51 protein-coding genes are annotated in these 55,679 nt (G+C 71.1%); 26 read left to right on the forward strand and 25 right to left on the reverse strand.

Annotated elements, in window-relative coordinates:
• Nucleotides 1-30: 30 nt before the first annotated feature.
• Entirely contained in the window at nucleotides 31-570 is a 540-nt protein-coding gene (locus AC5P1B_RS32795; protein ID WP_493891652.1) for a DinB family protein, read from the reverse strand.
• A gap of 437 nt (nucleotides 571-1,007) precedes the next feature.
• Between AC5P1B_RS32795 and AC5P1B_RS32800 the strand changes: the two genes are divergently transcribed.
• Nucleotides 1,008-2,201, forward strand: coding sequence for a methyltransferase domain-containing protein (locus AC5P1B_RS32800; protein ID WP_493891653.1), 1,194 nt, complete (start codon nucleotides 1,008-1,010; stop codon nucleotides 2,199-2,201).
• Here AC5P1B_RS32800 and AC5P1B_RS32805 read toward each other — a convergent pair.
• On the reverse strand, nucleotides 2,190-2,474 hold the full coding sequence (locus AC5P1B_RS32805) for a DUF397 domain-containing protein (protein ID WP_493891654.1): 285 nt from the start codon (nucleotides 2,472-2,474) through the stop codon (nucleotides 2,190-2,192). The two genes, AC5P1B_RS32800 and AC5P1B_RS32805, sit on opposite strands and share 12 nt — an antisense overlap.
• A gap of 12 nt (nucleotides 2,475-2,486) precedes the next feature.
• Complete coding sequence (locus tag AC5P1B_RS32810) at nucleotides 2,487-3,341, reverse strand: helix-turn-helix domain-containing protein (protein WP_493891655.1); 855 nt, start codon at nucleotides 3,339-3,341, stop codon at nucleotides 2,487-2,489.
• A gap of 263 nt (nucleotides 3,342-3,604) precedes the next feature.
• On the opposite strand from AC5P1B_RS32810, the gene AC5P1B_RS32815 reads away from it, so the two are divergent.
• Complete coding sequence (locus tag AC5P1B_RS32815) at nucleotides 3,605-4,045, forward strand: ATP-binding protein (protein ID WP_493891656.1); 441 nt, start codon at nucleotides 3,605-3,607, stop codon at nucleotides 4,043-4,045.
• A gap of 23 nt (nucleotides 4,046-4,068) precedes the next feature.
• Here AC5P1B_RS32815 and AC5P1B_RS32820 read toward each other — a convergent pair whose 3' ends face one another.
• The gene (locus AC5P1B_RS32820; protein ID WP_493891657.1) at nucleotides 4,069-4,221 is read right to left on the reverse strand and encodes an SCO1431 family membrane protein; all 153 of its coding nucleotides are present in this window, start codon (nucleotides 4,219-4,221) and stop codon (nucleotides 4,069-4,071) included.
• Between the two features lie 141 nt (nucleotides 4,222-4,362).
• Here AC5P1B_RS32820 and AC5P1B_RS32825 point away from each other — a divergent pair, with 141 nt between their 5' ends.
• Nucleotides 4,363-5,871: an amidase gene (locus AC5P1B_RS32825; protein ID WP_493891658.1), complete on the forward strand. Its 1,509-nt coding sequence runs from the start codon at nucleotides 4,363-4,365 to the stop codon at nucleotides 5,869-5,871.
• A 268-nt stretch (nucleotides 5,872-6,139) separates the two neighbouring features.
• Here the strand turns inward: AC5P1B_RS32825 and AC5P1B_RS32830 are convergent, their stop codons facing one another.
• On the reverse strand, nucleotides 6,140-6,841 hold the full coding sequence (locus AC5P1B_RS32830; RefSeq protein ID WP_493891659.1) for a FadR/GntR family transcriptional regulator: 702 nt from the start codon (nucleotides 6,839-6,841) through the stop codon (nucleotides 6,140-6,142).
• A gap of 130 nt (nucleotides 6,842-6,971) precedes the next feature.
• Here AC5P1B_RS32830 and AC5P1B_RS32835 point away from each other — a divergent pair, with 130 nt between their 5' ends.
• The 4 genes from AC5P1B_RS32835 to AC5P1B_RS32850 all read left to right on the forward strand — a co-directional run bounded on the left by AC5P1B_RS32835 (nucleotide 6,972) and on the right by AC5P1B_RS32850 (nucleotide 11,874).
• Nucleotides 6,972-7,556 carry a gluconokinase gene (locus AC5P1B_RS32835; protein WP_493891698.1) on the forward strand — a complete coding sequence of 195 codons (585 nt, stop codon included), beginning with the start codon at nucleotides 6,972-6,974 and terminating at the stop codon, nucleotides 7,554-7,556.
• A 599-nt stretch (nucleotides 7,557-8,155) separates the two neighbouring features.
• Nucleotides 8,156-9,553 (forward strand): GntP family permease, encoded by a 1,398-nt coding sequence (locus tag AC5P1B_RS32840; protein WP_493891660.1) that lies wholly within the window; start codon nucleotides 8,156-8,158, stop codon nucleotides 9,551-9,553.
• 480 nt (nucleotides 9,554-10,033) lie between these two features.
• Nucleotides 10,034-10,897, forward strand: a complete 864-nt coding sequence (locus AC5P1B_RS32845; protein WP_493891661.1) for a class I SAM-dependent methyltransferase — start codon at nucleotides 10,034-10,036, stop codon at nucleotides 10,895-10,897.
• The gene (locus tag AC5P1B_RS32850; protein ID WP_493891662.1) at nucleotides 10,894-11,874 is read left to right on the forward strand and encodes a GNAT family N-acetyltransferase; all 981 of its coding nucleotides are present in this window, start codon (nucleotides 10,894-10,896) and stop codon (nucleotides 11,872-11,874) included. The genes AC5P1B_RS32845 and AC5P1B_RS32850 overlap by 4 nt, the downstream gene beginning before the upstream one ends.
• A gap of 268 nt (nucleotides 11,875-12,142) precedes the next feature.
• Here the strand turns inward: AC5P1B_RS32850 and AC5P1B_RS32855 are convergent, their stop codons facing one another.
• From AC5P1B_RS32855 to AC5P1B_RS32865, 3 genes are read right to left on the reverse strand one after another with little or no spacing between them, the layout of a single operon-like run.
• Entirely contained in the window at nucleotides 12,143-13,312 is a 1,170-nt protein-coding gene (locus AC5P1B_RS32855) for an acyltransferase family protein (protein WP_493891663.1), read from the reverse strand.
• Nucleotides 13,309-14,697, reverse strand: a complete 1,389-nt coding sequence (locus AC5P1B_RS32860; protein WP_493891664.1) for a polysialyltransferase family glycosyltransferase — start codon at nucleotides 14,695-14,697, stop codon at nucleotides 13,309-13,311. The genes AC5P1B_RS32855 and AC5P1B_RS32860 overlap by 4 nt, the downstream gene beginning before the upstream one ends.
• Nucleotides 14,697-15,674, reverse strand: coding sequence for a glycosyltransferase family 2 protein (locus AC5P1B_RS32865; RefSeq protein WP_493891665.1), 978 nt, complete (start codon nucleotides 15,672-15,674; stop codon nucleotides 14,697-14,699). Before AC5P1B_RS32865 ends, AC5P1B_RS32860 begins: the two co-directional genes overlap by 1 nt.
• Before the next feature lie 187 nt (nucleotides 15,675-15,861).
• Here AC5P1B_RS32865 and AC5P1B_RS32870 point away from each other — a divergent pair, with 187 nt between their 5' ends.
• From AC5P1B_RS32870 to AC5P1B_RS32925, 12 genes are all read left to right on the forward strand, one after another.
• The gene (locus AC5P1B_RS32870) at nucleotides 15,862-17,199 is read left to right on the forward strand and encodes a DUF6716 putative glycosyltransferase (RefSeq protein WP_493891666.1); all 1,338 of its coding nucleotides are present in this window, start codon (nucleotides 15,862-15,864) and stop codon (nucleotides 17,197-17,199) included.
• The gene (locus AC5P1B_RS32875; protein WP_493891667.1) at nucleotides 17,196-18,662 is read left to right on the forward strand and encodes a cytidylyltransferase domain-containing protein; all 1,467 of its coding nucleotides are present in this window, start codon (nucleotides 17,196-17,198) and stop codon (nucleotides 18,660-18,662) included. Before AC5P1B_RS32870 ends, AC5P1B_RS32875 begins: the two co-directional genes overlap by 4 nt.
• Nucleotides 18,659-19,582 (forward strand): N-acetylneuraminate synthase family protein, encoded by a 924-nt coding sequence (locus AC5P1B_RS32880; RefSeq protein ID WP_493891668.1) that lies wholly within the window; start codon nucleotides 18,659-18,661, stop codon nucleotides 19,580-19,582. The genes AC5P1B_RS32875 and AC5P1B_RS32880 overlap by 4 nt, the downstream gene beginning before the upstream one ends.
• Nucleotides 19,583-19,768: 186 nt before the next feature.
• Complete coding sequence (locus AC5P1B_RS32885) at nucleotides 19,769-21,022, forward strand: hypothetical protein (protein WP_493891699.1); 1,254 nt, start codon at nucleotides 19,769-19,771, stop codon at nucleotides 21,020-21,022.
• Nucleotides 21,023-21,208: 186 nt separating this feature from the next.
• Entirely contained in the window at nucleotides 21,209-22,495 is a 1,287-nt protein-coding gene (locus AC5P1B_RS32890; protein WP_493891669.1) for an amidohydrolase, read from the forward strand.
• Between the two features lie 129 nt (nucleotides 22,496-22,624).
• A complete protein-coding gene (locus AC5P1B_RS32895; RefSeq protein WP_493891670.1) occupies nucleotides 22,625-23,659 on the forward strand; it encodes a BMP family lipoprotein in 1,035 nt (344 codons plus the stop codon).
• Nucleotides 23,660-23,808: 149 nt separating this feature from the next.
• Nucleotides 23,809-25,500 carry an ABC transporter ATP-binding protein gene (locus AC5P1B_RS32900; RefSeq protein WP_493891700.1) on the forward strand — a complete coding sequence of 564 codons (1,692 nt, stop codon included), beginning with the start codon at nucleotides 23,809-23,811 and terminating at the stop codon, nucleotides 25,498-25,500.
• Nucleotides 25,497-26,615: an ABC transporter permease gene (locus AC5P1B_RS32905; protein ID WP_493891671.1), complete on the forward strand. Its 1,119-nt coding sequence runs from the start codon at nucleotides 25,497-25,499 to the stop codon at nucleotides 26,613-26,615. Before AC5P1B_RS32900 ends, AC5P1B_RS32905 begins: the two co-directional genes overlap by 4 nt.
• Nucleotides 26,612-27,922, forward strand: coding sequence for an ABC transporter permease (locus AC5P1B_RS32910; RefSeq protein WP_493891672.1), 1,311 nt, complete (start codon nucleotides 26,612-26,614; stop codon nucleotides 27,920-27,922). Before AC5P1B_RS32905 ends, AC5P1B_RS32910 begins: the two co-directional genes overlap by 4 nt.
• The gene (locus AC5P1B_RS32915) at nucleotides 27,919-28,341 is read left to right on the forward strand and encodes a cytidine deaminase (protein WP_493891673.1); all 423 of its coding nucleotides are present in this window, start codon (nucleotides 27,919-27,921) and stop codon (nucleotides 28,339-28,341) included. Before AC5P1B_RS32910 ends, AC5P1B_RS32915 begins: the two co-directional genes overlap by 4 nt.
• Before the next feature lie 124 nt (nucleotides 28,342-28,465).
• Nucleotides 28,466-29,743 (forward strand): thymidine phosphorylase, encoded by a 1,278-nt coding sequence (locus tag AC5P1B_RS32920; RefSeq protein WP_493891674.1) that lies wholly within the window; start codon nucleotides 28,466-28,468, stop codon nucleotides 29,741-29,743.
• Between the two features lie 108 nt (nucleotides 29,744-29,851).
• Entirely contained in the window at nucleotides 29,852-30,445 is a 594-nt protein-coding gene (locus tag AC5P1B_RS32925) for a Uma2 family endonuclease (RefSeq protein WP_493891675.1), read from the forward strand.
• A gap of 112 nt (nucleotides 30,446-30,557) precedes the next feature.
• Here the strand turns inward: AC5P1B_RS32925 and AC5P1B_RS32930 are convergent, their stop codons facing one another.
• Nucleotides 30,558-31,928 carry an MFS transporter gene (locus tag AC5P1B_RS32930; protein WP_493891676.1) on the reverse strand — a complete coding sequence of 457 codons (1,371 nt, stop codon included), beginning with the start codon at nucleotides 31,926-31,928 and terminating at the stop codon, nucleotides 30,558-30,560.
• 261 nt (nucleotides 31,929-32,189) lie between these two features.
• Between AC5P1B_RS32930 and AC5P1B_RS32935 the strand changes: the two genes are divergently transcribed.
• Nucleotides 32,190-33,125 carry a LysR family transcriptional regulator gene (locus tag AC5P1B_RS32935; RefSeq protein ID WP_493891677.1) on the forward strand — a complete coding sequence of 312 codons (936 nt, stop codon included), beginning with the start codon at nucleotides 32,190-32,192 and terminating at the stop codon, nucleotides 33,123-33,125.
• A gap of 121 nt (nucleotides 33,126-33,246) precedes the next feature.
• Here the strand turns inward: AC5P1B_RS32935 and AC5P1B_RS32940 are convergent, their stop codons facing one another.
• Together AC5P1B_RS32940 and AC5P1B_RS32945 are read right to left on the reverse strand one after the other, a co-directional pair.
• Nucleotides 33,247-33,873 (reverse strand): TlpA family protein disulfide reductase, encoded by a 627-nt coding sequence (locus AC5P1B_RS32940; RefSeq protein ID WP_493891678.1) that lies wholly within the window; start codon nucleotides 33,871-33,873, stop codon nucleotides 33,247-33,249.
• 156 nt (nucleotides 33,874-34,029) lie between these two features.
• A complete protein-coding gene (locus AC5P1B_RS32945; RefSeq protein ID WP_493891679.1) occupies nucleotides 34,030-34,803 on the reverse strand; it encodes an alpha/beta fold hydrolase in 774 nt (257 codons plus the stop codon).
• A 115-nt stretch (nucleotides 34,804-34,918) separates the two neighbouring features.
• Here AC5P1B_RS32945 and AC5P1B_RS32950 point away from each other — a divergent pair, with 115 nt between their 5' ends.
• Both AC5P1B_RS32950 and AC5P1B_RS32955 read left to right on the forward strand, forming a co-directional pair.
• Nucleotides 34,919-36,085 (forward strand): adenosine deaminase, encoded by a 1,167-nt coding sequence (locus tag AC5P1B_RS32950; protein ID WP_493891680.1) that lies wholly within the window; start codon nucleotides 34,919-34,921, stop codon nucleotides 36,083-36,085.
• A 138-nt stretch (nucleotides 36,086-36,223) separates the two neighbouring features.
• Nucleotides 36,224-36,526: an ATP-binding protein gene (locus AC5P1B_RS32955; protein ID WP_493891681.1), complete on the forward strand. Its 303-nt coding sequence runs from the start codon at nucleotides 36,224-36,226 to the stop codon at nucleotides 36,524-36,526.
• 146 nt (nucleotides 36,527-36,672) lie between these two features.
• Here AC5P1B_RS32955 and AC5P1B_RS32960 read toward each other — a convergent pair whose 3' ends face one another.
• The 5 genes from AC5P1B_RS32960 to afsQ1 form a co-directional block, all read right to left on the reverse strand.
• Nucleotides 36,673-36,879, reverse strand: a complete 207-nt coding sequence (locus tag AC5P1B_RS32960) for a PspC domain-containing protein (protein WP_493891682.1) — start codon at nucleotides 36,877-36,879, stop codon at nucleotides 36,673-36,675.
• 89 nt (nucleotides 36,880-36,968) lie between these two features.
• Nucleotides 36,969-37,526, reverse strand: a complete 558-nt coding sequence (locus AC5P1B_RS32965; protein ID WP_493891683.1) for a VanZ family protein — start codon at nucleotides 37,524-37,526, stop codon at nucleotides 36,969-36,971.
• 212 nt (nucleotides 37,527-37,738) lie between these two features.
• Entirely contained in the window at nucleotides 37,739-38,458 is a 720-nt protein-coding gene (locus tag AC5P1B_RS32970) for a hypothetical protein (protein ID WP_493891684.1), read from the reverse strand.
• A complete protein-coding gene (locus tag AC5P1B_RS32975) occupies nucleotides 38,455-40,023 on the reverse strand; it encodes an ATP-binding protein (protein ID WP_493891685.1) in 1,569 nt (522 codons plus the stop codon). The genes AC5P1B_RS32970 and AC5P1B_RS32975 overlap by 4 nt, the downstream gene beginning before the upstream one ends.
• 50 nt (nucleotides 40,024-40,073) lie before the next feature.
• A complete protein-coding gene (gene afsQ1 / locus AC5P1B_RS32980; RefSeq protein ID WP_176166125.1) occupies nucleotides 40,074-40,751 on the reverse strand; it encodes a two-component system response regulator AfsQ1 in 678 nt (225 codons plus the stop codon).
• Between the two features lie 239 nt (nucleotides 40,752-40,990).
• Here afsQ1 and AC5P1B_RS32985 point away from each other — a divergent pair, with 239 nt between their 5' ends.
• Nucleotides 40,991-41,758, forward strand: coding sequence for a SigE family RNA polymerase sigma factor (locus AC5P1B_RS32985; RefSeq protein WP_493891686.1), 768 nt, complete (start codon nucleotides 40,991-40,993; stop codon nucleotides 41,756-41,758).
• A gap of 275 nt (nucleotides 41,759-42,033) precedes the next feature.
• On the opposite strand, the gene AC5P1B_RS32990 is transcribed toward AC5P1B_RS32985, so the two are convergent.
• From AC5P1B_RS32990 to deoC, 4 genes are all read right to left on the reverse strand, one after another.
• Nucleotides 42,034-42,660, reverse strand: coding sequence for a uridine kinase family protein (locus AC5P1B_RS32990; protein ID WP_493891687.1), 627 nt, complete (start codon nucleotides 42,658-42,660; stop codon nucleotides 42,034-42,036).
• A 302-nt stretch (nucleotides 42,661-42,962) separates the two neighbouring features.
• Nucleotides 42,963-43,883: an aldehyde dehydrogenase family protein gene (locus AC5P1B_RS32995; protein ID WP_493891688.1), complete on the reverse strand. Its 921-nt coding sequence runs from the start codon at nucleotides 43,881-43,883 to the stop codon at nucleotides 42,963-42,965.
• Nucleotides 43,880-45,361: an aldehyde dehydrogenase family protein gene (locus AC5P1B_RS33000; RefSeq protein ID WP_493891689.1), complete on the reverse strand. Its 1,482-nt coding sequence runs from the start codon at nucleotides 45,359-45,361 to the stop codon at nucleotides 43,880-43,882. Before AC5P1B_RS33000 ends, AC5P1B_RS32995 begins: the two co-directional genes overlap by 4 nt.
• 7 nt (nucleotides 45,362-45,368) lie before the next feature.
• Entirely contained in the window at nucleotides 45,369-46,364 is a 996-nt protein-coding gene (gene deoC, locus AC5P1B_RS33005; protein ID WP_493891701.1) for a deoxyribose-phosphate aldolase, read from the reverse strand.
• 117 nt (nucleotides 46,365-46,481) lie between these two features.
• Here deoC and AC5P1B_RS33010 point away from each other — a divergent pair, with 117 nt between their 5' ends.
• Entirely contained in the window at nucleotides 46,482-47,252 is a 771-nt protein-coding gene (locus AC5P1B_RS33010; protein WP_493891690.1) for a PH domain-containing protein, read from the forward strand.
• A 152-nt stretch (nucleotides 47,253-47,404) separates the two neighbouring features.
• Here AC5P1B_RS33010 and AC5P1B_RS33015 read toward each other — a convergent pair whose 3' ends face one another.
• The 3 genes from AC5P1B_RS33015 to AC5P1B_RS33025 all read right to left on the reverse strand — a co-directional run bounded on the left by AC5P1B_RS33015 (nucleotide 47,405) and on the right by AC5P1B_RS33025 (nucleotide 51,443).
• Nucleotides 47,405-49,123 carry a phospho-sugar mutase gene (locus AC5P1B_RS33015; RefSeq protein WP_493891691.1) on the reverse strand — a complete coding sequence of 573 codons (1,719 nt, stop codon included), beginning with the start codon at nucleotides 49,121-49,123 and terminating at the stop codon, nucleotides 47,405-47,407.
• A gap of 429 nt (nucleotides 49,124-49,552) precedes the next feature.
• Nucleotides 49,553-50,401 (reverse strand): purine-nucleoside phosphorylase, encoded by an 849-nt coding sequence (locus tag AC5P1B_RS33020; protein WP_493891692.1) that lies wholly within the window; start codon nucleotides 50,399-50,401, stop codon nucleotides 49,553-49,555.
• A 604-nt stretch (nucleotides 50,402-51,005) separates the two neighbouring features.
• Nucleotides 51,006-51,443 carry a gamma-glutamylcyclotransferase family protein gene (locus AC5P1B_RS33025; RefSeq protein WP_493891693.1) on the reverse strand — a complete coding sequence of 146 codons (438 nt, stop codon included), beginning with the start codon at nucleotides 51,441-51,443 and terminating at the stop codon, nucleotides 51,006-51,008.
• Nucleotides 51,444-51,666: 223 nt separating this feature from the next.
• Here AC5P1B_RS33025 and AC5P1B_RS33030 point away from each other — a divergent pair, with 223 nt between their 5' ends.
• Both AC5P1B_RS33030 and AC5P1B_RS33035 read left to right on the forward strand, forming a co-directional pair.
• Nucleotides 51,667-53,106 (forward strand): NAD(P)H-quinone dehydrogenase, encoded by a 1,440-nt coding sequence (locus tag AC5P1B_RS33030; protein WP_493891694.1) that lies wholly within the window; start codon nucleotides 51,667-51,669, stop codon nucleotides 53,104-53,106.
• A gap of 98 nt (nucleotides 53,107-53,204) precedes the next feature.
• Nucleotides 53,205-54,200, forward strand: coding sequence for a DeoR/GlpR family DNA-binding transcription regulator (locus AC5P1B_RS33035; protein WP_493891695.1), 996 nt, complete (start codon nucleotides 53,205-53,207; stop codon nucleotides 54,198-54,200).
• A gap of 208 nt (nucleotides 54,201-54,408) precedes the next feature.
• On the opposite strand, the gene AC5P1B_RS33040 is transcribed toward AC5P1B_RS33035, so the two are convergent.
• Complete coding sequence (locus AC5P1B_RS33040) at nucleotides 54,409-54,975, reverse strand: TetR/AcrR family transcriptional regulator (protein WP_493891696.1); 567 nt, start codon at nucleotides 54,973-54,975, stop codon at nucleotides 54,409-54,411.
• A 344-nt stretch (nucleotides 54,976-55,319) separates the two neighbouring features.
• The coding region (locus AC5P1B_RS33045; RefSeq protein WP_493891697.1) for a biotin/lipoyl-containing protein at nucleotides 55,320-55,679 on the reverse strand (360 nt) is incomplete at its 5' end.

A 55,679-nucleotide genomic window follows, 5' to 3' on the forward strand; every position in this document is an offset into this window, starting at 1 on the left:
GGGGGGGGGGGGGGCCGGGTCGGCAGCGGATCAGTCATAGCCCTTCACACCGTCGAGCAGCTCCCGGATGGTGTCCGCGTGCCCGGCGTGCCGTGCGGTCTCCTCGACCATGTGGATCAGCATCCACCGCAGGTTCGCGGCGCCGGAAGTGAAGTCGGGATGCTGCCCCGCGTCCTCCAGCGAATGCGCCGCGATGATCTCGTTCGACACCGCGCACTGCTGCTCGTACTCCGCGAGCAGCAGCGCGAGCGGGACACCCTCGACCCGCATGTCGGCGTCCTCGGGCTCCTCCAGGAACTGCGGCCCTTCGGCCGCCCGGCCCAGGAACAGGACCTCGAACCAGCAGTGCTCGGTCCAGCGCAGGTGCGACACGAGTCCCGCCATCGTCATCAGCGGCGAGGTCGGCAGCACCGACCGGTGCGCGTCCTCGTCGGACAGCCCTTCGCATTTCCAGCGCACGATCGAGCGCTGTACTTCGAGCCAGCCGACAAGCTGCGTCCGCTCGTCCGCGACGAAGGGCGGGCGCTTGTCGCGAGGCGTCAGGGGAGGTGCCTGGGGAGAGGTCGTCATGGGCGCGGACGGTACGCGAAGGCGGCGGTGCGGCGCGCGGGAATATCGGGTGGGTCGAGCGGCCGGGCGCTGGGCGGCTGGGTGGGCTGCCCGTGGCGGGCGTCTCTTCGCGTACGCGCGCGACGTGTCGTCGCAGTCGCCCGGGTCTCACATTCCAACGCGCCTCTCGCCGCCGTACGTTGGCCAGGGCGCCGAGTGGAAACCGCGCCTCTGGCCTCGGGCGAACAGGTGCGAGTACGCGCTGAGGCGGGCGTACCACGGTGGCCGAAGTGCGTGAGGGGAGAACGAATGGACCTGGTGACGCGGATCAGTGCCGGCGGACAGCGTGGCGAAGGCGGTGGTGAAGGGGACGGGCATCCCGGCACTCCCTGGACGCCGCCTGATGAGCCGCCGTCGCCTGACGGTGACACGCCGCCGGGCGACGGGACGCACAGGAAGTGACGTCCGGTTCCTCGCGTACGGGCCGCCCTGGCCGGGAGGAGCTGGGGCGCGCCCTCTTGGAGGCGGGCTCGCTGACGCCGGACTGGGCTCCGACCTTCGCGGCCGTGGACCGTGCCGCTTTTCTGCCTGACGCCATGTGGCCGTTCGACATGGACACAGGCAAGAGCGCCACCGTGGTCCGGGCCGACGATCCCGACGCCTGGTACGCCGCCGTTGACAGCAACATCCCCATCGTGACGCAGTGGGACGACGGGACGCACCCAGGCCCGGGGCCGGGAAAGGTCTCCACGAGTTCCTCGTCCATGCCGTCCGTCGTCTACGCGATGCTCCACGCCCTCGCGGCGGATGAGGGCATGCGCGTCCTCGATGTGGGCACCGGCACAGGCGAGACGGCCGGTGCCCTTTCCCACCGCTGCGGCCAGGGACGCGTCACCACGGTCGAGGTGGACCCTTCCGTGTCCCGGCGGGCCCGGGAACGACTCCTGGCCGCTGGACTGCACCCGGAGATCGTGGCGGGTGACGGGTGTGAGGGCTACGCGGACACCGCACCGTATGACCGTGTCCTGGCCACCGTCGGACTCCGGGAGATCCCGGCGGCGTGGATAGCGCAGACCCGGCCGGGCGGCATCATCGTCGCCCCGTGGGGCACGCACTACTCCCACGCGGACGCCGTCGCCAGACTGGTCGTGCGCGGCAGCGAAGCCAGCGGGCACTTCACCCGCCCCGTGGAGTTCATGAAGTCGCGTACGCGGAGACTGACCCGGCCCCCGCACGCCGTGTACGTCTCAGCGGGGGTGGACGGCGCCGACGTCTCCGCCACGACCATCACCGAATCCGGGTTCGTGACCGGACGCCACACCACGGTGCCGTTCGCCCTGGGCCTGCGCGTACCGGACTGCGTACAAGCGGTCGCCGACAAGCGCGACGGCGCACGGCCCGTGTGGTTCTACGGGCTGAGTGACCGCTCGTGGGCGTGCGTCATGTTCCGCGACGACGAGCAGGAGGCACGCGTCTGGCAGTCGGGCCCCCGCCGCCTCTGGGACGAGGTGGAGACGGCCTACCGCTGGTGGACCGCCCGTGGCGAGCCCGATCACACCCGGTTCGGCCTGACGGTGACCCCGGAGGGGCAACGGGCCTGGCTGGACGATCCGGCGGATTCCTGGGCTGTTTCCGCTGACTTACGGACGTGAAGGGCCGAACACGTCGTTCTTGAGGCACCGGAGGAGCGCGCGCAGCACGGGCGGGGTGGTGTGGATGACCGTCGTCGGGTCGTCGCTTTCGCGCAGGTGGATTCGGGCTGGGGAGGACGTTGCTACCTCGACGCAGTCCTCATGGGGTGCGCCTCCGGACAGCGAGGATTTCCGCCAAGCGGACGGTATGGGGGAAACGCCTAGCTCTACGCAGTTGTTGCTGTCTCCACCGCCGGAGAATGACGATTTCTGCCAGAGAATGGGTGCGGGCACGGCGAGGACCTTTCAGAGTTCCTTGGCGATCTGGTGGATGAAGACTCGCGTCGCCGCTGGGCCGAGGGACGCATCCTTGATCTTTGCGAACATCGCGCGGTACTTGGCGAGTTGCACGCTCGTATCGAGGAACACGCTGTCGTGAGCAGCGTCGAGCTGAACCGTGTCAAGCTGAGGAACGGGGCCGCTCGCGTAGTACATGGAATACCCGGCTCCGGCGAAGCCCTCAACCGCGAATGGAACCACTCGCACGTTCACGCTGTCGCGCTCGGAAGCAGTCAAAATGTGCTGGAGTTGAGCCTGAGCGATCTTCGTGCTGCCAACCTTGGTCCGAAGCGCGGCCTCATGGACGATTACTTCGTAGGGTCGCGGCGGTTCGCGATCAAGAATAGCGCCCCGGCGCAGGCGAAAATCGATCCTTGGCTCGACCTCGGATGGCGGCAACTTCGGAACGACGTAGTCGAACATCGCCCGTGCGCAGTCCTCGGTCTGAAGCAGCCCCGGGATGTGCAAGACCTCGAACTGCTTTAAGGCGATCGCGTGATGCTCAAGCTCCGCCAAGTCCAGTGAGCGTGGCGTTACCATTCCCCGGTACTCCTCCCACCAGCCCTGGCCGCGCTGTTCGTAGGTGATCACCGAAAGCGCGTCCAACAGGTGTGGGTCGGAGCATTCGTAGAAGGCCGCGAGGCGGCGGAGGCGTTCTTCGCTGACTCCCAGTCGGCCTCCCTCGATGTGGCTGACCTTCGCGGGATCGGTACCGAGGAACTTGGCGGCCTCGCGAGCGGTCATGCCCGCTGTCTCGCGCATTCTGCGCAACTCCGTGCCCAGCCGCTCCTGTCGAGCGGTGACGCTACTCCTCAGCGGCATGGCTTCCTTCCAGGGGCTCCTCAACGAGTGTGGCGCTTCACCTTGGCACGGTCCACATCCGTCTCGCAGACCTTTGGCGACAAGGTTGCGGTGCCGCACTGTTGCCCCCTGCCGTCTGTAGGGCACCCCACACACGGGGTAGCGACAGCATCCCGCTGCCGTAACTCCCGTGTGCTGCCCGTAAGTCGGAAGTGCACCCCTCATCGGCCGGAGGGGCAAGGCCACCGCTCGGCAGACCGCTGCTCACGAGAGAAGCAACCGCGATGAGCCCACTAGGTAACGGCCAAGGCGTCCCGCACTCGTACACCCTGTTCTGTCCACCGTTGGAGACATCTCCGCGTATCGCACGCGACTTCGTCGCCTCCGTGCTGCGCGTCGCCGGATTCAGTCAGGCGGCGGACGCCGCGACCGTGTGTACGTCCGAGCTGGTCACCAACGCGTATGAGCACGCCAGCGGCGTCGGGTCGCTGCTGTGGCTGTCGATCGAGAGGGGGCGGGTGCGTGTCACGGTCTACGACGGGAGCCCGGTCGAGCCCGTGCCACGGGAGGTCGGGTCAGGCGACGAGGACGGCCGGGGGCTGTTGCTCGTGGACGCGCTCGCCGAGACCTGGGGCACGTCGCCCGGTGCGCCGCTGGGGATGGGCGGCGCGGTGGGCAAGGGGGTGTGGTTCACGGTCGCCGCGCCTGCCCTGCGGCGTCTCTAGACGGGGTCCCCAGAGGCGGATCTCTAGAAAAGACCGAGCTGGGTGACGAGCATGGCCAGGACGACGACGAGCGTCCAGCCGGTGACGTGCTCCATCAGCTTGCTGTCCCCGTCCGAGGGGCCGCCGGTGCGCGTACGCGTGGGGGCGCCGGAGTGGGTGGCTGCGATATCGGTCATGCGTTCAACGATGCGGAGGCACCCGCTCCACGTAAAGAGCTCGTGTCGGACATCACCTGGCCTGTCAGGTGGTGGTGCGCGGTTCAGACATCCGGCCTTACCTTGCGTTCTAGGGGCCAGTGCGGAGGTTTGGGGGCAGTCATGGTGACCGGTTTCATACCCGAGGGACTGGGAGAGCAGGCCGCCGCTCTGGCGGCGGGCCGGGTGTCCTCCTGCGAACTGGGCGAGCGGTCGCTCGCGCGGATCGCGGAGACGCAGGGAAGCCTCAACGCCTTCCGGCGGGTACGGGACGAGGCCGCGCTGCGGGAGGCCAAGGAGGCCGACCGCAGGCTCGCCGCAGGGGAGCGGCTGCCGCTGCTCGGTGTGCCGGTGGCGGTGAAGGACGACACCGATGTGGCCGATGAGCCGACCGCGTTCGGCTGCCCCGGGGACTTTCCGGTCAAGACGCAGGACAGCGAGGTCGTACGGCGGCTGCGGGTGGCCGGTGCGGTGATCGTCGGGAAGACGAACACGCCGGAGATCGGGCAGTGGCCGTTCACCGAGGGCTCGGCCTTCGGGGACACCCGTAACCCCTGGAGCCTCGCGCACACCCCCGGCGGCTCCTCGGGCGGCTCGGCCGCCGCCGTGGCGGCGGGACTCGTGCCCGCCGCGCTCGGTTCGGACGGCGCGGGCTCGGTCCGTATCCCCGCCGCCTGGACCCATCTCGTCGGGATCAAGCCGCAGCGCGGGCGGATCTCCACCTGGCCGGAGCCCGAGTCGTTCAACGGGATCACCTGCAACGGGCCGCTGGCCCGCACCGTCGCCGACGCCGCGCTGCTGCTCGACGTCGCCAGCGGCGGCCACCCGGGGGATCTGCACCGGCCGCCGCCCATCGCGGCGCGCGCCGCCGCCGACCAGGAGCCGAGACGGCTGCGGATCGCACTGTCGGTCAGGCCGCCGTTCACCGCGACCCGCAAGACGCTGCACCCCGTCGTCCGTTCGGCTCTGCTGCGCACCGCCGAACGGCTGGCGGCGCTCGGGCACGAGGTGATCGAGGCGGAGCCGCGCTACGGGCCGGTCGGCCTCGCCTTCGTACCGCGTGCGACGGCGGGTATCAGGGAGTGGACGCTGCGCGCGCCCGACCTGGACCGGCTCGACGTACGGACGCGGGACAGCGCGCGCAACGGGCGGCTGCTCGGGGGCCGGGTGCTGCGGCTGGCGCGGGCGGCGGAGGGGCCGCTGAGGCGCCGGGTGGGGGAGATCTTCGGGCGGTTCGATGTCGTCCTGGCGCCGACGACGGCGATGCCGCCGCCGCTCGTGGGGGCGATGGCCGGGCTGTCGAGCTGGGAGACGGACAAGGCGATCATCGCGGCCTGCCCGTACGCGTGGCCGTGGAACGCGCTCGGCTGGCCCGGGATCAACGTCCCGGCGGGGATCACCGAGGACGGACTGCCGCTGGGCGCGCAGCTGCTCGGCCCGGCCCACGGCGAGCCCACGCTGATCTCGCTGGCCGCGCAGCTGGAGGCGGACCAACGGTGGTGGGAGTGGTGGCCGGAGGGCTGGCCGGACGGGCACCGCGGCGGCCACGGGGACCGTCACCTGCCGGTCATCGACAAGCTGCCGGTGGCCGGGGCGCGGCGGCCGGAGCGCGCTCGGCGCCCGCGCCGATGAGCAGCCCTGCCCCGCTGGCGGTCTGAGCGCGCAGGCGCGGGGCCGGGGCGCCCGGGTAGGCCGGTGGGGCGCTGGGGGGCAACGGGTAACGGCTGGGCCGTGTCCGGCGGCTCGTGCGGAGGGAGCGGGGGAGCGCCCCTGTCCGTGAGTCTGTCCGTGTGTCTGTCCGTACGTCGCGGAGTGCGGGTGCGTCGTGGCTGGTCGCGCGGTTCCCCGCGCCCCTGACGGGGCACGCTCGATGCCGGGCGCGCATGATCCGCCGGACCCCCTACGGCGCCAGGACGTCCAGCTCGGCCATCGCGCCCTCCGCGATCTCGCGGGTCAGCGTCTCCGCCCGGACCGCGTCCCGCTCCCGTACGGCCTCGGCTACCCGCACATGCAGGGTGACGGCGGCCGGGTCGGGGTCGGTGAACATGACGTGGTGCTGGGTGCGTCCGGTGAGCACCTCGGCGACCACGTCACCCAAACGGGCGAACATCTCGTTACCGGACGCGTTCAGGATCACGCGGTGGAACGCGACGTCGTGCACCAGGTAGGCGTCGAGCTGCTGGCCGCGTGAGGTGGCCACCATGCCGAGGGCGTGTTCGGTCAGTTCCGCGCACTGGGCCGGAGTGGCGAGGGCGGCGGCGAGACCTGCGGCGACCGGCTCCACGGCGGAGCGCAGCACGGTCAGCGAGCGGAGCTGGCGCGGCCGGTCGGCGCCCGCCAGCCGCCAGCGGATCACCTGCGGGTCGAAGACGTTCCACTCCTCGGCGGGGCGGACCGTGACGCCGACGCGGCGCCGCGACGTCACCAGGTACATCGACTCCAGCACCCGTACGGCCTCGCGTATGACGGTGCGCGAGACCTCGAAGCGCCGTTCCAGCTCGTCCGTGCGCAACACCGTGCCCGGTGGGTACTCGCCCGCCGTGATCGCCGGACCGAGGGAGGCCAGCACCCGTGCGTGGAGCCCCTGCCCCTGGTTTTCCATGGGCTCAGCCTACGGCGAACCACACACCATTAATTAAGTATGACTTTTACATCACAGCCTCTTGAATACGTCGTACGTATGGGTGAGGGTGTGGGACGTCATCGAGGTCGATGAAGACAGCGAGGTTGCGATGCAAGCCCCCCACATGGTGGTCGTCATGGGCGTGTCCGGGACGGGCAAGACCACGATCGGTCAGTCGCTGGCCGCCCAGCTCGGCGTGCCGTACGCCGAAGCCGACGACTTCCATCCCCCGGCGAACATCGCCAAGATGTCCGCCGGTACGCCGCTGAACGACAAGGACCGCGAGCCGTGGCTGGACGCCATCGGCGCGTGGGCGCACAGCCGCGCCGGGCGCGGGGGCGTCGTGAGCTGTTCCGCCCTCAAGCGCGGCTACCGCGACCGGCTCAGGGCGGCCGCGCCAGGGCTGGTCTTCCTGCACCTCACCGGCGACCGTGAGCTGATCGCCGAGCGGTTGAGCCGGCGCAAGGGGCACTTCATGCCCGGCGCGCTCCTCGACTCGCAGTTCGCCGACCTCGAACCGCTCGGTGCCGACGAACCCGGCGTCGCGGTGGACGTCACGCCCAGCCCGGAGGTCATCACGGAGCAGGCGATCGCCGCCCTGGACCGGCTCGTTCCGCCGGATCGGCCCGAGGGTCGTGACAACGGTGACGGCGGCGGCCCGGCCGGGGAGCGCGGCCCGCTCGCCAGCCCGTAGCGCGTCGTCCGCGACGCGCCCCCCAAGAACGCCGTGGCCGGCGCTTATCCCCCGTAACGCGCCGGCCACGGTCGCAGCACCCGGCCACCCCGCAGGGCTCCGCGGGACGGCTGTCCGCCCAGCCGCCACTCGCGGGGCCCGCGTAGGTCTGTCTCGTACATCCCCCTCGTACATCCCCCTCGTCCTGGAGACCCCACGGGCGCGTGGCTTTCGTGCGAGGCGCGTGGTTTCCGTACGGGGCCGACTGGTCCGTACGGGACCAGTCGGTTTGTGCCGGACCAGTTGGTTCGTACGGCTCGGTTGGTTCGTGCGCGTCGGTTGGTTCGTACGGGCCGGTTGGTCCGTACGGGGCCGGTCGGCCTCACGGTCCACCGGCCGGAACCCGTAAGCCGGTAGCCCGTAAGCCCGTAAGCCCGTAAGCCCGCAGGACTGTTCCGCAGGCCGTTCCAGCTTCGCCCCGCCGCTCACCCGGAGCGCGCACCACCACCGGGTGCTCGTCCGTCCCACGAGCGCCTGCCCCACGAGCGTCCACCCTCGCCCGTCTCTCCCCCTTCCACCTAGCCCCGCACACACCCCACTCCCACGTTAGGAACCGGCCCGTGAGCACTCTCAGTGTCGAGATGCTGGCAGCGGATACCGCCGAACCGATCACTTCGGCAGGTCACGCGCAGTTGGGGATCGCCGTCCTGGTCGGCATCGCCGTGATCGTCCTTCTCATCACCAAGTTCAAGCTGCACGCCTTCCTCTCGCTGACCATCGGCTCACTCGTGCTGGGTGCCGTGGCGGCGGCGCCGCTGGACAAGGCCATCACGAGCTTCACGACGGGACTCGGCTCCACGGTCGGTGGCGTCGGCGTGCTCATCGCGCTCGGCGCGATCCTCGGCAAGCTGCTCGCGGACTCCGGCGGCGCCGACCAGATCGTGGACACCATCCTCGCCAGGGCCAACCAGCGCACCATGCCCTGGGCGATGGCCCTGATCGCCGGAATCATCGGCCTGCCGCTCTTCTTCGAAGTCGGCATCGTGCTGATGATCCCCGTCGTGCTGCTCGTCGCGAAGCGCGGCAACTACTCGCTGATGCGCATCGGTATCCCGGCGCTCGCGGGGCTGTCCGTGATGCACGGACTCGTGCCGCCGCACCCGGGACCGCTCGCCGCGATCGACGCCATCGACGCCAACTTGGGGGTGACGCTGGCGCTGGGCGTGCTCATCGGCATCCCGACCGTGGTCATCGCCGGTCCTGTGTTCGCCCGTTACGCCGCTCGCTGGGTGGACATCACCCCGCCGGAGGGGTTGGTTCCGCAGCGGCCTTCCGAGGACCTGGAGCGGCGGCCCAGCTTCACCGCCACCGTGTGCACGGTGATGCTGCCGGTCGTCCTGATGCTGAGCAAGGCGCTCGTCGACATCGTCGTGGACGACCCGGACAACCACCTCCAGCGGGTGACCGATGTCATCGGCTCCCCGCTGATCGCGCTGCTCGCCGCCGTCCTCGTAGCGATGTTCACCCTCGGCCGGGCGGCCGGTTTCGCCAGGGAGCGGCTGTCTACCACGGTGGACAAGTCGCTGATCCCGATCGCGGGCATCCTGCTCATCGTCGGTGCGGGTGGCGGCTTCAAGCAGACGCTGATCGACATCGGCGTCGGCCAGATGATCCTGGACTTTTCCAACGACTGGGATGTCTCACCGCTGCTGCTCGCCTGGCTGATCGCGGTCGGCATCCGGCTGGCGACGGGCTCGGCGACCGTGGCGACCATCTCCGCCGCCGGTCTCGTCGCCCCGCTCGCCACCGACATGTCCACCACGCACCAGGCGCTGCTCGTCCTCGCCGTGGGTGCTGGGTCGCTGTTCTTCAGCCATGTCAACGACGCGGGCTTCTGGATGGTGAAGGAGTACTTCGGGATGAACGTCGGTCAGACGATCAAGACGTGGTCGCTGATGGAGACGATCATTTCGGTGGTGGCGGGCGGTCTGGTGCTGCTGCTGTCGCTGGTGATTTAGCGCGGCTGCGTCGCGCAGCGGTCCGGGCAGGGCGGCCACCATGTCGGCGGGACGTCGGCACGGTGACCGCCCTGTCCGCCGTTTTCTCGCTGTCTGCCGCTAGCCGCCGCTGTCTGCCGCCGTTTGCCGCTGTCTGCTGATTTCTGCCGCTGCTCGCCGCTCGCTGTCGGCTCCGTGCGGTACGGCATTGGCGTGGCGTGCGGGCTTACTCGGGGGTGTACGCGGTGACTTGCGCTCGGGCTTTCGGAACATGACGTACGGGCGACGCCGCAGCGGCAGCCACGACGGGCTCATGGCGGTGGCCGCGACGGTGGTCGTGACGGCGGCCGCGGGGTTGGCCGGAAGGGAAGCGGAACCTGCTCGTAACGCTGTCAACCGAGGCCACCGATGCGGGCGAACTCTCAGCCGGAAGTGTGGGGTTTACGCGCGGCAGAGTGACGTTTCTTGGTGTGCGACCAGCGACTTTGCCACTCTCGCCGGATGGACGTACAGGAGCGGAAGGTCGAACTCGCCGGTGTGCCGGAGACGACGCTATGGACGCTGCACCACCGGGTACTGGCCGCCAAGGACGCAGGGTCGGCACTGGTCGACCCCAAGGCCATCGAGCTGATCGAAGCCATCGGCTACCCCTTCGAGCTGCGCTTCGGCATGGGCAACTGGGGCCAGGCGCAAGGCGTCGCCGTACGGGCGCGCTGCTACGACCGCGAAGTGCGCCGCTTCCTCGCCGACCACCCGGACGGGACGGTCGTCTCGCTCGGCGAAGGTCTGGAGACGCAGTTCTGGCGGGTGGACAACGGCAGGATGCGCTGGCTCAGCGTCGATCTGCCCGACGTCGCCGCGCTACGGCAGCGGCTGCTGCCGGACACGCCGCGCCGCCGCACGCTCGCCTGCTCGGCCACCGACGAGCGCTGGATGGACGACGTCGACACCTCGCGTGGTGTGCTGATCATCGCCCAGGGGATGCTGATGTATCTGCTGGCCGACGAGGTGCACCGGCTGGTCGCCGCCTGCGCGGAACGCTTCCCCGGAGCCGAGCTGGTCTTCGACACCCCGCCCGCATGGGTCACCGCCCGTACGACGCGCGGCCGTTGGCGGCATCCAGCGGGTTACCGGCCGCCGCCGATGACGTGGGGCATGGACCCCGCCGAGCAGCGCAGGCTCAGCGCGGCGCACCCCAACGTCGTCGCTGTGCGCGCCGTCAGGGAACCGCGCGGCCGGGGATTCATCTGCGGCTGGCTGCTGCCACTGGTCGGCCTGCTTCCCGTCCTGCGCGCGCGCAGGCCGCTGTGGGTGACGCGCGTGCTCTTCGGACTGACCGAACACCACAAGGGAGATCGCGGATGAGCGTGCGGCAGGGACTGGAAGAGCAGTTGGGTCAGGTAAGAGATCGGGACCGGGCCCGGGACCGTGCCCGGAGCGGGGACCGCGGGCAGGACCGCGATCAGCACCAGGGCCGGCACCACGATCAGCACGAGCCCCAGGACCAGGAGCAGGGTCAGGGGCACGACCAAGGCCGGTTGCAGGACTGGGTCCAGGGCTGGGAACGGGACGACGGCCAGATCACAAGCCACGGCCTGCGGCACCAGCCGCCGCAGCAGGAGCGCCGTGGGCAGCGAGAAACGCAGGAGCGCCGTGTCATGCAGGAACCTCAGGAGCCGCAGGACGGCGAGGGATCACCCGAGCGGCAGGAGGCGACCGGGACGCCGACGCCGTCGGTGCCCGGCCAGCGGACCGTCCTCATCGACGGCGGCAAGCTGCGGCTGCGGGAGTTCCTGCCCAGCGACGTCGATGGCGTCCTCGGCATCTTCGGCGATCCCCGCACCACAAGCCAGTTCGGCATGCGGCCCTTTCAGCGCTCCGACGCCTCCGCCTTGGTCGAGCAGGCCATGCTCAGTGCCAGAGAGCAGCCGCGTACGCACTACCGGCTCGCCGTCAGCGTGGTCGCGACGGGCGAGCTGATCGGCTCGGTGAAGCTCATCCTGGAAAAGTCGCCGGACGGCGAGATCGTACGCACCGGCCACCGCAGCGCGGAGGTGGGCATCGCCCTGCGCGCCGACCAGGTCAGCGTCGGCCACAGCGTCGAGATCGGCTACCTGCTGGGAACCCTGGGCTTCGACCGGCTCGGGATGCACCGCATCTGGGCGGGCTTCCTGCCCTCCAACGTGGCCGCCCAGGGGGCCGCCGAGAAGTCCGGCATGCGCAAGGAGGGCGTGCTCCGGGACTACGGCCACGCGGACGGCGTCTGGTACGACATCGTGCAGTACTCCATGCTCGAAGACGAATGGAACGCCCTGGCAGGCCGCGGAACGGCCGATGCCTGACCGCGGCACCTCGGCCGCTCTAGCCGCTTTAGCCGCTGCGATGGGTTCGGCGGCGTCGGCGCGCCCGGGCGCGGGCCGGCCCGGCCTGCCGGGCTCGTCCGCCGGTGTACCGGCCGGCTGGTCCGCCGCGCCGGCTGGTCCGCGCTCACCCGCCCCTGTGAGCTCGGCTGTCGCCCTGTTCCGCCGCCGCCGCAGCAGTCGGCAGCGGCGCGGCCGTTACCCGTCGCCGGGTGCGGCCATGCCGTAGAAGGACCGTTTCCTCGGTCGGCTACCGCACCCGCACCTTCGTCAGCGACCGCTTCAGGACCGGTGTCAGCGGGTTCTCCACCAGTTTGTGCAGCAGCCATGCCAGGACCAGCATCAGCGCGATGGCGAGGGGGAACGTCGCGTACGAGGGGATGTCCAGCTCGCGGTGGAGTATCTGCACGGTGACCCAGCCCAGGTGCTCGTGGACCAGGTAGAAGGGGTAGGTGAGGGCTCCGGCGACGGTCAGCCAGCGCCAGTTGGCCCACTGGAGTCTGCCGAGGGCGACCAGGGCGACCGCCAGGTATCCGGCCGCCACGATGGCGACGATGACGGAGGCGTGGCGGTAGGAGAAGAAGTCCGGGTTGGGCGCGTGCCACAGCCCGGCTACCGCGTAGTGCTGGCCGATCAGGAAGCTGACGCCGACGATGCCCCAGGCGAGGGCGTCGCTGCCGAAACGATGCACCATGTAGAGGCCGATGCCGCCGATGAAGAACGAGGAGTACTCGGGCATCAGGACGATGTCGAGGACCGGCTGGTTCGCCGCTTCGGCCATCGCCGCCGCCAGTGTCCACACCGCGCAGAACAGCGCGACGCGGTGGCGGGTCGCGCCGGGCAGCACGACGAACAGCGCGAAGAGGGCGTAGAAGCGCAGCTCGGCCCAGAGCGTCCAGCACACGCCGAGCACCCGGTCGGCGCCCAGCGGCTGCTGGAGCATGGTGAAGTTGACGAGGGTGGCGCTGGGCGAGACCGACGCGTACGCCACCCATGGCAGCGCGAACACGGCCGTGACCAGGATGATCGCCGCCCAGTAGGCGGGAAAGAGCCGTGAGACGCGGGACGCGAAGAAGTCCCTGAGCGGGCGGCCCCAGCCGCTCATGCAGATGACGAAGCCGCTGATGACGAAGAAGATCTGCACACCGAGGCAGCCGTACGCGAACAGGCCGGAGGCGGTGGGGAACTGGTCTGCCGGTGAGCTCCCCCACGCCTTGGCTATCTCGCCGTCGCGGCCTCCGTAGTGGTAGCAGGCCACCATGAGGGCGGCGACCAGGCGCAGCCCGTCCAGGGCCCGCAGCCGGGACGGCGGGCGCTGCCTTGGCGGCTTCCCCTCCAGGCCGGGCGGGGTGTCGAGCACCCCCGGCCGGGAGGCCGGGGGTGCGGTGGTGGCGTCCGGCGCGGTGCTCGGGGCCGTCATGGGAAGGCCGCCCTTTTCTTGATCTGGCGTTGCACCGCGCGGGCCCTGCGGGCGACCTTGCGCACCGTCGGGTTGCGCGGCAGGAAGGACAGATGCGACGGCACCGCGCCGGGCAGGCCCAGCGAGGTCAGCCGGCGGCGCTTGAAGTAGCGCCAGGTGTGCGGGGTGAGCTTCGCCGACAGATAGCGTTCGGCGGCCGGTCGCAGCGACGGGTAGATCTGCGACTGCATCGCGAAGCCGACGGCGGTGACCAGGCCCGACAGCTCCCGGCCCGCCCGCTCACCGGCCGGTGCGCGCCAGTTGGTGAGCGCCGCGCGGTCGTCGAGGTCGGGCAGCAGGGCGTCGACGATCGTGACCGGTACGCGGTTGCTGTTCTGGTACGGAGTGAGCCGCTCCAGCAGGACGTCGGTTCCGGTGCGGGCGACCGGCAGGCCGTACAGCGCGCTCGCGGTGATCAGCGCCGTGGAGAAGCAGCCGATGACCAGCGCGGGCCGGGTGCGCTGGTACAGCACCTCGGCGAGCACGGGGGAGTCCACCACGGTCAGCGTGGCACCGAGCGTGGTCGCCTCCTTCTCCACCATCCGCGACCAGCGGGCCGGGGCGGTGGGGTGCGGCTTGAACACCACGTGGCGGTGGCCGAGCGCGACGGCTCCGCGCAGCATCCGTACGTGCAGCTCCTCCTCCTCTTCGGGAGTGAGGATGTCCAGCGCCGACAGATACTGGCCGAGCAGCAGCGCCGGGCCCTTGCCGCCCACGGGTGTGTCGGGCACGCCGACCTCGGGGGAGACCCCGGCGACCTCGGCGAGCACCTTGGTGAACTGGCTCGTCGGCACGATCTCCGGCTCGACGCCGAACTCCGTGAGCAGCAGCGGCCGCAGCCCGGGCACCAGGTCGAGATGGAGCAGGCGGCGCACGCGGGTGCCGATCAGCGGGTCGAGCTTGTTGCGGGTCGGGCCGTAGCTCATCAGCCCGTCGGCGTACACGTCCAGCGGCGCCGACGGGAACAGCCGGGCGAGGGCCAGGGCCGGGTTGACCTGGATGGACTCCAGGGCGATCTCGACGTCGTCGTCCCCGAGGTCCCACAGCAGCCGAAGGTGCCGCTCCCACAGCGGCGCGTCGTCGCCGCGCGGGGACCAGCCACCCGGGTGGAACGGGCTGATCGTCTCGTTCCAGGACAGCACCCGGTCGAAGCGCGGGCGCAGCACGGAGAAGCCCGGCATCTCGTCCAGCGCCGGGGTGGTCTCCGGCGTCGCCGCGTTGTTGCTGACCAGCAGCAGGCGGCGGTCGGCCGGGGCGAAGCAGTCCGCGTCGATGGCGGCGGCGAGCGTCGCCGCGCCGTACAGCGTCGAGGCGAAGAAGATCTGGGTGCGCTGACGCGTGCTCATCAGACCGCGACCTCCGGGCCGACCGGGCGGCGGCGCAGCCTTCTCAGGCGCGCCGCGCGGTCGTAGTCCATCGAGTCCAGGGCGTCATTCAGTACGTTCTGCGGCATGCGCTTCATCGCCGCCGCGCTCATCGAGCGCAACTTTCTTGCCACGGCCGGTTCAAACCTTTCGATACCACCGAGGTGATGAGAAATAATCGCACAGTACGTGCGTACCGCCTTCGGAAGCAGGATATGAGCCTCCTTGTCGCGCGCGGTTTCCTCGATGACCTGATCGAATGCGCGAATGAAGTCGAGTTGCCGCACATCACCGATCTGGGTCAGTGACGAGGCGACTCCGCGCCGGTAGAAGACGCCCAGCATCCCGAGTACGGCGAATGATTTCGCCTCGCGGTGCAGGCGCCAGATCCACGGCCGGTCCTCGGCGGTCCGCAGGCCGTGCCGGAAATGCAGCAGGCCGTCGTCGGCGAGGCGGCGGTGATACATCCCGGCCCACGCGAACGCGTAGTCGACCGAGGTGGACCGGTCTGACGGCAGAATCGCCTGCCGGGGGTCCATCACCACCCCGCGCCGCCCGTGCGGCACCCGGTGGATCGACCGCGCACGATTGGTGCACTGCACATGGTCGGTCCGTACGAAGTCGCAGCCCAACTCCTCCATGGCGCTCAGGAGCTGTGCGTAGTACCCGGGGGCGAGCCAGTCGTCGCCGTCGAGGAAGGTGAGGTACTCGCCGCGCGCGGCGTCAAGACCGGTGTTGCGGGCGGTGGCAAGCCCGCCGTTTTGCTCGTGCCGTACGAGGACGGCCCCGGGAAGGTCGCGCTCGGCGCGCTCCAGAATCTCCGGAGTCCCATCCTTCGAACAGTCGTCTACAAGAATGAATTCGTAGTCGTCACGCGCGTTGGCGCGCAGACTTCTCAGTGTGTCAGGTGCATAGGTCTGCACGTTATAAAACGGCACGATGACGGAGAGCTTAACCACTCGGGTGACGCTAGGTGGCCGCCCGGCATTCGTCTCGACCTGTGGCCTACGGGAAGGTGAACGAAGGAAGTCGGAATGGTTAACCCGCTGCTCCGGCGGCCAGGTTAGCCAAGCGGCGATGTGCTGTTAACCGTTTGTTGCGTCTGTGTTGGGCCGTGACTCGCAATGCCTTCCTAGCGTCTGTGACGTGCCCTCACGTACCAATTCCCAGCTGCGAGTGGCCGTGCTCGCCGATTCCGACACCCGGTGGAAGTGGGGCGCGCTCACCGCCCACCGCGTCGTATCGGACCACAGGCTCGACGGCTATCTGCTGCGCGGCCGCGCCACTCCCACGGCCCGTCAGCTCACCGAGGTCGGCGTACGCGCCGACTCCTTGCGCGAGGTCACGGGCGTGGAGTTCGTCCGCGCCATCCAGCGCGAGCGCTACGACGTGGTCGTCCTCTCCTGCGTCGGCGGCGGCGTCCAGGCGATGCTGCACGGCCTCGGCCACGCCCTGCGCGGCGCCCCGCACCGCCCCGTCCTCATCACCGGCTACGTCGGCGTCGTCTACGAGAAGCTCGCCGACGGCCTGCTGCTGCGCAACGGCGCCGACCTCGTGCTCGCCAACTCCCGGCACGACGCCGACCGGTTCCGCGATGTTTACCGGGGCGTCGGCGCCGACCCCGGCAGCGTCGCCGAATGCGCGCTGCCCTTCCTCGGCGGCGAGCCCTACGACGAGACGGCGCGCACCCGGCGCCCGCACCCCGGCGGCACCGTCGTCTTCGCCGTCCAGCCGTCCGTCCCCGACAACCGGGCCGACCGGAGCTACCTGCTGCGCCGCGCCGTCGAGCACGCTCGCAAGCACCCCGACCGCGAGGTGCTGGTCAAGCTGCGCAGCAAGCCGGGCGAGCACACCACGCACATCGAGGAACTGCCGTACCAGAAGCTCGCCGACCGCTACGGCGACGCCCTGCCGCCGAACTTCCGGCTCGGCTACGGCCATATGGGTGAGGTACTGGACAGCGCGGATCTGCTGGTGACGGTCAGTTCGACGGCCGCCCTGGAGTCGCTGCACCGGGGCATCCCCACCGCCGTGCTCACCGACCTCGGGGTGCGCGAGCCGCTGGGCAACCACCACTTCCTCGGTTCCGGCTGCCTCGCCTCCTGGGACGAGCTGGACGCGGGCCACCGGCCCAAGGCCGACCCCGAGTGGGTCGCCCGCCAGGGGGTCGCCGCCGACGGCGCGTACGAGCGGGCCTTCGACGCCGTACGCGACCGGGTCGAGGACCTGCTCACCGGACCGGCGCTGCCGCCGGTCACCCCGTACTACACGGCCGTCACCGCCCCCGGATATCTGCCGCGCATCCTCGGCCGCTACGGCTTCCAGCCCGACGGCAGCCCCCGGCCCGGCGTCAGCGACGGCACCGAAGAGGTCTCCGGGCTGCGCCGGGTCGTCCGCGACACCATGCGGGACGCGGCGCGCGGCGCCTACCGGCACGGTGTGCAGCGCGTGGCGCCCGTCATCCGCCGGATGGGGGACCTGTGACCACCTCCGGCGGCCGCCCCGCGCACCGGAACGGCCCTGAGCCGGGCACCCAGTCCGCCGCCGACCAGACCCGGCCGGCCGCGCCCGGCACCACTCCCATCCACGAAGGCGCCACGCGCCGCGACTCAGGAGCCGCCATGTCCACCTCGGAGCCCGCCGGGCGCGCCAGCGCCCCGGCAGCCGCCCCCCAGCAGGCCGGGGGCCGCATAGGAGGCCAGCCCGCGCGGGGCAGGGTCCTCGCCGTGATCCCCGCGCGCGGCGGATCGAAGGGCGTGCCCGCGAAGAACCTCGCCGCCGTCGGCGGCGTGCCGCTGGTGGCCCGCGCCGTACGCGAATGCCGCGCCAGCCGCCTGGTCACCGACGTCGTGGTGTCCACCGACGACCCGGGCATCGCCGCCGCCGCACGCGGCGCGGGCGCCGACGTCGTCCAGCGGCCCACGGCCATCGCGGGCGACACCGCCACCAGCGAGGCGGCCGTGCTGCACGCCATGGACGCGCACGAGGCGCGGTACGCCACCACCGTGGACGTGGTGCTGCTGGTGCAGTGCACCAGCCCCTTCATCACCCGCGAGGACATCGACGGCGTCGCCGGCGCGGTCGTCGAAGGCGGCGCCGACAGCGCGCTGACCGTGGCGGCCTTCCACGGCTTCGTCTGGCGCGACGCCGACGACGAGCAGACCGCCACCGGGGCTTTTGAGGACGGCGACCGCCCCTCCCTGACCGCCGTGAGCGACGGTTTCGGCGTCAACCACGACAAGGCGTACCGCCCCCGCCGCCAGGACCGGCCGCAGGACCTGCTGGAGACCGGCGCCGCCTACGCCATGCGCGCCGACGGCTTCCGTACCGAGAAGCACCGCTTCTTCGGCCACACCAGCCTGGTCCGCACCGACGCCGCCCGCGTGCTGGAGATCGACGACCCGCACGACCTGGAGCGCGCCCGCGCCCTCGCGCCGCTGCTGGACGGTCCCCGGCCCGGCGCACTTCCCCACCGCGACGACATCGACGCGGTGGTCATCGACTTCGACGGCACCCAGACGGACGACAGGGTGCTGATCGACTCCGAAGGACGGGAACTCGTCGCCGTGCACCGCGGCGACGGCCTCGGGATCGCCGCGCTGCGGCGCGCCGGACTCCCGCTGCTGATCCTGTCCACGGAGCAGAACCCGGTCGTCGCCGCACGGGCCCGCAAGCTGCGGGTTCCCGTACTCCACGGCATCGACCGCAAGGACCTCGCACTGAAGCAGTGGTGCGAGGAGCAGGGCATCGCGCCCGAGCGCGTGCTCTATGTCGGCAACGACGTCAACGACCTCCCGTGCTTCGGCCTTGTCGGCTGGCCCGTGGCGGTCGCCGGTGCGCACGACGTCGTGCGCGGCGCCGCACGCGCGGTCACCTCCACCCCCGGAGGAGACGGCGCGATCCGCGAGATCGCCTCGTGGATTCTTGGAAAGGAACTGTCTTCATGAGCCCCACCCGCATCCGCACCCTCGGCGCCAAGACCGCGGGGCCCGGCCAGCCGGTCTACGTCACCGGTGAGATCGGCATCAACCACAACGGCGAGCTGGAGAACGCGTTCAAGCTGATCGACGCCGCCGCCGACGCCGGCTGTGACGCCGTCAAGTTCCAAAAGCGCACCCCGGAGATCTGCACCCCGCGCGACCAGTGGGACATCGAGCGGGACACCCCCTGGGGCCGGATGACGTACATCGACTACCGGCACCGCGTCGAGTTCGGCGAGGACGAGTACCGCCAGATCGACGAGCACTGCAAGAAGCGCGGCATCGACTGGTTCGCCTCCCCGTGGGACACCGAGGCCGTCGCCTTCCTGGAGAAGTTCGACCTGCCCGCGCACAAGGTGGCCTCCGCGTCGCTGACCGACGACGAGCTGCTGCGCGCCCTGCGCGCCACCGGCCGTACGGTCATCCTGTCCACGGGCATGTCGACGCCGAAGCAGATCCGGCACGCCGTCGAGGTCCTCGGCAGCGACAACATCCTGCTCTGCCACGCCACCAGCACCTACCCGGCCAAGGCCGAGGAGCTGAACCTGCGGGTCATCAACACCCTCCAGGCCGAGTACCCGAACGTGCCGATCGGCTACTCCGGTCACGAGACCGGTCTCCAGACCACCCTCGCCGCTGTCGCCCTCGGTGCCGCGTTCGTCGAGCGCCACATCACCCTGGACCGCGCCATGTGGGGCTCGGACCAGGCCGCTTCGGTGGAGCCGCAGGGCCTGACGCGTCTCGTCCGCGACATCCGCACCATCGAGGAGTCGCTGGGCGACGGCGTCAAGAAGGTCTACGAGAGCGAGCTGGGCCCGATGAAGAAGCTGCGCCGCGTCACCGGCGTCGTCGCCGAGGGCGGCGACCGCGAGCCCGTCGCTGTCTGACGGGACGCCACCACCGTGCCGTCTCCCAGCCCCCGGCAACTCCCGTCGGCCGAGCGGTCCCGATACGCCACCGAGACCGCCGAGAGCGCGAGGTAGACCTCAGTGAGCTCAACCACAGGGCCGGTCGGCCCTGTCCCGGAAGCGGCCCGGACCTCCGGTGACGCCGCGACCGCAGGCCGCTTCCGGGTGCTGCCCCGGCGCGGTGTCAGCCAGTCGCGACCGGCGGGCACGCTCGCGTTCGTGGAAAGCCCGGTGCAGCTGCTGAACGTGCTGGAGTGGGCCCACATCGACGCGCTGCGCGCGTCGGAAGCGGCCGCCGGGCCCGGCCTGGCGGCGGCACAGGGCACGGCGGGCACGGGGGAAGCGCCCGCCGCCGCGGCAGGGCCCGGCGTGGGGGCGCCGGGCCCGGCCGGGCTGCCCGCCGCGCTCGGGATGGGCTCGGACGCGGGGGCGTCAGGACCGGCCCGTCCCGCTCGCCTCACCGACCTCACCATCATCGTGCTGTCACCGCACGACCCGATGACCCGTGGCCAGCTGCGCCGGATGGCGGAGCTGGCCAGGGGAGAGGGCGTCACGGTGCGGTGGGAGGAGGCACGGGGAGGAGCCAGCGCGCCGGTCCGCACCATCGGCGGACTCGCCCCGCTGCTGCGCGCGGCGCGGCGGATCGTCATCGGCGACCCGTTCTCCCGCTACGTACAGCTCCTGCTCACCCTCGCCCGGGCTCGTGACCTCGTGGTCGTGGACGACGGCACGGCGACCATGGAGTTCATCTCCCAACTGGCGCGCGGCGAGCGCCTGGTGCGGTGGCACCGGCGGGGCGGCCGCGGTGCGCGTGATCTGGTGTTCGCGCCCGTCTCGGCGAACGCGCGCCGCCGGCTCACGCCCGGCGAGCGGCGCCGCGTCGAGGTGTTCAGCTCGATGCCGGTCGAGCCGCCGCCCGGCATCACCATCACCGCCAACGAATTCGCCTGGACCCGGGCCCGGTTCGGCCCGCCCCGGCTGACGAGCGGGACCGACCTGGTCGGCACCTCGCTGGTGGAGACCGGCGTGGTCGACCTGGAGCGTTACGTGGCCGCCGTCGCCGAGCTGACCCGTACGCACGGCGCCACCCGCTACTTCGCGCACCGCAGGGAGAGCACGGACAAACTGCACCGGATCAGCGTCGAGGTGGGCCTGGAAATCGTCCGCCCCGATCTCCCCCTGGAGTTGATCGCCCGGCGCGGTCCCATAGGGCGGACGATCTTGAGTTTTCCTTCCACGGTCGTCCACACGCTTCCGCTGGCCCTCGTCGGCACCGGAGTGAGGGTCGCTGTCTGTGACATCGACCCCGCCTGGCTGACCGCCGGTGCGTCGCCGAACGCCCAGGGCTTCCTCTCCGGCGTCACCGGCTCCGCCCGTGACGTGCAGCGGCTGTCCCACACTTCGGCTCCGCCGCGCTGACAGGGCGACGCAGACCCGCTCACGTACGGTGAGCGGGGGTGCGTGCGGCAGAGTGGGCGCAACCGGCAGTCATACCCGCCGGGGGATGGGCTCATGCGACGTGCGCCGACTTTTTCTTCCCCTAACGGGCTGAACTTTTGTTGATCGATGAGCAGTTGCCCCATGCGCCGTCTTACGCTTCACGGCGTGAACCATGTCAGGTCCCGCGAGACCGAGCCCGAAGATCCCGCCGACGGGGAACTGCCCGGCGTCACCGCCGATGCCGAGCTGCCCGGCACGCTCCCTGACGGACTGCGCGCCGAACTCATCGCCTTCCGGCGGGACTTGCACATGCACCCGGAGTTGGGGAACCGTGAGTTCCGGACCACCGCCGCCATCAAGGCCAGGCTGGAGAGAGCCGGGCTCACCCCGCGTGTCCTCGCCACGGGCACCGGACTGGTCTGCGACATCGGCCGCGGACCGGCCATGGCGGCAGGTGGCGCGAGCGAGGCCGGACGGCCCCTTCTCGCGCTGCGCGCCGACATCGACGCTCTGCCCATCCCGGACACCAAGACCGTCGCGTACCGCTCGACCGTGCCGGACCGCGCGCACGCCTGCGGCCACGACGTGCACACCACCGCCGTGCTCGGCGCGGGCCTCGTGCTCGCCGGGCTGCACCGGGAGGGGCGGCTGCCGCACCCGGTCCGGCTGATCTTCCAGCCCGCCGAGGAGGTGCTGCCGGGCGGCGCCACCGACGCCGTCGAGGACCACGTCCTTGAGGGCGTCGGCCGGATCGTCGCCGTGCACTGCGACCCCAGGGTCGATGTCGGACGGGTCGGCCTGCGCGCCGGTCCGATCACCTCCGCCTGCGACCGGCTGGAGGTCACCCTCAGCGGCGCCGGAGGCCACACCGCCCGCCCGCACCTGACGACCGACCTGGTGACGGCCGCCGCCAAGGTCGTCACCGAGGTGCCCGCGCTGCTCGGCCGCCGCGTGGACGCCCGCTCCGGTCTCGCCCTCACCTGGGGCCGCTTCGAGTCGGGCCACGCCTGCAACGTCATCCCCCAGCACGCCGAGCTGTCCGGCACCTTGCGCTGCCTCGACCTGCCCGCCTGGCGCGCCGCCCCCGACCTGGTGCACGCGGCGATCGACGAGGTCGCCACGCTGCACCGGGCCAAGTTCGAGATCAACTACATCCGCGGGGTGCCCCCGGTCGTCAACGAGCCGGTCGCCACCGAGCTGCTGCGCCGGGCGATGATCGCGCGCCGCGGAGCGTCCGCGATCGAGGACACCGAGCAGAGCCTCGGTGGCGAGGATTTTTCCTGGTACCTGGAGCGGGTGCCCGGTGCGATGGCTAGGCTCGGTGTCCGCCGCGCCGGGGACACCACCCGGCGTGATCTGCATTGTGGCGATTTCGACGTGGACGAAGGTGCCATCGAGGTGGGAGTGGAGCTGTTCACCGCCGCGGCTTTGCTGGATCGCAACCTTCCGTAAGGGAGACGGTCAAGACGGGTTCGCGACGATCCGATAACGGCTTGCCAAGCCCCCTTTTCTGCGGGTCTACGCGCGTTACGATGCGGCGGAATCAGCGCCGACGTGGCGCTTCGAGTGAAGGGGACCCTCGTGCGCCGGGTATCCAAGATCGCCGCCGCGGGCATCGCTACCGCGGCTCTCGCCCTCTCCGCCACCGCGTGTGGCAGCAGTTCCGAAGAAGGAGACAAGGACAAGGGCATCGGCCTGGCGTACGACGTCGGCGGCCGGGGTGACCACTCCTTCAACGACTCCGCGGCCAAGGGCTTCGACCGCGCGAAGAAGGACTTCGGCATCGGCGGCAAGGAGATGACCGCCAAGAACTCCGACACCGAGGCCGACCGCTACCAGAAGCTGGCCGACCTCGCCGAGGCCGGTTACAACCCGGTCGTCGGCGTCGGCTACGCCTACACACCGGCGATCGCCAAGGCGTCGAAGAAGTTCAAGGACACCGACTTCGCGATCGTCGACTCCGTCGTCGAGGCGAAGAACGTCACCAGCCTCGTCTCCGCCGAGCACGAGGGCTCCTACCTCGCCGGTGTCGCCGCGGCGCTGAAGAGCAAGACCGGCAAGATCGGCTTCATCGGCGGCACCAACAGCGCGCTGATCAAGAAGTTCGCGGCCGGGTACGTCCAGGGCGTCAAGGAGACCAACCCCAAGGCGACCGTGGACGTCCAGTGGGTCACCCCGGGCAGCACGGACGGCTTCGGCCTCCCCGACCGCGGCAAGGACATGGCCGAGGGCATGCTCGACAAGAACATCGACGTGATCTACTCGGCGGCCGGCGGCTCCGGCTCCGGCGCCATCGAGGCCACCGCCAAGAAGAAGGGCACCTGGTCGATCGGTGTCGACGGCGACCAGTACTACGAGAAGGGCCTGGCCCCGTACAAGAAGTCGATCCTGACCTCCGTCCTGAAGAACGTCGACGGCTCGGTCTACGACTTCATCAAGAGCGTCGTGAAGGACAAGAAGCCGCTCGGCGGCGTCCAGTCCTACGACCTCAAGCAGGGCGGCGTCTCCCTCTCGTACTCCGGCGGCTTCATCGATGACATCAAGCCGAAGCTCGAAGCGGCCAAGAAGAAGATCATGGCCGGCGACATCAAGGTGAAGTCGACCTACTCGGACTGACCAGCGCCCAGCCGCGCGGTCCGCCCGCCCGGACTGAGCAACGCCTGGACGACGACGGGCCTGGAGGAAGCCGGACGCACCGCGCCTCCTCCAGGCCCGCCTTGACGACCCGGTGCCCGGGCCACCACCCCATCCCTCAGGAGTGCGCCATCAAAGCCGCCAGCGCCCCCACGGGCGAGCCACCCGCAGACGGAAGCCCCGTCGCCGTAGAGCTCCACGGAATCACCAAGCGATTCCCCGGAGTCGTCGCCAACCACGACATCGACATCCGCGTGCGTCGTGGCACCGTGCACGCCCTCGTCGGCGAGAACGGCGCGGGCAAGTCGACGCTGATGAAGATCCTTTACGGGATGCAGCGCCCCGACGAGGGCACCATCGCGATCGACGGCGAGCAGGTGGAGCTGCACTCCCCGGCCGACGCCATCGGGCGCGGGGTCGGCATGGTGCACCAGCACTTCATGCTCGCCGACTACCTCACCGTCCTGGAGAACATCGTCCTCGGCGCTGAGAAGCTGCACGGCATCGGGGCCAGGGCCAGGGCCAGGGTGCGGGAGATCTCCGACGCCTACGGGCTCGGCGTACGCCCCGACGCGGTGATCGAGGACCTCGGTGTCGCCGACCGGCAGCGGGTGGAGATCCTCAAGGTGCTCTACCGGGGCGCCCGCATCCTCATCCTCGACGAGCCGACCGCGGTCCTCGTCCCGCAGGAGGTGGACGCGCTCTTCGACAACCTGCGCGAGCTGAAGTCCGAGGGCCTGACGGTCATCTTCATCTCCCACAAGCTGGGCGAGGTCCTCTCCGTCGCCGACGACATCACCGTCATCAGGCGCGGCACGACCGTCGCCTCCGTCACCCCGGCCGAGACCACCGCCAAGCGGCTCGCCGAGCTGATGGTCGGCAGTGAGCTGCCCTCCCCGCAGACCCGCGAGTCCACGGTCACCGACGTACGGATGCTCGACGTGAGCGGACTGCGGCTGACGGCCACCGACGGCGACGGCGTGGACCGCTCCGTACTCGACGGCATCGACCTCACCATCCACAAGGGCGAGGTCCTCGGCATCGCCGGAGTCGAGGGCAACGGGCAGGCCGAGCTGGTCGAAGCGATCATGGGGATGCGCCACACCGACGCCGGTGTCATCACCCTCGACGACGTGGACATCTCCCACGCCCCCACCCGCGAGCGGCGCGAGAGCGGCATCGGCTACATCCCCGAGGACCGGCACCGGCACGCGCTGCTGCTGGAAGCCCCGCTGTGGGAGAACCGCATCCTCGGACACGTCACCGAGGCCCCCAACAGCAAGGGGCAGCTGCTCGACATCAAGGCCGCGCGCCGCGACACCGAGCGGATCGTGGCCGACTACGACGTCCGTACGCCCGGCATCGAGGTGACCGCGGCCTCACTGTCCGGCGGCAACCAGCAGAAGCTGATCGTCGGCCGCGAGATGAGCCACCAGCCCAAGCTGCTGATCGCCTCGCACCCCACACGCGGTGTGGACGTCGGCGCGCAGGCCCAGATCTGGGACCAGATCCGCGAGGCACGCCACGAGGGCCTGGCCGTGCTGCTGATCTCCGCCGACCTGGACGAGCTGATCGGCCTGTCCGACACGCTCCGCGTGATGTACCGGGGCCGCCTCGTCGCCGACGCCGACCCCGCCACCATCACCCCGGAGGAACTGGGCTCGGCGATGACCGGCGCGGCCACCGGCCACCTCACCGCGACCGAGGAAGACGCACCCGAGACCGGGACCGGGGCAGCGCCCGGGACCACGCCCGACGAGACCGTCGCCGACCAGCGGGCGCAAGCCGACGAGCGGTCCCAGGGCGATGGGGGAGACCGATGAAGAAGTTCGACAAGGAACGGGTGCTGCTGGCGGTCGCCGCGCCGGTGCTGGCCCTGATCGCGGCGTTCGCCGTCACCGCGCTGGTGCTGTACGCCACCGGCAAGGAGCCGTTCACCGCCTTCGGCGTGATGTTCGAGTACGGCTTCAAGTCCGACAGCCAGGTCTACATCCTCAACAAGGCCACCACGTACTACCTCGCCGGTCTCGCCGTCGCCATCGGCTTCCGAATGAACCTGTTCAACATCGGCGTCGACGGCCAGTACCGGCTGGCGGCCTTCTTCGCCGCCGTCGTCGGCGGCGCGATGGAACTGCCCGGGCTGGTCCAGATCCCGCTGATCATCCTCGTCGCCATGCTGGTCGGCGCCATGTGGGCGTCCATCGCCGGACTGCTGAAGGTCTACCGGGGCGTCAGCGAGGTCATCAGCACGATCATGCTGAACTCGCTGGCCACCGCGCTCATCAGCTACCTGCTGGTGGACGACAGGCTCGCGGTCCTCGACCAGCAGACCAACATCGTCTCCACCGAACCGATCCCGGAGTCCAGCCACTTCTTCACCATCCCCGCAGGCCCGGGCCTCGACCCGATCTGGGGCTTCATCGTGGTCGCCGCGCTCGCCGGAATCGCCTTCTGGTTCGTGCTCGGCCGCACCCGCTTCGGCTTCGACCTGCGGGCCGTGGGCCGCTCCGAGTCGGCGGCGCAGGCCAGCGGCGTGAACGTCAAGCGCATGGTGGTCACCAGCATGGTGCTCTCCGGCGCGATGGCCGGACTCGTCGGCATGCCGACCCTGCTCAACGACACCCACCAGTTCACCTCCGACTTCCCTCTGGGCATCGGTTTCACCGGCATCGCCGTCGCGCTGCTCGGCCGCAACAACCCCGTCGGTATCGCGCTCGGCGCACTGCTGTGGGGCTTTCTCGAACGAGGCGCCAACCGCCTCGAATTCGAGGGCTACGACAAGGAGATCGTCGGCGTGATGCAGGGCGTCATCGTGCTGTGCGTCGTCATCGCGTACGAACTGGTGCGCCGCTTCGGCCTCAAGCGCCAGCAGCAGCGGGTGGGCGCCGAGCTCGCCGCCCAGGCCCGTAAGAACACCAAGCAGGAGGTGGCCCTGTGAGCGGCGCCACGGTAACCACCAAGACCCCCGGCGAGCCGAAGGGTGCCTCGCGCACCGCGGGCGGCGGGCGGCTCACCTTCGCCAAGGTGCTGCTGATCATCGCCGGAGCGCTGATCACGCTCTCCGTCGTACGGGAGATCATCGACCAGGTCGCCTCCGGGCAGACCCCCGCCTTCCACAACATCACCTCCTCCGGCCAGATCGCCGCCGGTCTCTCCATGGCCGTGCCGATCGGTCTCGCCGGACTCGGCGGGCTGTGGGCCGAGCGGGCCGGTGTGGTCAACATCGGCCTTGAGGGCATGATGATCCTCGGCACCTTCTTCGGTGCCTGGGCGGGCTACCAGTCCAGCCCCTGGGTCGGTGTCCTCGCCGGTGTCCTCGGCGGCGCGCTCGGCGGCCTCGTGCACGCCGTCGCGACGGTCACGTTCGGGGTGGACCACATCATCTCCGGTGTGGCCATCAACATCCTGGCCCTCGGCGCCACCACCTACCTCGCCAAGCGCTGGTTCGAACCGCTCGCCGACAAGGGCGGCAGCCCCAAGCAGTCCCCGCAGGTCGACGACATCCAGTCGTTCACCGTGCCAGGGCTCTCCGACTGGCTCGCCGACCTCGAAAAGCACCACTGGTTCCTGGTCTCGGACCTCGCGGGCATCCTCGGCGGCCTGGTCACGGACATCTCCGCGCTGACCATCGTGGCCATCGTGCTCTTCGTCGGCTCCTTCTTCGTGTTGTGGAAGACCTCCTTCGGTCTGCGGCTGCGGTCCTGCGGCGAGAACCCGATCGCCGCCGAGTCCCTCGGCGTCAACGTGTACCTGTACAAGTACGCGGCCGTCGTCACCTCCGGCGCGCTCGCCGGACTCGGCGGTGTCTTCCTCGCCCTCGTCCGCTCGCACATCTACAACGAGGGCCAGACCGGCGGCCGCGGCTACATCGGCCTCGCCGCCATGCTCTTCGGCAACTGGCGCCCCGGCGGCCTCGCCATGGGCGCGGGCCTGTTCGGCTACTCCGACGCCCTCCAGCTGCGCAGCGGCGGCACCACCGTGCACGCCCTGATGCTGCTCCTCGCACTGGGCCTGCTCGCGCTCGCCGTGTGGCGGCTGACCCGGAAGCACTACATCGCGGCCGCGCTGAGCGCCGTCTCGGCCGTTCTTCTGGTCATCTGGTACGTCATGACGGACTCCGTGCCCAACGAGCTGGTCGGCGCCACGCCGTACATCGTGACCCTGCTCGTCATGGCGCTGGCCGCACAACGGCTGCGGATGCCCAAGGCGAACAACAAGCCCTACCGAAGGGGCCAAGGCAAGTGACCGCTCCGAGCGCCGTCCCCGCCCCGCTGGGCGAGGACGGCTGGGAGGCCCTGCGGGTGCGGGCCCGGGACGCCATGTCCCGGGCGTACGCCCCGTACTCCGGATTCCCCGTCGGCGCCGCCGCGCTCGTCGACGACGGCCGCACGGTCACCGGCTGCAATGTGGAGAACGCGTCGTACGGCGTCGCCCTGTGCGCCGAATGCGGTCTGATCTCCGCGCTGTTCGCCACAGGCGGCGGCAGGCTGACCGCGTTCACCTGCTGCGACCGGCGGGGCGCCGTCCTCATGCCGTGCGGCCGCTGCCGCCAGCTCCTGTGGGAGCACGGCGGCCCGGAGCTGGCCGTGGACACCGCTTCCGGTATCCGCCCGCTCGCCGAGCTGCTCCCCGACGCTTTCGGCCCCGCCGACCTCGAACGTTAGGTTCCCCGCGGACGTTGTGCGGGTGAGACGTCGCAGCCGCAGCGCGCGCCCCACGGCACCGCGCGCGGCCCGACGCGCACCGGCACGCCAGCCGTACGGACGTAAAGAAAGGCCCGCACCGCCCATGGACGCCATCTCCGTCATTCGCGCCAAGCGCGACAACGGCCGCCTCAGCGACGCCCAGATCGACTGGGTCATCGACGCCTACACGCGCGGCGAGGTGGCCCACGAACAGATGTCCGCGCTCGCCATGGCGATCTTCCTCAACGGCATGGACCGCGCCGAGATCGCCCGCTGGACCGCCGCGATGATCGCCTCCGGCGAGCGGATGGACTTCTCCGCGCTGCCCCGTGTCACCACCGACAAGCACTCGACGGGCGGCGTCGGCGACAAGATCACGCTGCCCCTGGCCCCGCTGGTCGCCGCCTGCGGCGCCGCCGTGCCCCAGCTCTCAGGCCGCGGCCTCGGCCACACCGGCGGCACCCTCGACAAGCTGGAGTCCATCCCCGGCTGGCGGGCCGCGCTCTCCAACGACGAGATGATGGCGGTGCTGACCGACGTCGGCTCCGTCATCTGCGCGGCGGGCGACGGCCTCGCCCCGGCGGACAAGAAGCTCTACGCGCTGCGCGACGTCACCGGCACCGTCGAGGCGATCCCGCTGATCGCCAGCAGCATCATGTCCAAGAAGATCGCGGAGGGCACCGGCTCGCTCGTCCTCGATGTGAAGGTCGGCTCCGGCGCCTTCATGAAGGACCTCGCCGCCGCCCGCGAACTCGCCTCCACCATGGTCGGTCTCGGCACCGACCACGGCGTGAAGACCGTCGCCCTGCTCACCGACATGGCCACCCCGCTCGGCCTGACCGCGGGCAACGCCCTTGAGGTGCGCGAGTCGGTCGAGGTCCTCGCCGGTGGAGGCCCCGCCGACGTCGTCGAACTGACCCTCGCCCTGGCCCGCGAGATGCTGGACGCGGCGGGCCTGACCGACGCCGACCCCGCGCGGGCCCTCGCCGACGGCTCCGCCATGGACCACTGGCGGCGCATGATCCTCGCCCAGGGCGGCGACCCGGACGCCGCCCTGCCCGTCGCCCGCGAGCAGCACGTCGTCAACGCCTCGGCGGACGGGGTGCTCACCACCCTCGACGCGTACGCCGTCGGCGTCGCCGCCTGGCGCCTCGGCGCGGGCCGCGCCCGCAAGGAGGACCCGGTCCAGGCGGGCGCGGGCATCGAACTCCACGCCAAGCCCGGCGACCAGGTCCGCGCGGGCCAGCCGCTGCTGACCCTGCACACCGACACCCCGGAGAAGTTCCCGTACGCGCTGGAGGCCCTGAACGGCTCCGTCCTGATCGCCCCGGCCGACACCCCGTTCGAGCCGAACCCGATCATCCTGGACAGGATCGCCTGAGCTGCGGCTTTCCACCCCACGACACAGAGGGGTGAACGGGACCTGTGGACCGGCGCGGGTCCCGTTCGGCATGCTGGGATCGGTGTCACAGCGAACGAGGAGACCGCCATGAGCGCACTCACCGTCGACCATCCGTCGGCCTCCGGCCACGAATGGGACGACCTCGTCCGTCTCTGGGAGGAGACGGACGCACCCGAGGGCTGCAAGGTGGAGATCATCGAGGGGATCGTCACCGTGGCACCACCACCGTCCAACGGCCACAACTGGGTCGCGGACAAAGTCCAGCGCCGTCTGTACGGCGTCATCCCCGAGGACTGGGGCATCTACCAAACCCTCGGCGCGAGCGTCCCCTCCCGTAAGGGCCTCTTCATCCCGGACCTCGCCGTGGTGCCGGAGACCGCTCTGAACGAGCCGGGCCACTTCGTTCCCGCCGCCGCGGCCGAGTTGATCGTGGAAATCACCTCGAAGTCCAACGCGAGTCACGACCGGATCAGCAAGGCGGCGGGCTACGCGCGAGCCCAGGTCCCCCTCTACCTGCTGATCGACAGCTGGGCCCCCGGCGGGCCCACGGTCACGCTCTACGGAGAGCCGAAGGGCGACGCCTACCGGGTCCTGCGGGCGGTGAAGTACGGGGAGGACATCCACCTCCCCGCCCCGTTCAACCTCACCCTGGACACCAGCGACTTCCCTGCTACGGACTGACCGGGGCACTGACTGACCGGGCTCGGACTGATGTGCTCCGGGAACGAAGCCCCGGGGGCCCGTGCCCCGGACGCGAGCACTCGGGCCTCCGGGGCTTCGCGCCGCCGTCTTCTCAGCGCGCCGCAACGGCCGCGCGGCGCCGCTCCACCAGCGCCTTGCGCGTCGCGTACAGCGTGATGCCCGCCGCCACGGCCATCGCCGCCAGGCCGAGACTCACGGTGCCTTCCCAGCTCGCCAGGTGGAAGGCGACGGCGCCCAGCGTGCCGCCCGCGCTGCTGCCCAGGTAGTACGCCGACTGGTACAGGGCGGACGCCTGCGCGCGGCCGGTCTTCGCCGTGCGGCTCACCGACGACGACGCCACCGCGTGGCCCGCGAAGAAGCCCGCCGTGATGAGCACCAGGCCGAGCAGCACGGCCGGAAGTGAGGCGGTCAGGGACAGCAGCAGGCCGAGCGAGGTGGTGCCCACCGCCAGGTACAGCGCGCCCCGGCGCCCGAGCCGGGCGACCAGCTGCCCGGCCGCGGCCGAGGAGACCGTACCCACCAGGTACACCAGGAAGATGGAGCCGACGACGCCCTGCGGCAGGTTGAACGGCTCGTCGATCAGCCGGTAGCCGATGACCGTGTACACCGCGCCGAAGACCGTCATGAACAGCGCGCCGATCGCGTACAGACGGCGCAGCAACGGGTCGGACAGGTGACCCCCGATGGTGCGGGCCAGCTCGCGCGGCCCGACCGGACGGGACGTGAAGTGCCGGGCCTTCGGCACCATCAGCCGGAACACCACCGCGCACACCACGGCCAGCAGGCCCACCGCGCCGAGCGCCGCCCGCCAGCCCCACGCCTGCGCGACCCAGCCGGTCACGATGCGGCCCGACATCCCGCCGATGCTGTTGCCCGCCACGAACAGGCCGATCGCGCCGACCAGCGCCTTCGCCCGTACCTCCTCCGCCAGATACGCCATCGCCGAGGCGGGCACCCCGGCGAGCGCGGCGCCCTGCACCGCGCGCAGCGCGATCAGCCAGCCCAGGCTCGGGGCGAACGGCGTCAGCAGGGCGACGACGGCCGCGATGGTGAGCGAGGCGGTCATCAGCGTGCGCCTGCCGAAGCGTTCGGACAGCGCGCTCAGCGGAAGCACGGCGAGCGCCAGCGCGCCGGTCGCCGCCGAGACGGTCCAGCTCGCCTGATCCGGCGTCACGCCGAGGTCACTGGAGATCGCGGGCAGCAGCGCCTGCGTGGAGTACAGCAGCGCGAAGGTGGACATCCCGGCGGCGAAGAGAGCGAAGCTCATCCGCCGGTAGCCGGGCCCGCCGGGGCGCAGCTTGTCGCTGTCGGCGCTCTGGTCACCGGCCGGACCGGCGGCGGACGCGGAGCGCACGGTGACCGGGCACACGGCGTGGCGCGGGCCGGGAAGGGTGATCGGGGACGGCGCGGTGGAGGCGCCCACACGGGATGCGGTGGACGCCCTGGTATCAGCAGGAGGCATGTCCACGACGTTAGGACGAGGGGTCTCATGCGTCCAATGCACAAAAACGCGATAATCGATCCCATGGAGCATGAGCACAGGTCAGGGCGGTCCCTGTCACGCCCAGGCAATGAGAAAGTCACCTCGGACACATCCGCCGCCACATCCAGCGCCACGTCACGGGAGCCCTCGCGCGTCACCCCGCCCGCGCCGCCGGCCCGACCGGGCGCGGCCCCGGCGGCCGGCGCGCCGGTTCCCACGGCTCCGGCGCCCACGACGCCGGTGCCCGCCCCCGGCAGCGCCGACATCGACGCCGCTTCCTGGGCGGCCGCCCTCTCACCCCGGCTCGCGCAGTTCGCCGCCGTCGCCCGCCACGAGCACGTGACACGCGCCGCGCACCAGCTCGGCGTGCCCCAGTCGACCCTCAGCCGCGCCATGGCCAGGCTCGAACACGACCTCGGCGTCGCCCTCTTCGCCCGGCACGGCCGCACCGTCTCCCTCACCCCGGCGGGCCGCACCTTCCTCGCGTCCACCGAGCGGGCGCTGTCCGAGGTGGAGCGCGCCGCCGAAGCCGTACGGGAGGACGCCGACCCGGCGGCGGGCAAGGTCGCCTTCGGCTTCCTGCACACCCTTGGCTCGGAGACGGTTCCCGGGTTGCTGCGCGCCTTCCGCGCCGACCATCCCCGCGTACGGTTCCAGCTCGTCCAGAACTACGGCGAGGCGATGATCGACCGCCTCCGCGCCGGCGATCTCGACCTCTGTCTGACCTCGCCGGTCCCCGACGCGCCTGACCTGGTCGCCCGCCGTCTCGACGAGCAGAAGCTGCGGCTGGTCGTGCCCGAGGACCACCGGCTGGCCAAGCGCAAGCGCGTCCGGCTCGCCGAGGCGTCGGCCGAACTCTTCGTCACCCTGGAGCCGGGCTACGGGCTGCGCCGGATCACCGACGCGGTGTGCGCCGAGGCCGGGTTCAGGCCGAAGGTCGCCTTCGAGGGAGAGGAGGCCGAGACGCTGCGCGGGCTCGTCGCCGCGGGGCTCGGCGTGGCGTTGCTGCCGCCGCCCGCCGTGGCCAGACCCGGCGTCGCCGAGCTGACGGTGACCGCGCCGCGCGCGGTCCGCGAGATCGGGGTGGCCTGGCTGGACGGCCACCCGGACACGCCGCCGGTCGCCGCGTTCAAGCGGTTCTTGCTCAGCCGCCGGGGGCAGCTGCTGCCGCGCTGAGCCCCGCCGCGACGGGGGCGGGCTGTGCGCGGGCCGCGGCCGGGGCGGGCTGTGACCGGTGGGCCGGTGGCCCGTAGGTTCGTGGTGTCAGGTGTTCGCGTCCGTCAGGACTCCGCGTCCGTCAGGACTTCTCCGCGAGCAGCGGCTTCAGCGCCGCGCGCAGGTCCTCCTCGCCGATCGGCGACATCGCGCGGGCGGCGATCTTGCCGTCGCGGTCGATGAAGAGCGTCGAGGGAATGCCCTGGGGGTTGAAGCTGCCCTTGGGGAAGCGCATCTCCAGCTTGCCGGACGGGTCGTGCCAGCTGGGGTACTTCACCCCGAGTTCCTTCTCGAACTTCAGGGCCGTGCCCTTCTGGTGGTCGCTGTTGATGCCGACGAAGGCGACCTCGCCCTCGGTCTCGGTGGCGACCTTGACCAGGTCGGGCGTCTCCGCGCGGCACGGCGGGCACCAGGACGCCCAGAGGTTCACGACGACGGGCTTGCCCTTGTAGTCGGCGAGCCGGAGCTTCTCGCCGTCGAGCGTGCCGCCGGCGACATCGGGCGCCGGGCGGCGGTCGGCGGCCGCCACCGTCTCGACCGTGCTGGAGCCGTGCCGGGTGAAGCCGGCCTTGCCCTGCGCGCCACCGGCGCCGCAGCCGGTCAGTGATACGGCGAGGGCCAGCGTGGCGGCCGTCAGCCCGGCGGTGGCCGCCCCCGTGGAGCGACGGGGACGGAGACTAAGTCGAAAACCCGGTCGGCGCATAGGCATACCGGCAGTCTTCCACGGGGCTCCGCGCGCCCCTCAGCGGGCCTCCCATGTCAGCCCCGGCGGGCCCCTGTCGGCCTCAGTGGGCCCGTGTCGGCCTCTCAGCGGCCGGACCCCGGTGAGCCCGGTGACGCCGCGCGCTCAAGCCGCCGTCCGCGGTCAGCGCCGCAGCGAGGTGCCGAACCCGGCCGCGAGGGGCATCCGCAGGCCGATCGGCGGGGGCGCCGCCAGCGCGTCGGCCAGTGGACGCGCGTAGCCTCGCTCGAAGAGGGAACCCAGCGCGAAGTCGACCGCGAGGGCGGTCACCTCGGAGCGGTACTGGTGCAGCCAGTGCCCGTCGGTATGCACCTCGAATCGGCACACATCTCTGTTGATCTTCTTCGCGCGCTCGGCGAGCCGGTAGGACAGCTCGGGGTCGGTGCGCTCGTCGTTCGTCCCGTGCACGATCAGCACGCTGCGCCCCGCCAGATGCTTGACCGGGTCGGGAGTCAGGACGGCTTCCGGGGTCGGCAGCCACGGCGCCAGCGCGAGCACCGAGCTCACGGCGGGATGCCCGGCGGCCAGCAGCGCGGCCCGCGCGCCCATGTCCATGCCGACGAGGCAGACCGGCACATCCCCGTAGCGCCGCACCACCTCGTCCACCGCCCATTGCGCGTCCTCGGCGGGGTGTGCCGCGTCGCCGTTCCAGCCGCGGCACCGATAGCGGACGATATGGGACGTCAGGCCCTCGGACTGCCCGGCCCGCACCAAGCGGCGGGCCAGCGGCCACAGGGCCGCCGTGGACAGAGCCGAGGGGCGCCGGGTCCCGTTCGGCGCGCCGCTGGGGAGTAACAGCACCACGCCGCAGACGGGCTTCCCCGCGGCGGCCACCCCCATCGGCCGCCCCAGCCGGGCGCTCCGTTCCGGCTGTTCCGGCAACGTTTGCTGAGCCATGCCAGAACGATGGCAGAAGCGGCGGTGTACTCCACTACGCGCGCGGGTCACTGTTCCGTATCTATCCGTACGGTGACAGGGCACGATCTACGCGCGTAGGGGCTATGGTGCGAAGATGACGAGCGACAACTTCCAGCGACCGAGTCCGGAGCAGATCCGCCGCGCCCCCAAGGTGCTGCTGCACGATCACCTCGATGGCGGCCTGCGCCCCGCCACCATCGTCGAGCTGGCCGGTGAGACGGGCTACGAAAGTCTGCCCGAGACCGAGCCCGGCGCCCTCGGCGACTGGTTCAGGGAGGCGGCCGACTCCGGCTCGCTGGAGCGCTACCTGGAGACCTTCGCGCACACCTGCGCCGTCATGCAGACCAAGGAGGCGCTGTTCCGGGTCGCCGCCGAGTGCGCGGAGGACCTGGCGGCCGACGGAGTCGTCTACGCCGAGGTGCGGTACGCCCCCGAGCAGCACCTGGAGCGCGGCCTCACCCTGGAGGAGGTCGTGGAGGCGGTCAACGACGGCTTCCGGGAGGGCGAGCGCCGGGCCAGGGAGAACGGCGACCGCATCCGCGTCGGCGCCCTGCTCACCGCGATGCGGCACGCCGCCCGCGCGCTGGAGATCGCCGAACTCGCCAACCGCTACCGCGACTTGGGCGTCGTCGGCTTCGACATCGCGGGCGCGGAGGCCGGCTTCCCGCCCACCCGCCACCTCGACGCCTTCGAGTACCTCAAGCGCGAGAACAACCACTTCACCATCCACGCGGGCGAGGCGTTCGGCCTGCCGTCGATCTGGCAGGCGCTCCAGTGGTGCGGCGCGGACCGGCTCGGCCACGGCGTCCGCATCATCGACGACATCCAGGTCGCCGAGGACGGCAGCGTCAAGCTCGGCCGCCTCGCCAGCTACGTGCGCGACAAGCGCATCCCGCTGGAGCTGTGCCCCACCTCGAACCTCCAGACGGGCGCGGCCTCCTCCTACGCCGAGCACCCGATCGGGCTGCTGCGCAGGCTCCACTTCCGGGCGACGGTCAATACGGACAATCGGCTGATGAGTGGTACAAGCATGAGCCGTGAATTCGAGCACCTGGTCTCTATATTCCGATACACGCTCGATGACATGCAGTGGTTCACTGTCAATGCGATGAAATCAGCGTTCATTCCTTTCGATGAACGTCTGGCCATGATCAATGATGTGATCAAGCCGGGATATGCCGAGCTGAAGTCCGAGTGGCTGTTCCGTCAGTCTCCGGGTGGAGCGGCTCTGACCAGCCCTTCTTCCGCCACGAAGGGCTGACAGAAGAGACAGTCTTACCTATCGGAAATGCGGCCGGGAAAGCGACACCCCGGCCGTTTTCCGGTGTTTGCGGGGTGTCGGTCGATGTGGCTAAGTTGCAGTGCCGGTCAAGACTCCCGTAACAAGGAAAGATTTCTGATGAAGCACGGAACGATCAAGACCCTCGGCGTCTCCACGCTCGGTGCCGTCTTCGCTGTCACCTCCGCCGGGTCCGCCTCGGCCGTCGGGTCCGGCCTGGGGGCGATCACCAAGGCCGCCGCCAGCGCGGTCAAGACGCTGCCGGCGCAGCCCGGGCAGCCGGCTCCGGGCCAGGAGACCGCGGGCATGGCGCAGCCCGCCGGTAAGGCGCAGGTCGCGGGCAAGAAGAAGCCCGCGGGCAAGGAGAAGCCGGCTGCGGAGAACCCGCTCAAGCTGCTCGGCGGACTGCCGCTGATGAAGTGACGCGCGCGGCGCACCGGTTCGCCGGTACGGCGCCGCGACGCGGAACGCGGTGGGCCGCACACCTGAGGGCAGGTGTGCGGCCCACCGCGTGTGTGCGGAAGCGGGAGCGGGGCGGCAGACGGCGTGAGCCGGGTCGCGGCGGTGGCTCACCAGGCGTTGCGCTGGTACTTCTCCTCCGAGGGGAGCAGCGCCCACAGCGCCAGGTAGAGCAGGAACTGCGGCCCGGGCAGCAGACACGACGCCACGAAGATCACCCGCATGGTGGTCGCAGAGGTCCCGAAGCGCTGGGCCAGACCCGCGCACACACCGGCGATCTTCCTGTCGGAGCGGGGGCGGACGAGAGCGGCGGCCATGACGCGACTCCTTGTCGTCGTCCTCGGTGTCATCCGGGGAGCGGTTGATGACTCCACGGTAGGTGCGCGAGGCGGGGCAAAGCATCGCTCTACGGTGCGATTCCGACCCTTGGGATCGTCGGGGTCACCCCTGAGACCGCCTCCTCCCGGGGAAGGGCGGCGGAGCCGGCCGTCTGCTCCCGGCGGCGGAGCCATCCTCGTAGGGCGGGCATCGCCACCACATGGGCGAGCGCGACCCCGAGCGTGTTGAGCAGCACCGAATCGACGTCGACGACCTGTCCGGCCACCCCGCTCTGGGCCAGCTCGAAGGACCCGGAGACCAGTGCGCCGATGGTGACCGTGCGGACCAGGGAGCACAGCCGGCGGCCGTCCACCCGTCCTGTCGCCAGCGGCAGCAGCACCCCCAGCGGCGCGTACAGCAGCAGCTCACGCCCGATCCGGCGGGTGGCTGCCACGACGCCAAGATCAAGGTCGGCGCGGATGGTGCTCAGCGGCTCGAAGTTGGCGGCCGTCACCCAGGTCGCCGCCAACGGGCGCAGGGACACCCAGCCAAGGAAGGCGAGATACGCGGTGACGAGAAGAACGCCCGCCACGCGGAAGCGGATATCGGCCGTGCGGCCGGGACCATGACCCTGCACGCCTGACATGACGCGAGGAAAAGGGTTCGCGGTTCCGCCCGTACCGCGCCGATCGGAACGTGTTCCGCCGCTTGGCCCCGGAAGGCCGCCACGGCCGGGCCCCAACCCGCCGCGCCGCAGCCGTGCGGCCGTGTCACCAGCGGTGTCGGCGCCCGGGCCGGAAAGGGCGCGCAGGCCAGGGCATCACCCGGCGGTGGCAGGGTCCGGGGCGGGGCCGGCCGTCAGTCCAGGGTGGTGCCGGAGCTCTGCGCGCTCTCCGGGTGGGTCCGCAGATCAGCCCCGCACTCGTAGCGCTTCAGCTCGTCCACGCCCTCTTCGCGCGGGCCGAGCGCGGGCCCGCCGAGGACCACCGCCCGCTTCCCGCGTACGGCGCGCGTCTCGGTGAAGGTGCACACCAGCTGCGCCAGCGCGTACGAGGGCAGGTCGTCGGGCTGCCGGTTCAGCCGCAGCGTTCCCACAGGATCGCCTTCGGCGGCGGCGGACACCCGCACCCACTGGCCCACCTCCGTGCTGAACCCGGCCTCCTCCTCGCTGGGCGACGGCTGCTGCTGGAGCTGGCTGAGCAGGGCCTGGGCGAACTCCTCGGGCCGCAGCGACGCGTCCTCCTTCGGCAGCCGCAGCACCCGGTCCACCGGGAGCAGCTGCGAGGTGCACACCAGCTGCACGACGACGCTCATGCCGCCCGTGGGCCGAGTGGGCTGCTCGTTGACGGGCGCCGCGCACGACGCCCGGGAAGGGGCGGCACCCGCGTCCACCGGGACCGAGGTGGAGCGGATGCCGCACCCGGCGACCAGCAGCGCGACCGCGCCGAGCGCGAACGCCCGCGCGGACCGTGGGCGGCGGGCGGCTGCCGCGAGGCGTGCGCCGACCCCCGGGCGTGGGGCACGGGAGGCGGAGCCGGGGCCCTCGGCGCGCCGCGTGCTTGCGGTCCGCGCGCTCATCGCTCGCTCCTCCTGTCCTTGCTGTCTCTGTCTCTGCTGTCTCGGTTGTCTCTGCTGTCTCGGTTCTTCGTTCCGTCCGGCTCCGCCTCTTCGGCGGGGTCCACGGACGAGGCGTCCATCGGCAGCCGCAGCGTGAAGACCGCGCCACCCGGGGCGGGCCCGTCCTCGCCACTCTCGGGCGCGGGCCAGTTGGCGGCGGTGATCTCGCCACCGTGGATGTGCGCGTTCTCCAGGGCGATCGACAGGCCGAGGCCGCTGCCCTCCGAGCGGGGCCGGGACGCGCTCGCCTTGTAGAAGCGGTCGAAGACGTGCGGCAGCACCTCTTCGGGGATGCCGGGCCCGTGGTCCCGTACCTCGATGAGCAGGTCGTCACCGTCGGTACGTATCGACACGCGCACCGGCGAGCCGCCGTGCTTGAGCGCGTTGCCGATGAGGTTGGCGAGGATGACGTCGAGGCGCCTGGGGTCGAGGCGGGCCACGATGCCGCGCTCCGCGTCGAGATCGACGGCGTCCAGCCAGGCCCGCGCGTCGATGCAGGCCGTGACCTGGTCGGCGACGTCCACAGCGTCGAGGACCAGACGGGCCGTGCCCGCGTCGAAGCGGGTCACCTCCATCAGGTTCTCGACGAGTTCGTTGAGCCGCCGGGTCTCGCTCACCACGAGCTGGACGGCCGGGGCGATCATCGGATCGAACGAGTCGGCCTCTTCCTCAAGGACCTCGGTCACCGCGGTGATCGCGGTGAGCGGCGTCCGCAGCTCATGCGACATGTCGGCGACGAACCGGCGGCTGGCGGCCTCCCGGGCACTCAGGTCGTCGACCCGCTTCTCCAGCGACTCGGCCGTCCGGTTGAAGGTGCGGGAGAGGTCGGCCAGTTCGTCGGTGCCGGACACGCGCAGCCGGGTGTCGAGCTTGCCCTCACCGAGCTTGCGCGCCGCGTCGGCGAGCCGCTGGACGGGTCGCAGCACCGTCGCCGCCGCGGCCTGCGCCAGCAGCGCCGAGCCGATGAGCGCGAGGGCGGTGGCGATGCCCAGCGACCAGGCCAGCGAGTTCAGATCCTGGCGCTCGGTCTCCAGGGACTTGAGCATGTAGCCGGTCGGCCCGCCACCGCTCACCTTGGCACCGCCGACCAGGTAGGGCGTGCCGTCGAGCGAGATCCGCTGCCAGTAGAGGTGGTAAGGGTGGGTGTTGGAGCTGTCGATGGGGCGTTTCTCGTTCACCGCGCGCCGCAGCGATTTCGGCACGGCCTTCCAGCTGAAGGCGTCTTCGTCGGAGAACGCCGCGCAGCCGCCGCGGCTGTCGCCCTTCTCGCTGATCAGCAGGACCTCGTACTTCTGCGAGCTGTCGGCCATCCGGTCGGCGGCGAGCTGAAGTTCGGGGCAGTCGGGCTCCAGCGGCAGCGAACCCGTCTTCTCCTTGAGGGTCTGGTGGAAGTCGTCAAGGGCGGCGTTCTGTGTCCGGTTCAGCACCGCGTCCCGGTTGAGCCAGTACGCGATGCCGGAAGCGGACACGGCGGCGACCAGCGCCACCACGGCGAAGACGAGCATCAGGCGCAGCCGCAGACTCATCCACCGCAGCAGTCCCGCAGCCCAGCCCCGTACTCGACTGGGCTCATCCGTCACTGGGGCGTGTCCAGTCGGTAGCCGACCCCACGGACCGTACGGATCAGTGTCGGCGACGACGGCACGTCCTCGACCTTCGCGCGCAGCCGCTGCACACACGCGTCGACCAGCCGCGAGTCACCGAGGTAGTCGTGCTCCCAGACCAGCCGCAGCAGCTGCTGCCGGGAAAGCGCCTGCCCGGGGCGGCGGCTCAGTTCGAGCAGGAGTCGCAGCTCTGTGGGGGTGAGCTGGAGGTCCTCACCGTTCTTGGTGACGGTCATCGCCGAACGGTCGATCACCAGCGAGCCGAAGGACGCCGAATCGTTCGCCTCCCGCTCGCCACGGCGCAGCACGGCACGGATGCGGGCGTCGAGCACCCGCCCCTGGACGGGCTTCACCACGTAGTCGTCAGCGCCGGACTCAAGTCCGACCACGACGTCGATGTCGTCGCTTCGGGCGGTCAGCAAAATAATGGGCAGTTGATCGGTGCGCCTGATGCGGCGACACACCTCAAAACCGTCGATACCGGGCAGCATCACATCCAGCACGATCAGGTCAGGCCGCTGCTCGCGCAGCAGCTTGAGGCCGTCTTCTCCCGTCGCCGCCGTCGCCACACGGTGGCCCTGGCGGGACAAAGAGAGTTCGAGGGCCGTGCGGATGGCGTCGTCGTCCTCGATCAGCAACAGGAAAGGCACGTTGGTCATTCTGGCCTACAGGAGGGCTGGAGTTCGACCTCCGCGTGCTTCCGCCCCCTACTCCACCCGCTGGATGCCCCGCTTCCAGGGCCTCTGACATGCCCAAGAGCCCCTGTGACAGCCCTGTGACAGTCGGCGGACACCGCGATGAAACTGGGTTGGCAGTCTTTTGTGCACCGGGAGGAACACCACCCGGGACGGAAGATGACCGAGCTGGCTCCACCGACGGGGGGCGCGAGATGAACACACTGCACAGCACGACGACCAGCGCAGGTATTCGGACGCGCCTACACACCGGTCGGAGCAATGAGAAGTCCGGTGCCGTGAGCGGGCGGGGGTGCGCTCGCGGCACTGGGCGTCAGCGGTCGTCAGTCATGTACGTGGCGGCGGTTGACGCGGCCACGGGGGCCCGCGGGGGCACCGCGGCCGCCGTGAGCACTGGTGGGAACAACGGGGGAAGCGGGTACGGAGAGGTCGGCAGCACTTCGGAGGCGGAGTTCACCGCCTACGTGCAGGAACGCCGGGCCTCTCTGTACGCGACGGCTTACCACCTGACCGGCGACCGGTTCGAAGCCGAGGATCTGCTGCAGAGCGCGCTGTTCTCGACGTACCGGGCGTGGGACCGGATCAGTGACAAGGCGGCGGTCGGCGGCTACCTGCGTCGGACGATGACGAACCTGCACATCAGCGCCTGGCGCCGGCGCAAGCTGAACGAGTACCCGACCGAGGAGCTGCCGGAGACGGTTGGCGACCAGGACGCGATGCGCGGCACCGAGCTGCGCGCCGTGCTGTGGCAGGCACTCGCCCGGCTGCCCGAGCTCCAGCGCACGATGCTTGTCCTGCGCTACTACGAGGGCCGCACCGACCCGGAGATCGCCGAGATACTCGGCATCAGCGTCGGCACCGTCAAGAGCAGCATCTGGCGCTCACTGCGCAGGCTGCGAGGCGATGAGGCGCTGAGCTTCGGGCAGGACGAAGAGGAGTCCTTCGGCGAGCTGGTGGCCTGAGGGCGGGGGGAACACGGGGGAAGCACGCGGGCCGTCTTTCGGGGGAGAGACGGAGCCGCGGGGGACCGTCTTTCGGGGGAGGGACGGAGGCGCGGGGGGAACACCGGGGCCGGGGGGTCCGGGGAACCGGGGGGTTCCGGGTAACACGGGGGAAAACAGCGGGGCGGGAGCGGCGCGCGGGGGATGCGCCGCACTCGACCCGCTCTCCTGCGGTGCGGTGACGGCGTTCAGTCACCGCACCGTTTCGTATGCGCGGGTGCGGGTGCGGGTGCGGGTCAGGCGCCGACACGCGCGGGGCGTACGGCGGACGCCGCGGCGATCCGGGCCAGTGCCGCCTCGCCGCCGCACCCGTACGCGCCGAGCGCGGTCTGCCGGGCGACGATCCCGCGCTCGGCGCGCAGCAGGCGCAGGCCGCGGCGCAGCAGGTAACCGGCGGGCTTGCGGCCCTCGCGCAGGTCGCGCAGCAGCCGGCGGCGGAAGGTCGTGACGGGGCGGCCGCTCAGGCAGAGCGCGTCGGCGAGCAGCCCGAGTTCACGGCACCGGCCGATGATGTCCGCGGCGAAGATGCCCTCGGCGACGAACAGCGGAGCGCTGCCGATGCGGAGGGTGCCGGAGCCGGTCCGGGAGCTGCTGGCGATGTCGTACACCGGCACGTCACTGCGTCCCGTGTGGCAGAGCGCGGCGATGGCCGACACCGCCGCTTCCCCGTCCCACGACAGCGGGGAGTCCCAGTCCGTGCCCCCGTCATCGGGATGGACCGGCAACGTGGGGTCCGTGCCTTCTTTGTAGAAGTCGTCGAGGTTCAGCACAGGCAGCCCGCTGCGGGCGGCGAGGGACGACTTTCCCGAACCCGAGGGGCCGGTCAGCAAAATCACGCGAGCGTGCGAGGAAGACGGGGTCACGGGACACCAGTGTGAGGCATCGGGCTGGATGAGGGACCCCCTGGGCAGGCGCGTGGTTGCTTCGGGGCCCGGCCGCCACGCCGCGTGGTTCGCCGGTTACGTCTGCCTTCCCGGGCTCCGGCAGCCGGCCATGGCCTCACGTACAGACAAACGGCAAGCTCTTTCGCGCACACACACACGCACACACACGCACAGACGCGTGCGGGGCCGGGGCGTGTGCCCCGGTCCCGCATTGCCGTGCGCTGGGTCCCGGGCGCCGAAGCGCCGGGTCCGCGCGGTCCTATCCGGTCAGGCGCGCCCGGTCAGATGCCCATCGGGTGCCAGACGGTCTTCGTTTCCAGGAAGGCGAGCATGCGCGCCGTCCCCGGGTCGACGGACCAGTCGGTCCCCTTCGCGGCCGCGGCACTGTCCCCAGGCTGTGGACGGAGAACGCGCTTGAGGTTGTCGGCCGCCGCCGTCTCCAGGGCGACCGCCAGCTCCCGGTCCGCACCGGCCAGGTCGATGGCGTTCACGTCCTGGTGCGCGGCGAGCGGCGTGGCGATCTCGGCGGTCTTGCCCGACAGGATGTTGACGACCCCGCCCGGCAGGTCGGAGGTGGCCAGCACCTCGCCCAGCGACAGGGCGGGCAGCGGCGACTTCTCGGAGGCGACCACGATGACCGTGTTGCCCGTGACGATCACCGGCGCGATGACGGAGACCAGTCCGAGGAACGAGGAGTCCTGCGGGGCGAGCACGGTGACCACGCCCGTCGGCTCGGGGCTGGACACGTTGAAGAACGGCCCGGCGACCGGGTTCGACGAACCGGCGATCTGGGCGACCTTGTCGGACCACCCCGCGTACCAGACCCAGCGGTCGATCGCGGCGTCCACCTGGGCCGCGGCCTTGGACTTCGACAGCCCCTCGGCGGCGGCGACCTCGGCGGCGAACTGCTCGCGGCGGCCCTCCAGCATCTCGGCGACGCGGTAGAGGATCTGGCCCCGGTTGTACGCGGTCGCCGCCGACCAGCCACCGAACGCCTTCCGGGCCGCGACCACCGCGTCCCTGGCGTCCTTACGGGACGAGAGCGGGGCGTTGGCCAGCCATGCGCCCTTGCTGTCGGTCACCTCGTACACCCGCCCGCTCTCGGACCGTGGGAACTTGCCCCCGACGAACAGCTTGTAGGTCTTGAACACGCTCAGCCGCCGCGCGGCGACGCCGCCTGCGGACGTGTCGGATACCTTCATCGGTCGCCCTCACCCTCTCCCTTGCCGGGCTCGTTCGACGGCTTGGCCGCTGCGGCGAGGTACGCCTCAAGACCGTGCCGGCCGCCCTCGCGGCCGAAACCCGACTCCTTGTAGCCACCGAAGGGCGAGGCGGGGTCGAACTTGTTGAACGTGTTGGACCAGACGATGCCCGCGCGCAGCTGGCTCGCCATCCACAGGATGCGGCTGCCCTTCTCGGTCCAGATGCCCGCCGACAGCCCGTACGGAGTGTTGTTCGCCTTCTCCACGGCCTCCGCCGGGGTGCGGAAGGTCAGCACCGAGAGCACCGGGCCGAAAATCTCCTCCCGGGCGATGCGGTGCGCCTGGGTGACGCCCGTGAACAGGGTCGGCCTGAACCAGTACCCCGAGGTGGGCAGCTCGCAGGAGGGTGCCCAGCGGTCGGCGCCCTCGGTCTCGCCCGCGTCGGCCAGCTCCGTGATCCGGGCCAGCTGCTCGGCGGAGTTGATCGCGCCGATGTCGGTGTTCTTGTCGAGCGGGTCGCCGATGCGCAGGGTCGTCATGCGGCGCTTGAGCGCGTCGAGCAGCTCGTCGGCGACCGACTCCTGGACCAGGAGCCGGGAGCCCGCGCAGCAGACGTGGCCCTGGTTGAAGAAGATGCCGTTCACGACGCCCTCGACGGCCTGGTCGATGGGGGCGTCGTCGAAGACGATGTTGGCGGCCTTGCCGCCCAGCTCCAGCGTCAGCCTCTTGTCCGTCCCCGCGACCGTGCGGGCGATGGCCTTGCCGACCTCGGTGGAGCCGGTGAAGGCGACCTTGTTGACGTCCGGGTGCGCGACCAGCGCGGCGCCCGTGGAGCCGTCACCCGTGAGGATGTTGACGACGCCCTTCGGCAGACCGGCCTGGCGGCAGATGTCCGCGAAGAACAGGGCGGAGAGCGGGGTGGTCTCGGCGGGCTTGAGGACGACCGTGTTGCCTGTGGCGAGCGCCGGGGCGATCTTCCACGCCAGCATCAGCAGCGGGAAGTTCCAGGGGATGACCTGGCCCGCGACACCGAGGGCGCGCGGGTTCGTCCCGTAGCCCGCGTGGTCGAGCTTGTCGGCCCAGCCCGCGTAGTAGAAGAAGTGCGCGGCGACCAGCGGCAGATCGGCGTCCCGCGACTCGCGGATCGGCTTGCCGTTGTCCAGGGTCTCCAGCACGGCCAGTTCGCGCGAGCGCTCCTGGATGATGCGGGCGATCCGGAACAGGTACTTCGCGCGCTCGGCACCAGGCAGCGCCGACCACTTCTCGAACGCCTTACGGGCCGCCTTGACCGCGCTGTCGACGTCGCTGGCGCCGGCCTGGGCGACCTCGGACAGCACCTCCTCGGAGGAGGGCGAGAGAGTCTTGAAGACCTTGCCGTCGGCGGCCTCACGGAACTCGCCGTCGATGAAGAGACCGTAGGACGGCGCGATGTCGACGACCGCGCGGGACTCGGGTGCGGGTGCGTATGTGAAAACCATCGTTGTCTCAGTCCACCGTCACGTAGTCGGGGCCGGAGTAGCGCCCGGTACTCAGCTTCTGGCGCTGCATCAGCAGGTCATTGAGGAGGCTGGAGGCGCCGAAGCGGAACCAGTCCGGGGACAGCCACTCGTCCCCCAGGGTCTCGTTGACCATCACCAGGTACTTGATGGCGTCCTTGGTCGTACGGATGCCGCCCGCGGGCTTCACCCCGACCTGTACCCCGGTGGTGGCGCGGAAGTCGCGCACGGCCTCCAGCATCAGGAGGGTCACCGGGGGAGTGGCGTTCACGGCGACCTTGCCCGTGGAGGTCTTGATGAAGTCGGCCCCGGCGAGCATCGCCAGCCAGGACGCGCGGCGGACGTTGTCGTACGTCTGGAGCTCGCCGGTCTCGAAGATCACCTTGAGGTGCGCGGCCGGGCCGGAAGGGCGGCGGCACGCCTCCTTGACGGCCTTGATCTCCTCGTAGACCTCCATGTAGCGGCCGGAGAGGAAGGCGCCGCGGTCGATCACCATGTCGATCTCGTCGGCGCCGGCCGCGACCGCGTCCCTGGTGTCGGCCAGCTTGACCGGCTGGGCGACCCGGCCGGCCGGGAAGCCGGTGGCCACGGAGGCGACGTGGACGCCCGAACCGGTCAGGGCTTCCTTCGCGGTGGCCACCATGTCGGGGTAGACGCAGATCGCGGCCACCCGGGGAGTGGTGCGGTCGGTGGGGTCGGGACTGACGCCCTTGGCGCACAGCGCCCGGACCTTGCCCGGGGTATCCGCGCCTTCGAGCGTCGTCAGGTCGATCATCGAGATCGCCAGGTCGATGGCGTACGCCTTCGCCGACGTCTTGATGGAGCGGGTGCCGAGGGTCGCTGCGCGGGCCTGGAGGCCGACCGCGTCGACTCCGGGCAGGCCGTGCAGGAAGCGGCGCAGCGCGCCGTCACCGGCGGTCACGTCCGCCAGCGACGCCAGTCGCTCCGCGGCCTCATCGCCATATGCGGGAACTGTGGTGGGCATGGTCACCAGCCGAGCATATCTACGCGCGTAGCGGCCTGTCACCCCCTGAACCCGAGACTGTTTATCGATGCCGTAACGCAACGTCCGCAATGCGGAGTGTCGGGCAGAATCGGGCGCATGACGAGTCCGGACCCCTCCTCCCCCCAAGCGAAGCCGGAGCGGCCTGAGCGGCCCGAGCAGGCTGAGCGGCCCCAGCGGCGGACGCGGACCGCGGCCCAGCGGACCGGCGGGCCCGAGCGCCCCACCCAGCCGAGCGAGCCGTCCGGGGCGGACGACCCCGAGGTCTACGACGATCGCGTCTACCGCTCCACCGGCGCCATGGCAGGTGGCGTGCTGCTGCTCGCCCTCGCCACCTGGCTCGGCGGCGACGCGCTGATCCGGGGCGAGGGCAGGACACCGTGGCTGTCCCTGGCGGGGCTGCTGGGCGGGGTCCCGCTGGTGGTGGCGTTCACGCTGCGGCCCGCGGTGTTCGCGGGCGCCGACCGCCTCCTGGTGCGCAACCCGTTCCGTACGATCACGCTGCCGTGGGCCTGCGTCGACGGCGCCCGCGCCGGATACAGCAGCGAGGTCCTCGCGGGCGGCGGCAAGTACCAGCTCTGGGCGATCCCGGTCTCCCTGCGGCAGCGCAAGCGCGCCGCCCGTCAGCAGACGCGCGCGGCGGCGGAGGACGTGCAGGGCCGCGTCTCCACCCGGCCCCCGGGCAACACGGTCATGAGCGAGGGCCGCGCCCCCTCGGACCAGGCCATCGACGACATCCGCGAACTGGCGGAACGTCACGCTTCCCGGGAGAGCGCGCAAGGCGCCCCGCAGGTGCGCTGGGCGTACGAGGTGATCGCCCCGGCGGCGGTGGGCATCGCGCTGCTCATCGTCCTGGCGAGCACCGGCTGAGCCATCGCGCCAACGTACGCCGCCTGGACGCCGGGGCATCCGGTCCCGGCAGGCCGAGCCGCGCGGCAAAGAGTGGTGACGCAGGTACACGACTACGGTTCCGGCCGCCCGCAGAGGGAGGCCGGAACCGTAGTCGTGGCACGGGAGGCGGGTCAGATGCCCGCGGCGGTGGCCAGGTCCCGCTTGATGCCGTCGAGGATCTCGGCCGCGAGGGCGCGCGCGGCGGGCAGGGCCTCGGCCGAGGCGACCGGGAGCACGGCCTCCAGGTAGCACTTGAGCTTCGGCTCCGTGCCGCTGGGCCGCACGATCACCCGGGCCGTCTCGACGCCTGACCCCGAGTCGCCCGCGAGGTGGTAGCGCAGCCCGTCGGTCGGCGGCAGCGCCTCGGAGCCCTGCGCCAGGTCCTGCGCCGAGGTCACCGGCAGCCCGGCGAGGGCTGCGGGCGGCTGTTCGCGCAGCCGCTTCATCGCCGTGGCGATGAGCGAGAGGTCCTCCACGCGGACCGACAGCTGGTCGGTGGCGTGCAGGCCGTGGGTGAGCGCCAGCTCGTCCAGCAGGTCCGTGAGGGACCGGCCGGACGCCTTCAGCTCGGCGGTCAGCTCGGCCACCAGCAGCGCCGCGGTGATGCCGTCCTTGTCGCGGACGCCCTGCGGGTCCACGCAGTAGCCGAGCGCCTCCTCGTAGGCGTAGCGCAGGCCGTCCACGCGCGCGAGCCACTTGAAGCCGGTCAGCGTCTCCCCGTACGGGGCGCCCGAGGTCGCCGCGATCCGGGAGAGCAGGGAGGAGGAGACGATCGTGGTCGCGAAGGTGCTGTTCTCCCCCTGGCTGAGCTGCCCCTGACGCACCAGGTGCGCGGCGAGCAGCGCGCCGACCTCGTCGCCGCGCAGCATCCGCCAGCCGGACTCGCTGCCGGAGTCGGGGACGGCCACGGCGCAGCGGTCCGCGTCCGGGTCGTTGGCGATGATGACGTCCGGGTTCGCCGTACGAGCTGTCGCGAACGCCAGGTCCATCGCGCCCGGCTCCTCCGGGTTGGGGAACGCGACGGTGGGGAAGTCCGGGTCGGGCTCGGCCTGCTCGGGCACCACCGTGGGGGCGGGGAAGCCCGCGCCGGTGAAGGCGGCGGTGAGGGTGTCCCGCCCGACGCCGTGCAGCGGGGTGTAGACGACGCGCACGTCGCGCGAGGTGCCCGGGGTGAGGACGGTCCGGGCGCGGGCGAGGTAGGCCTCGACGATGTCGTCGCCGAGCGTGCTCCAGCCCGCGTCCGGCCGGGGGACGTCGTTCAAGCTCGCGATGGCGGCGATCTCGGCGGCGATCTCAGCGTCGGCGGGCGGCACGATCTGCGATCCTCCGCTCGGCCCGCCCAGATAGACCTTGTAGCCGTTGTCGCGGGGCGGGTTGTGGCTGGCGGTGACCTCGACTCCGGCGGCGGCGCCGAGGTGGCGGACGGCGAAGGCCAGCACGGGCGTGGGCAGCGGGCGCGGCAGGAGCACGGCGCGCAGCCCGGCGCCGGTCATCACGGCGGCGGTGTCGCGGGCGAAGTCGGCGCTCTTGTAACGCGCGTCGTAGCCGATGACAACGAGGCCGGGCGCGTCCGGCGCGCTGCCGTCCGTCGGCTTGGCGGCTGCCTGCTTCGTCAGGTAGGCGGCGAGCCCGGCGGCGGCGCGGATGACGACCGAGCGGTTCATCCGCATCGGGCCCGCGCCCAGTTCGCCGCGCAGTCCGGCGGTGCCGAACTGGAGGGTGCCGGAGAACCGCTCGCCGAGCACGTCGAGGTCCTCGGCCTCAAGAAGCTTGCGCAACTCTTCCCGCGTATCGGGATCGGGGTCCTCGGCGAGCCAGGCTTCGGCTTGGGCGATGAGGTCGAGCACCACGGGGGCTCCTCCGGAGGTCGCTGATGGTGTGGACAGGAGTGAGTGGGGCCTCGGCCCCGGGAAAGCGGCCGGGCAGTGCCGGAAGGGACCGCTCCGTCGAACGGGAGGCCCCAGCCCATGGTCGCGCGGCAGCGGTCCGCCCTCCGGGGTGGGGCAGCCCCGCCCCGTACGGCAGGCGGCCAGTCTCGCCCGCCCGCCACGAGACGTCGCGCGCCGGGCACCGTGTGTCGAGCGCCGCGGTAGGGACCCACGCGCCGTACGCGACCCACATGACGTACGGCTGTGTACGTGACGGCACCCGGCACCATCCGACGTGCGGAAGCGGGCGGCACACCGGCCGGCCGCCGCCGGCGATCCGGACAGGCGCCCATCCGGCCCCCGGGCGCCGTCCGGCGCGCCTGTCCGTACCCTTCCCGCGCGGGTGCTTCTCTACAGCCGGTCGAGGACCTTGGCCAGCAGGCTGCCCATCCGCGCGGCCGAGTCGCGTCCGGCCTGGAGCACCTCTTCGTGGTTGAGAGGCTCGCCGGTCATGCCCGCGGCGAGGTTGGTCACCAGGGAGATGCCGAGCACCTCGGCGCCCGCCTCGCGGGCCGCGATGGCCTCCAGCGTGGTGGACATACCGACCAGGTCGGCGCCGAGGGTGCGGATCATGGCGATCTCGGCCGGCGTCTCGTAGTGCGGGCCGGGGAACTGTGCGTAGACCCCTTCTTCCAGCGAGGGGTCGACCTGCTGGCACAGCGCGCGCAGCCGGGGCGAGTAGAGGTCGGTGAGGTCGACGAAGTTCGCGCCGACGATCGGCGAGGTGGCGGTGAGGTTGATGTGGTCACTGATCAGCACCGGCTGACCGGGCCGCATGCCCACCCGCAGGCCGCCGCAGCCGTTGGTGAGGACGACCGTCTTGCACCCGGCGGCGACGGCGGTACGCACGCCGTGCGCGACAGCGGTGACGTCCCGGCTCTCGTAGTAGTGCGTCCGGCCGAGGAAGACCAGCGCCCGCTTGTCGTTGATGCGGTACGAGCGGACCGTGCCCGCGTGGCCCGCGACGGCGGGCGGCGGGAAGCCGGGCAGCTCAGTGACCGGGAACTCGTGTTCTGGCGTGCCGAGCGCGTCGGTCGCGGGAACCCAGCCGGAGCCCATGACGAGTGCCACGTCGTGGGTCTCAGCGCCGGTGAGCTCGCGCAGGCGCGCGGCCGCGCCGTCGGCAGCGGCGAAGGGGGTCTGGCCGCCGGCGGCGGGGGAGGGGCCGCCCTGGATGTCCGAAGAAGCTGATGCGTTCACGCGCACGAGGGTAACCGTTATTGCCCTACGCGCGTAGACCTGTCGAGGACAGGTGCCCGGATCGTTGCCTTCAGAACGCTCACACGACGCCCCCACAGCCTCGACCCCCCCGGCAACCGCCAGACGGCGCATAGCAACGGCGCACGGCACACGGCGGTCACGAAAAGGACGGCACCCGGAAGACGGGGACGGAGGCCGCAAGGACAGACGAGGACACAAGGACGGACGGAGGACGAAGCCGACCGGCAGCCGAGAGACAACGGGAGGGGCCGGGGTCGGAGGTCACGAGGACAGACGAGGGCAGAAGGACGGACGGAGGACGAAGCCGACCGGCAGCCGAGAGACAACGGGAGGGGCCGGGGTCGGAGGGGCAAGGTCCTGGACGCTTACGTGTATTTGTGGCGCAACAAGAGGCCAACCACACAAAAGGGCCTAAGGCGCCGTAAATATACGGTCCAGGACCCTGCCCCGGAGGCCCAAGGCCCCGGCACCCACCCGCCCCAGCCGTGCCACGCCACGCCCAACCCAGCGACCAGTGCCCCAGCCAAACCCGGCCCAGCGACCAGTGCCCCGGCCCGGCCCGGCCCAGCCCAGCGCCAGTGCCTCAGCAGGGCCGCTTACGCAGCTCCATCACATAGTCGTGCGGCGCCCCGGCCGACTCCGCCGCATCGGCGATCTCTCCCAGATAGCGGGCGGAGGGCAGACCGCCCTCGTAGCCGTTGAGCACGTACAACCAGGTGGCCTCGTCGCCGTCCAGGGTGTGCACCCGCACCCGCATTCGGCGGTATATGTCCAGGCCCACCCCCTCCCAGCGGTCCATCGACTCCTCGTCCATCGGAGCGATGTCGTAGAGGGCGACGAACACCTGAGACCGGGGGGCCTCCACCAGCGTGGCCAGGGCACCCTCCCATCCCATCTGCTCGCCTCCGAACGTCAGGCGCCAGCCGGAGAGCCAGCCGGTGCCGCGCAGCGGTGAGTGAGGGGCGCGGCGGGACATCAGCCGCGCGTCGAGGTTGCCGGCGTACGCGGCGTAGAGCGACATGGCTCCGAGGGTACGGGAGTGGGGCGAGACGGCATTTGGGGCGGCGGGCCCGTTCGGAGGGCCCCAAGCGGAGTCATCTTGATGCGTGCGGGACAATGGGGCATGTACTGCACTCCTCCCGGGGGGCGACCCCCGGGCCCGGCCGACAGGTGAAACCGGCTGCCCCGGCGGCACGGGCAGGCATCCCGGGGCCGATCGGAACGACAACGCGAGGCGAACTTCAGTGACCCGGATCGTGATCATCGGTGGCGGACCTGGCGGCTACGAGGCGGCACTCGTCGCAGCGCAGCTCGGCGCGGAGGTGACCGTCGTCGACTGCGATGGTCTGGGCGGGGCGTCGGTGCTCACCGACTGCGTGCCGTCGAAGACCCTGATCGCGACGGCCGAGGTGATGACGACCTTCGACTCCTCGTACGAGGAGCTGGGGATCATCGTCGCCGACGACACCCCGCACATCGAACAGGCCGCCCGGGTGGTCGGTGTCGATCTCGGCAAGGTCAACCGCCGGGTGAAGCGGCTCGCGCTCGCCCAGTCCCACGACATCACCGCGTCCGTCACCCGCGCGGGCGCGCGGGTGATGCGCGGCCGGGGCCGCATCGAGCCCGCGCGGGCGCCGGACGGGTCGCGGAAGGTGACAGTGCAGGCGGCCGACGGCACCGAGGAGACGTTGGTCGCCGACGCGGTCCTGGTCACGACGGGCGCGCACCCCAGGGAGATCCCGGACGCGCTGCCGGACGGCGAGCGCATCCTGAACTGGACCCAGGTGTACGACCTGGACGAGCTGCCGGAAGAGCTGATCGTGGTCGGCTCCGGTGTGACCGGCGCGGAGTTCGCCGGGGCGTACCAGGCGCTCGGCTCGAAGGTCACGCTGGTGTCCTCCCGCGAGCGGGTGCTGCCGGGCGAGGACCCGGACGCGGCCGCCGTCCTTGAGGACGTCTTCCGCCGCCGTGGCATGAACGTCATGGCCCGCTCGCGGGCCGCTTCCGCCAAGAGGGTGGGCGACCGGGTCGAGGTGACGCTCGCCGACGGGCGTGTCATCTCCGGCACGCACTGCCTGATGGCGGTCGGCTCGATCCCCAACACCCAGCGGATGGGTCTGGAGGAGGCCGGGATCAGGCTCAAGGAGTCGGGCCACATCTGGACCGACAGGGTCTCCCGTACGAGCGTGCCCGGCGTCTACGCGGCGGGCGACTGCACCGGGGTGCTCGCCCTGGCCTCGGTCGCCGCGATGCAGGGCCGCATCGCGATGTACCACTTCCTGGGTGACGCGGTCGCCCCGCTGAACCTGAAGGCGGTGTCGGCGAACGTGTTCACCGACCCGGAGATCGCCACCGTCGGTTACACACAGGCGGACGTGGACAGTGGGAAGATCGACGCGCGGGTCGTGAAGCTGCCGCTGCTGCGCAACGCGCGGGCGAAGATGCAGGGCATCAGGGACGGCTTCGTGAAGCTGTTCTGCCGCCCCGGCACGGGCATCGTGGTCGGCGGCGTGGTCGTCGCCCCGCGCGCCAGTGAGCTGATCCATCCCATCGCCGTCGCGGTCGACAACAATCTGACGGTCGCGCAGATCGCGAACACGTTCACGGTCTACCCCTCGCTGTCCGGTTCCATCGCCGAGGTGGCGCGGCAGCTGCAGACACGTAAGACCCAGAACGAGCTCTAGAACCCCATATACCACTTGCGCGGCCCAGGAGTGAACAACTTCCGCTAATTGCCGCAACCGGCTGAAACTAGACGGTCGTTGGCGTTACTGTCAGTTTCGTGTTCGCTGCAGAACGTCGCCAATTGATCCTTGAAATGGTGCGCGCGAACGGAGCGGTCTCGCTCCGGGAGCTCGCCCGTGTCGTCCAGACCTCCGAAGTGACCGTACGGCGGGACGTGCGGGCGCTGGAGGCGGAAGGACTGCTCGACCGTCGGCATGGCGGTGCGGTATTGCCGGGTGGCTTCACCAGGGAGTCCGGCTTTCCGCAAAAATCCCACCTAGCGACCGCGGAGAAGACGGCCATCGCCGACCTCGCCGCCAGCTTCGTCGAAGAGGGCGAGGCCGTGGTGGTCGGCGCGGGAACGACCACGCAAGAGCTGGCCCGTCGGCTCGCGCGCGTCCCCGGTCTGACTGTGGTCACCAACTCCCTGCTCGTCGCCCAGGCACTGGCCCATGCCAACCGGGTCGAGGTCGTCATGACCGGCGGCACCTTACGCGGCTCCAACTACGCCCTGGTGGGCAGCGGAGCCGAGCAGTCCCTCCAGGGGCTACGGGTCTCCCGTGCCTTCCTTTCCGGCAGTGGGCTCACCGCCGAGCGCGGCCTGTCCACATCCAACATGCTGTCAGCGAGCGTCGACCGGGCGCTCGTCCAGGCAGCGGCTGAGGTGGTCGTGCTCGCCGACCACTCGAAGCTGGGCACCGACACCATGTTCCAGACCGTGCCCACCGATGTGATCACCCGGCTGGTGACGGACGAGCCTCCCATGCAGGACGACCGCTCGGCGACCGAACTCCAGGCCCTGGCAGACCAGGGTGTGCAGATCGCGATCGCCGGGGCGGGCGGGGCCTCCCCTGGCCACGGCGGGGGCCCCGCGTCCGGTAGGGGTGACGTCCCCCCGGGGCGGCAGCCCCGCCGGGACATGCCCCTGCCGGGGCAGCGCCGTACGCATCCACCGTCGTCGGGCGGCGGTCAGCTGCGCGGCCCCGTCCCCCTCACGGAACAGCAGCTCGGCAGCGGCGGCCGGGTCGCCGACCTCGCTCCGCGTCGGCGTTGACGCACCGGGCGGCCCGGACTGGCCGACCACACCGGACGCACCGGGTGGGCGCGCGGTGCCGTCGCCTCGCGCGGGTACGCCCGCGTGAGGCGGCCAGGCCGGGTCGGCGTCTTACGGGCCAGGGGCAACCGCTCCCGGCCGGAAAAGTCGCTCCGGACTCGGGGCGTGGCCCGTGGGCCAGGAAGGGGCCGACGGGGGGATACGTCGGTTACGCGCAGGGCTCGCCGGGCGTCGGCTTGAGGCCGGTGAGGGTGAGCGCCAGCAGCCGGTCGGCCAGCTCCGGGTCGTCCGGTGACTGCTCCACGGCCAGCGCGATGGCGTTGGTCAGCTGCATCAGGTCGGCGATGTCCACATCGTCGCGTACGGCACCGGCCCGCTGAGCGCGGCTGAGCAGGCCGGAGCCCGCCTCGCGCATCGGCATGCTGCACCGCGACAGGGCGGAGCCGTCGTCGCTCTGGGCGGCCATCAGGGCCCGGGACAGCCCGCGGTAGGTGCTCGCGTGGGCGATGATGGCCCGCAGCCACTCCACCAGCGCGGTGCACGGCTGCGGCGCGGCCAGCAGCTCGCGCGAGCGGGCGAGAAGCGCGTCCACCTCGCCCTGGAAGACCGCGCTCATCAGTGCGGTGCGGTGCGGGAAGTGGCGGTAGAGCGTGCCGATGCCGACGCCCGCCCTGCGCGCGATGTCCTCCAGTGAGGCGTCGGTGCCGCGTTCGGTGAAGGCCGTACGGGCCTCGGCCAGCAGCCGTTCGTAGTTGCGGCGCGCGTCAGCACGCATCGGCCGCCCTGCGGCGATCCCTGCTGTACCGCTCGCCATCATCGCCCTCCCATGGAGCCGGGTCGTGCCCTCATACCTCCAGCATCCCATTGGCGGGGCGTACGACCGACGGCCGGAATGGTCGTGGTTCCTCTCGGTTCCTCCTGCTTGTTCTTGGTTGTTCTTAGCTCGTCCGGACGTCACCCGGACGAGTGGGTTCCCATTGGGCCGACTGGGTGGTGGCGCATCGCGCGCCCGGGTCCCCCGTCCGGACCCGACGTCCGGGACCATGTCGGGTCACGGAAAAGCGCGGGGCCCCGGCCGGTCGTCCCGGCCAGGGCCCCGCGCTCGCTGAGGGTGCGGCCTCAGTCCTTGATCTCGCAGATGACCGCGCCCGCCGAGACGGAGCCGCCGACCTCGGCCGCGAGGTCCTTGACCGTGCCCGCGCGGTGGGCGTTGAGCGGCTGCTCCATCTTCATGGCCTCCAGGACGACGACCAGCTCGCCCTCCTCGACGACCTGGCCCTCCTCCACGGCGACCTTGACGATGGTGCCCTGCATCGGGGAAGCCAGCGCGTCACCCGAGGCGGCGGAGCCGCTCTTCTTGGTGGCCTTGCGCTTGGGCTTCTTGGCGCTCGCCGCACTGGGTGCGGTGGCGAATCCGAGGGAGGCGGGGAGGGAGACTTCCAGGCGTTTGCCGCCGACCTCGACGATGACGGTTTCGCG

The organism is Streptomyces sp. A01, from assembly GCF_059026195.1.

Coding starts and splice junctions, on each gene's coding strand:
- AC5P1B_RS32950 (WP_493891680.1), top strand. CDS start 34,919: ATGACGAGCGACAACTTCCAGCGACCGAGTCCGGAGCAGATCCGCCGC.
- AC5P1B_RS32820 (WP_493891657.1), bottom strand. CDS start 4,221: ATGACCGATATCGCAGCCACCCACTCCGGCGCCCCCACGCGTACGCGC.
- AC5P1B_RS32835 (WP_493891698.1), top strand. CDS start 6,972: ATGCAAGCCCCCCACATGGTGGTCGTCATGGGCGTGTCCGGGACGGGC.
- AC5P1B_RS33010 (WP_493891690.1), top strand. CDS start 46,482: ATGACGAGTCCGGACCCCTCCTCCCCCCAAGCGAAGCCGGAGCGGCCT.
- deoC (WP_493891701.1), bottom strand. CDS start 46,364: ATGCCCACCACAGTTCCCGCATATGGCGATGAGGCCGCGGAGCGACTG.
- AC5P1B_RS32960 (WP_493891682.1), bottom strand. CDS start 36,879: ATGGCCGCCGCTCTCGTCCGCCCCCGCTCCGACAGGAAGATCGCCGGT.
- AC5P1B_RS32860 (WP_493891664.1), bottom strand. CDS start 14,697: ATGAGCACGCGTCAGCGCACCCAGATCTTCTTCGCCTCGACGCTGTAC.
- AC5P1B_RS32880 (WP_493891668.1), top strand. CDS start 18,659: ATGAGCCCCACCCGCATCCGCACCCTCGGCGCCAAGACCGCGGGGCCC.
- AC5P1B_RS33025 (WP_493891693.1), bottom strand. CDS start 51,443: ATGTCGCTCTACGCCGCGTACGCCGGCAACCTCGACGCGCGGCTGATG.
- AC5P1B_RS32995 (WP_493891688.1), bottom strand. CDS start 43,883: ATGAAGGTATCCGACACGTCCGCAGGCGGCGTCGCCGCGCGGCGGCTG.
- AC5P1B_RS32905 (WP_493891671.1), top strand. CDS start 25,497: ATGAAGAAGTTCGACAAGGAACGGGTGCTGCTGGCGGTCGCCGCGCCG.
- AC5P1B_RS33040 (WP_493891696.1), bottom strand. CDS start 54,975: ATGCGTGCTGACGCGCGCCGCAACTACGAACGGCTGCTGGCCGAGGCC.
- AC5P1B_RS32920 (WP_493891674.1), top strand. CDS start 28,466: ATGGACGCCATCTCCGTCATTCGCGCCAAGCGCGACAACGGCCGCCTC.
- AC5P1B_RS32825 (WP_493891658.1), top strand. CDS start 4,363: ATGGTGACCGGTTTCATACCCGAGGGACTGGGAGAGCAGGCCGCCGCT.
- AC5P1B_RS32945 (WP_493891679.1), bottom strand. CDS start 34,803: ATGGCTCAGCAAACGTTGCCGGAACAGCCGGAACGGAGCGCCCGGCTG.
- AC5P1B_RS32925 (WP_493891675.1), top strand. CDS start 29,852: ATGAGCGCACTCACCGTCGACCATCCGTCGGCCTCCGGCCACGAATGG.
- AC5P1B_RS32965 (WP_493891683.1), bottom strand. CDS start 37,526: ATGTCAGGCGTGCAGGGTCATGGTCCCGGCCGCACGGCCGATATCCGC.
- AC5P1B_RS32940 (WP_493891678.1), bottom strand. CDS start 33,873: ATGCCTATGCGCCGACCGGGTTTTCGACTTAGTCTCCGTCCCCGTCGC.
- AC5P1B_RS32985 (WP_493891686.1), top strand. CDS start 40,991: ATGAACACACTGCACAGCACGACGACCAGCGCAGGTATTCGGACGCGC.
- AC5P1B_RS32975 (WP_493891685.1), bottom strand. CDS start 40,023: ATGAGTCTGCGGCTGCGCCTGATGCTCGTCTTCGCCGTGGTGGCGCTG.
- AC5P1B_RS32970 (WP_493891684.1), bottom strand. CDS start 38,458: ATGAGCGCGCGGACCGCAAGCACGCGGCGCGCCGAGGGCCCCGGCTCC.
- AC5P1B_RS32930 (WP_493891676.1), bottom strand. CDS start 31,928: ATGCCTCCTGCTGATACCAGGGCGTCCACCGCATCCCGTGTGGGCGCC.
- AC5P1B_RS32855 (WP_493891663.1), bottom strand. CDS start 13,312: ATGACGGCCCCGAGCACCGCGCCGGACGCCACCACCGCACCCCCGGCC.
- AC5P1B_RS33000 (WP_493891689.1), bottom strand. CDS start 45,361: ATGGTTTTCACATACGCACCCGCACCCGAGTCCCGCGCGGTCGTCGAC.
- AC5P1B_RS32815 (WP_493891656.1), top strand. CDS start 3,605: ATGAGCCCACTAGGTAACGGCCAAGGCGTCCCGCACTCGTACACCCTG.
- AC5P1B_RS32955 (WP_493891681.1), top strand. CDS start 36,224: ATGAAGCACGGAACGATCAAGACCCTCGGCGTCTCCACGCTCGGTGCC.
- AC5P1B_RS32850 (WP_493891662.1), top strand. CDS start 10,894: ATGAGCGTGCGGCAGGGACTGGAAGAGCAGTTGGGTCAGGTAAGAGAT.
- AC5P1B_RS32830 (WP_493891659.1), bottom strand. CDS start 6,841: ATGGAAAACCAGGGGCAGGGGCTCCACGCACGGGTGCTGGCCTCCCTC.
- AC5P1B_RS32810 (WP_493891655.1), bottom strand. CDS start 3,341: ATGCCGCTGAGGAGTAGCGTCACCGCTCGACAGGAGCGGCTGGGCACG.
- AC5P1B_RS32795 (WP_493891652.1), bottom strand. CDS start 570: ATGACGACCTCTCCCCAGGCACCTCCCCTGACGCCTCGCGACAAGCGC.
- AC5P1B_RS32845 (WP_493891661.1), top strand. CDS start 10,034: ATGGACGTACAGGAGCGGAAGGTCGAACTCGCCGGTGTGCCGGAGACG.